Origin of the sequence: Kitasatospora sp. NBC_01287, assembly GCF_026340565.1 — a bacterium.
Taxonomy (GTDB): Bacteria; Actinomycetota; Actinomycetes; order Streptomycetales; family Streptomycetaceae; genus Kitasatospora.
Genome location: NZ_JAPEPB010000001.1, coordinates 5,161,983 through 5,216,977, shown reverse-complemented (window position 1 = coordinate 5,216,977; position 54,995 = coordinate 5,161,983). Strand labels below are relative to the sequence as shown.

At 74.1% G+C, this 54,995-nt stretch carries 55 protein-coding genes and 1 tRNA gene (2 of these 56 cut by a window edge); 30 read left to right on the top strand and 26 right to left on the bottom strand.

Features of this window, described 5'->3' with window-relative positions:
• On the bottom strand, positions 1–1,117 hold the 5' portion of the coding sequence (locus tag OG455_RS22495) for a M23 family metallopeptidase (protein ID WP_266296438.1). It extends 122 nt beyond the left edge of the window; the window shows 1,117 of its 1,239 coding nt (coding positions 1–1,117); its start codon is at positions 1,115–1,117; its stop codon lies beyond the left edge, outside the window.
• 213 nt (positions 1,118–1,330) lie between these two features.
• On the opposite strand from OG455_RS22495, the gene OG455_RS22490 reads away from it, so the two are divergent.
• A complete protein-coding gene (locus OG455_RS22490; protein WP_266296436.1) occupies positions 1,331–2,200 on the top strand; it encodes a polysaccharide deacetylase family protein in 870 nt (289 codons plus the stop codon).
• 327 nt (positions 2,201–2,527) lie between these two features.
• Here OG455_RS22490 and OG455_RS22485 read toward each other — a convergent pair whose 3' ends face one another.
• The 3 genes from OG455_RS22485 to OG455_RS22475 form a co-directional block, all read right to left on the bottom strand.
• Positions 2,528–2,923 carry a hypothetical protein gene (locus tag OG455_RS22485; protein ID WP_266296434.1) on the bottom strand — a complete coding sequence of 132 codons (396 nt, stop codon included), beginning with the start codon at positions 2,921–2,923 and terminating at the stop codon, positions 2,528–2,530.
• On the bottom strand, positions 2,923–3,198 hold the full coding sequence (locus OG455_RS22480) for a hypothetical protein (protein ID WP_266296432.1): 276 nt from the start codon (positions 3,196–3,198) through the stop codon (positions 2,923–2,925). The genes OG455_RS22485 and OG455_RS22480 overlap by 1 nt, the downstream gene beginning before the upstream one ends.
• 159 nt (positions 3,199–3,357) lie before the next feature.
• A tRNA-Thr gene (locus tag OG455_RS22475) sits at positions 3,358–3,431 on the bottom strand.
• A gap of 301 nt (positions 3,432–3,732) precedes the next feature.
• Here OG455_RS22475 and OG455_RS22470 point away from each other — a divergent pair.
• The 3 genes from OG455_RS22470 (at position 3,733) to OG455_RS22460 (ending at position 6,330) form a co-directional block, all read left to right on the top strand.
• Positions 3,733–4,824 carry an ABC transporter ATP-binding protein gene (locus OG455_RS22470; protein ID WP_266296430.1) on the top strand — a complete coding sequence of 364 codons (1,092 nt, stop codon included), beginning with the start codon at positions 3,733–3,735 and terminating at the stop codon, positions 4,822–4,824.
• A 147-nt stretch (positions 4,825–4,971) separates the two neighbouring features.
• Positions 4,972–5,430, top strand: coding sequence for a hypothetical protein (locus tag OG455_RS22465; RefSeq protein ID WP_266296428.1), 459 nt, complete (start codon positions 4,972–4,974; stop codon positions 5,428–5,430).
• Positions 5,431–5,511: 81 nt separating this feature from the next.
• A complete protein-coding gene (locus OG455_RS22460; RefSeq protein ID WP_266296427.1) occupies positions 5,512–6,330 on the top strand; it encodes a nucleotidyltransferase family protein in 819 nt (272 codons plus the stop codon).
• A 230-nt stretch (positions 6,331–6,560) separates the two neighbouring features.
• On the opposite strand, the gene OG455_RS22455 is transcribed toward OG455_RS22460, so the two are convergent.
• The 6 genes from OG455_RS22455 to OG455_RS22430 all read right to left on the bottom strand — a co-directional run bounded on the left by OG455_RS22455 (position 6,561) and on the right by OG455_RS22430 (position 13,524).
• Positions 6,561–8,495, bottom strand: a complete 1,935-nt coding sequence (locus tag OG455_RS22455; protein ID WP_266296425.1) for a DoxX family membrane protein — start codon at positions 8,493–8,495, stop codon at positions 6,561–6,563.
• 358 nt (positions 8,496–8,853) lie between these two features.
• On the bottom strand, positions 8,854–9,846 hold the full coding sequence (gene rlmB / locus OG455_RS22450) for a 23S rRNA (guanosine(2251)-2'-O)-methyltransferase RlmB (RefSeq protein ID WP_266296423.1): 993 nt from the start codon (positions 9,844–9,846) through the stop codon (positions 8,854–8,856).
• Between the two features lie 113 nt (positions 9,847–9,959).
• The gene (gene cysS / locus OG455_RS22445; RefSeq protein ID WP_266296421.1) at positions 9,960–11,354 is read right to left on the bottom strand and encodes a cysteine--tRNA ligase; all 1,395 of its coding nucleotides are present in this window, start codon (positions 11,352–11,354) and stop codon (positions 9,960–9,962) included.
• A gap of 152 nt (positions 11,355–11,506) precedes the next feature.
• Positions 11,507–12,007 carry a 2-C-methyl-D-erythritol 2,4-cyclodiphosphate synthase gene (ispF, locus tag OG455_RS22440; RefSeq protein ID WP_266296419.1) on the bottom strand — a complete coding sequence of 167 codons (501 nt, stop codon included), beginning with the start codon at positions 12,005–12,007 and terminating at the stop codon, positions 11,507–11,509.
• Complete coding sequence (gene ispD, locus OG455_RS22435) at positions 11,997–12,731, bottom strand: 2-C-methyl-D-erythritol 4-phosphate cytidylyltransferase (RefSeq protein WP_266296417.1); 735 nt, start codon at positions 12,729–12,731, stop codon at positions 11,997–11,999. Before ispD ends, ispF begins: the two co-directional genes overlap by 11 nt.
• Before the next feature lie 310 nt (positions 12,732–13,041).
• The gene (locus OG455_RS22430; RefSeq protein WP_030244332.1) at positions 13,042–13,524 is read right to left on the bottom strand and encodes a CarD family transcriptional regulator; all 483 of its coding nucleotides are present in this window, start codon (positions 13,522–13,524) and stop codon (positions 13,042–13,044) included.
• 503 nt (positions 13,525–14,027) lie between these two features.
• Here OG455_RS22430 and OG455_RS22425 point away from each other — a divergent pair.
• Entirely contained in the window at positions 14,028–14,759 is a 732-nt protein-coding gene (locus tag OG455_RS22425; protein ID WP_266296415.1) for a DUF461 domain-containing protein, read from the top strand.
• A 136-nt stretch (positions 14,760–14,895) separates the two neighbouring features.
• On the opposite strand, the gene OG455_RS22420 is transcribed toward OG455_RS22425, so the two are convergent.
• The gene (locus OG455_RS22420; RefSeq protein ID WP_266296413.1) at positions 14,896–15,591 is read right to left on the bottom strand and encodes a response regulator transcription factor; all 696 of its coding nucleotides are present in this window, start codon (positions 15,589–15,591) and stop codon (positions 14,896–14,898) included.
• Entirely contained in the window at positions 15,588–16,904 is a 1,317-nt protein-coding gene (locus tag OG455_RS22415) for a cell wall metabolism sensor histidine kinase WalK (RefSeq protein WP_266296411.1), read from the bottom strand. The genes OG455_RS22420 and OG455_RS22415 overlap by 4 nt, the downstream gene beginning before the upstream one ends.
• A 271-nt stretch (positions 16,905–17,175) precedes the next feature.
• On the opposite strand from OG455_RS22415, the gene phoU reads away from it, so the two are divergent.
• Together phoU and OG455_RS22405 are read left to right on the top strand one after the other, a co-directional pair.
• On the top strand, positions 17,176–17,841 hold the full coding sequence (gene phoU, locus OG455_RS22410) for a phosphate signaling complex protein PhoU (RefSeq protein WP_266296409.1): 666 nt from the start codon (positions 17,176–17,178) through the stop codon (positions 17,839–17,841).
• 208 nt (positions 17,842–18,049) lie between these two features.
• Positions 18,050–18,238, top strand: a complete 189-nt coding sequence (locus tag OG455_RS22405; protein WP_266296407.1) for a hypothetical protein — start codon at positions 18,050–18,052, stop codon at positions 18,236–18,238.
• A gap of 76 nt (positions 18,239–18,314) precedes the next feature.
• Here OG455_RS22405 and OG455_RS22400 read toward each other — a convergent pair whose 3' ends face one another.
• Positions 18,315–19,073 (bottom strand): phosphoglyceromutase, encoded by a 759-nt coding sequence (locus tag OG455_RS22400; protein WP_266296405.1) that lies wholly within the window; start codon positions 19,071–19,073, stop codon positions 18,315–18,317.
• Positions 19,074–19,270: 197 nt separating this feature from the next.
• On the opposite strand from OG455_RS22400, the gene OG455_RS22395 reads away from it, so the two are divergent.
• Positions 19,271–20,581 (top strand): MFS transporter, encoded by a 1,311-nt coding sequence (locus OG455_RS22395; RefSeq protein WP_266296403.1) that lies wholly within the window; start codon positions 19,271–19,273, stop codon positions 20,579–20,581.
• Here the strand turns inward: OG455_RS22395 and OG455_RS22390 are convergent.
• Together OG455_RS22390 and mshA are read right to left on the bottom strand one after the other, a co-directional pair.
• Positions 20,566–21,120 (bottom strand): YbjN domain-containing protein, encoded by a 555-nt coding sequence (locus tag OG455_RS22390; RefSeq protein ID WP_266296401.1) that lies wholly within the window; start codon positions 21,118–21,120, stop codon positions 20,566–20,568. The two genes, OG455_RS22395 and OG455_RS22390, sit on opposite strands and share 16 nt — an antisense overlap.
• A 143-nt stretch (positions 21,121–21,263) precedes the next feature.
• Positions 21,264–22,571 (bottom strand): D-inositol-3-phosphate glycosyltransferase, encoded by a 1,308-nt coding sequence (mshA, locus tag OG455_RS22385; RefSeq protein ID WP_266300910.1) that lies wholly within the window; start codon positions 22,569–22,571, stop codon positions 21,264–21,266.
• A gap of 271 nt (positions 22,572–22,842) precedes the next feature.
• On the opposite strand from mshA, the gene OG455_RS22380 reads away from it, so the two are divergent.
• Positions 22,843–23,796 (top strand): class I SAM-dependent methyltransferase, encoded by a 954-nt coding sequence (locus OG455_RS22380; protein ID WP_266296399.1) that lies wholly within the window; start codon positions 22,843–22,845, stop codon positions 23,794–23,796.
• A gap of 206 nt (positions 23,797–24,002) precedes the next feature.
• Here OG455_RS22380 and OG455_RS22375 read toward each other — a convergent pair whose 3' ends face one another.
• Positions 24,003–24,584, bottom strand: a complete 582-nt coding sequence (locus OG455_RS22375; RefSeq protein ID WP_266296397.1) for an O-acetyl-ADP-ribose deacetylase — start codon at positions 24,582–24,584, stop codon at positions 24,003–24,005.
• Positions 24,585–24,808: 224 nt separating this feature from the next.
• Here OG455_RS22375 and OG455_RS22370 point away from each other — a divergent pair, with 224 nt between their 5' ends.
• Positions 24,809–26,500, top strand: coding sequence for a PP2C family protein-serine/threonine phosphatase (locus OG455_RS22370; RefSeq protein ID WP_266296395.1), 1,692 nt, complete (start codon positions 24,809–24,811; stop codon positions 26,498–26,500).
• A gap of 81 nt (positions 26,501–26,581) precedes the next feature.
• On the opposite strand, the gene OG455_RS22365 is transcribed toward OG455_RS22370, so the two are convergent.
• The 3 genes from OG455_RS22365 to OG455_RS22355 all read right to left on the bottom strand — a co-directional run bounded on the left by OG455_RS22365 (position 26,582) and on the right by OG455_RS22355 (position 28,005).
• Complete coding sequence (locus OG455_RS22365) at positions 26,582–26,926, bottom strand: DUF2516 family protein (RefSeq protein ID WP_266296393.1); 345 nt, start codon at positions 26,924–26,926, stop codon at positions 26,582–26,584.
• A 139-nt stretch (positions 26,927–27,065) separates the two neighbouring features.
• Positions 27,066–27,629, bottom strand: a complete 564-nt coding sequence (locus OG455_RS22360) for a hypothetical protein (protein ID WP_266296391.1) — start codon at positions 27,627–27,629, stop codon at positions 27,066–27,068.
• Positions 27,630–27,654: 25 nt separating this feature from the next.
• Positions 27,655–28,005 (bottom strand): helix-turn-helix domain-containing protein, encoded by a 351-nt coding sequence (locus OG455_RS22355; protein WP_266296389.1) that lies wholly within the window; start codon positions 28,003–28,005, stop codon positions 27,655–27,657.
• A gap of 81 nt (positions 28,006–28,086) precedes the next feature.
• On the opposite strand from OG455_RS22355, the gene OG455_RS22350 reads away from it, so the two are divergent.
• Together OG455_RS22350 and OG455_RS22345 are read left to right on the top strand one after the other, a co-directional pair.
• Positions 28,087–28,791, top strand: a complete 705-nt coding sequence (locus tag OG455_RS22350; RefSeq protein ID WP_266296387.1) for a class I SAM-dependent methyltransferase — start codon at positions 28,087–28,089, stop codon at positions 28,789–28,791.
• 140 nt (positions 28,792–28,931) lie between these two features.
• Positions 28,932–29,843 carry a sigma-70 family RNA polymerase sigma factor gene (locus OG455_RS22345; protein ID WP_266296360.1) on the top strand — a complete coding sequence of 304 codons (912 nt, stop codon included), beginning with the start codon at positions 28,932–28,934 and terminating at the stop codon, positions 29,841–29,843.
• A 97-nt stretch (positions 29,844–29,940) separates the two neighbouring features.
• On the opposite strand, the gene OG455_RS22340 is transcribed toward OG455_RS22345, so the two are convergent.
• The 3 genes from OG455_RS22340 to OG455_RS22330 all read right to left on the bottom strand — a co-directional run bounded on the left by OG455_RS22340 (position 29,941) and on the right by OG455_RS22330 (position 34,947).
• Positions 29,941–31,137, bottom strand: a complete 1,197-nt coding sequence (locus tag OG455_RS22340) for a MerR family transcriptional regulator (RefSeq protein WP_266296358.1) — start codon at positions 31,135–31,137, stop codon at positions 29,941–29,943.
• Positions 31,138–31,222: 85 nt separating this feature from the next.
• Positions 31,223–31,537 carry a hypothetical protein gene (locus OG455_RS22335; RefSeq protein ID WP_266296356.1) on the bottom strand — a complete coding sequence of 105 codons (315 nt, stop codon included), beginning with the start codon at positions 31,535–31,537 and terminating at the stop codon, positions 31,223–31,225.
• Entirely contained in the window at positions 31,534–34,947 is a 3,414-nt protein-coding gene (locus OG455_RS22330; protein WP_266296354.1) for a DEAD/DEAH box helicase, read from the bottom strand. Before OG455_RS22330 ends, OG455_RS22335 begins: the two co-directional genes overlap by 4 nt.
• Before the next feature lie 297 nt (positions 34,948–35,244).
• Between OG455_RS22330 and OG455_RS22325 the strand changes: the two genes are divergently transcribed.
• The 4 genes from OG455_RS22325 (at position 35,245) to dmpI (ending at position 37,929) form a co-directional block, all read left to right on the top strand.
• A complete protein-coding gene (locus OG455_RS22325; protein ID WP_266296352.1) occupies positions 35,245–35,784 on the top strand; it encodes a DinB family protein in 540 nt (179 codons plus the stop codon).
• A gap of 157 nt (positions 35,785–35,941) precedes the next feature.
• Entirely contained in the window at positions 35,942–36,562 is a 621-nt protein-coding gene (locus tag OG455_RS22320; protein WP_266296350.1) for a YceI family protein, read from the top strand.
• Between the two features lie 133 nt (positions 36,563–36,695).
• Positions 36,696–37,613 (top strand): LysR substrate-binding domain-containing protein, encoded by a 918-nt coding sequence (locus OG455_RS22315; RefSeq protein WP_266296348.1) that lies wholly within the window; start codon positions 36,696–36,698, stop codon positions 37,611–37,613.
• 115 nt (positions 37,614–37,728) lie between these two features.
• Positions 37,729–37,929, top strand: a complete 201-nt coding sequence (dmpI, locus tag OG455_RS22310) for a 4-oxalocrotonate tautomerase DmpI (RefSeq protein ID WP_266296346.1) — start codon at positions 37,729–37,731, stop codon at positions 37,927–37,929.
• An 82-nt stretch (positions 37,930–38,011) separates the two neighbouring features.
• Here the strand turns inward: dmpI and OG455_RS22305 are convergent, their stop codons facing one another.
• Complete coding sequence (locus tag OG455_RS22305; protein WP_266296345.1) at positions 38,012–38,986, bottom strand: LysR family transcriptional regulator; 975 nt, start codon at positions 38,984–38,986, stop codon at positions 38,012–38,014.
• A 217-nt stretch (positions 38,987–39,203) separates the two neighbouring features.
• Between OG455_RS22305 and OG455_RS22300 the strand changes: the two genes are divergently transcribed.
• Together OG455_RS22300 and OG455_RS22295 are read left to right on the top strand one after the other, a co-directional pair.
• Positions 39,204–40,628, top strand: a complete 1,425-nt coding sequence (locus OG455_RS22300) for an MFS transporter (protein WP_266296343.1) — start codon at positions 39,204–39,206, stop codon at positions 40,626–40,628.
• Entirely contained in the window at positions 40,562–41,044 is a 483-nt protein-coding gene (locus OG455_RS22295) for a macro domain-containing protein (protein WP_266296341.1), read from the top strand. Before OG455_RS22300 ends, OG455_RS22295 begins: the two co-directional genes overlap by 67 nt.
• 118 nt (positions 41,045–41,162) lie before the next feature.
• Here OG455_RS22295 and OG455_RS22290 read toward each other — a convergent pair whose 3' ends face one another.
• Positions 41,163–41,696 carry a GNAT family N-acetyltransferase gene (locus tag OG455_RS22290; protein ID WP_266296339.1) on the bottom strand — a complete coding sequence of 178 codons (534 nt, stop codon included), beginning with the start codon at positions 41,694–41,696 and terminating at the stop codon, positions 41,163–41,165.
• A gap of 233 nt (positions 41,697–41,929) precedes the next feature.
• On the opposite strand from OG455_RS22290, the gene OG455_RS22285 reads away from it, so the two are divergent.
• Positions 41,930–42,778 (top strand): TetR/AcrR family transcriptional regulator, encoded by an 849-nt coding sequence (locus OG455_RS22285; protein WP_266300909.1) that lies wholly within the window; start codon positions 41,930–41,932, stop codon positions 42,776–42,778.
• A gap of 3 nt (positions 42,779–42,781) precedes the next feature.
• On the opposite strand, the gene OG455_RS22280 is transcribed toward OG455_RS22285, so the two are convergent.
• Positions 42,782–43,993 carry a glycosyltransferase gene (locus OG455_RS22280; RefSeq protein ID WP_266296337.1) on the bottom strand — a complete coding sequence of 404 codons (1,212 nt, stop codon included), beginning with the start codon at positions 43,991–43,993 and terminating at the stop codon, positions 42,782–42,784.
• A 304-nt stretch (positions 43,994–44,297) separates the two neighbouring features.
• Here OG455_RS22280 and OG455_RS22275 point away from each other — a divergent pair, with 304 nt between their 5' ends.
• The 3 genes from OG455_RS22275 to OG455_RS22265 all read left to right on the top strand — a co-directional run bounded on the left by OG455_RS22275 (position 44,298) and on the right by OG455_RS22265 (position 46,494).
• On the top strand, positions 44,298–44,960 hold the full coding sequence (locus tag OG455_RS22275) for a winged helix-turn-helix transcriptional regulator (protein WP_266296335.1): 663 nt from the start codon (positions 44,298–44,300) through the stop codon (positions 44,958–44,960).
• A gap of 22 nt (positions 44,961–44,982) precedes the next feature.
• Positions 44,983–46,080: a hypothetical protein gene (locus OG455_RS22270; protein WP_266296334.1), complete on the top strand. Its 1,098-nt coding sequence runs from the start codon at positions 44,983–44,985 to the stop codon at positions 46,078–46,080.
• A 249-nt stretch (positions 46,081–46,329) separates the two neighbouring features.
• Positions 46,330–46,494 carry a hypothetical protein gene (locus OG455_RS22265; RefSeq protein ID WP_266296332.1) on the top strand — a complete coding sequence of 55 codons (165 nt, stop codon included), beginning with the start codon at positions 46,330–46,332 and terminating at the stop codon, positions 46,492–46,494.
• 49 nt (positions 46,495–46,543) lie between these two features.
• Here OG455_RS22265 and pseB read toward each other — a convergent pair whose 3' ends face one another.
• Positions 46,544–47,527 (bottom strand): UDP-N-acetylglucosamine 4,6-dehydratase (inverting), encoded by a 984-nt coding sequence (gene pseB, locus OG455_RS22260; protein WP_266296330.1) that lies wholly within the window; start codon positions 47,525–47,527, stop codon positions 46,544–46,546.
• Positions 47,528–47,877: 350 nt separating this feature from the next.
• Between pseB and OG455_RS22255 the strand changes: the two genes are divergently transcribed.
• The 8 genes from OG455_RS22255 to OG455_RS22220 all read left to right on the top strand — a co-directional run.
• Entirely contained in the window at positions 47,878–48,060 is a 183-nt protein-coding gene (locus OG455_RS22255) for a hypothetical protein (RefSeq protein WP_266296328.1), read from the top strand.
• Between the two features lie 114 nt (positions 48,061–48,174).
• Positions 48,175–49,497 carry a YcaO-like family protein gene (locus tag OG455_RS22250; protein WP_266296326.1) on the top strand — a complete coding sequence of 441 codons (1,323 nt, stop codon included), beginning with the start codon at positions 48,175–48,177 and terminating at the stop codon, positions 49,495–49,497.
• Positions 49,498–49,525: 28 nt separating this feature from the next.
• A complete protein-coding gene (locus tag OG455_RS22245) occupies positions 49,526–51,052 on the top strand; it encodes a SagB family peptide dehydrogenase (RefSeq protein ID WP_266296324.1) in 1,527 nt (508 codons plus the stop codon).
• Positions 51,053–51,110: 58 nt separating this feature from the next.
• On the top strand, positions 51,111–51,839 hold the full coding sequence (locus OG455_RS22240; RefSeq protein ID WP_266296322.1) for a TOMM precursor leader peptide-binding protein: 729 nt from the start codon (positions 51,111–51,113) through the stop codon (positions 51,837–51,839).
• Positions 51,836–53,338 (top strand): hypothetical protein, encoded by a 1,503-nt coding sequence (locus OG455_RS22235; protein ID WP_266296320.1) that lies wholly within the window; start codon positions 51,836–51,838, stop codon positions 53,336–53,338. The genes OG455_RS22240 and OG455_RS22235 overlap by 4 nt, the downstream gene beginning before the upstream one ends.
• Positions 53,322–53,858 carry a hypothetical protein gene (locus OG455_RS22230; protein ID WP_266296318.1) on the top strand — a complete coding sequence of 179 codons (537 nt, stop codon included), beginning with the start codon at positions 53,322–53,324 and terminating at the stop codon, positions 53,856–53,858. Before OG455_RS22235 ends, OG455_RS22230 begins: the two co-directional genes overlap by 17 nt.
• Entirely contained in the window at positions 53,855–54,535 is a 681-nt protein-coding gene (locus tag OG455_RS22225; RefSeq protein WP_266296316.1) for a flavoprotein, read from the top strand. Before OG455_RS22230 ends, OG455_RS22225 begins: the two co-directional genes overlap by 4 nt.
• Positions 54,522–54,995 carry the 5' end (the start) of an NAD(P)/FAD-dependent oxidoreductase gene (locus OG455_RS22220; protein ID WP_266296314.1) on the top strand. The gene runs 717 nt beyond the window's last position, so the window shows 474 of its 1,191 coding nt (coding positions 1–474); the start codon lies at positions 54,522–54,524; its stop codon lies beyond the right edge, outside the window. The genes OG455_RS22225 and OG455_RS22220 overlap by 14 nt, the downstream gene beginning before the upstream one ends.

Here is a 54,995-nt window from a genome sequence, read left to right as displayed (position 1 = left end):
TGGTGTTGCCCGAGTTGCCGACCTCGGCGAGCGGCTGGCCGGCCGTCACCCGGTCGCCCGCCGCGACCAGCAGGCTGCCGGCGCGCAGGTGGGCGAGCACCAGGTGCACGTCCTCGGCCCACTCCGTGCGCAGCACCAGGTGGTTGCCGCACACCGGCTGCCGCTCGAGCCCCGCCCGCTCGAACGGACTGGCCTGCACCGGCTGGTCGGCGAGGCCGTCGACCACGCTGACCACCGTCGCGTCGCACGGCGCCGCCACGACCGCGCCGTACGCGCGGTAGGCGGCGAGATCGCGCGGTGCCAGGCCGCGGGCCCGGGCACCGCGCGGGCCCAGGCAGAGCAGGTCGAGGGCGTACCGCTGGTCCGGGTGGTCGGCGTGGTGGTTGACGGCCTTGCCGCCGCCCTGGCCGACCAGCACCCGGCTGCCCGGCAGCGGGTTGGCGATCAGCAGCGGTGCCCGCTCGGCCGGCGCCTCCCGGCTGCCCGACACCCCCGCGACGGCCGCGAGCACGGTCAGCGCCGGGAAGACCACGCCCGACCAGCCGAGGTGCCCGGCGGGCAGGCCCGGCAGCCGCACCAGCCCGACGACGACCAGGCCGAGGACGGCGGCCGCGGTCACCGCGCGGGTGTGCTGGCTGACCCAGCACCACGGCGTGCCCAGCCGGCAGACCACGAGCAGCGCGAGCGCGGTGAGCAGCGCGGGCAGCACCGCGCTCCAACTCCCGGCCAGCGCGCCGCCGAGCGCGATCAGCACGACGGCGGGCGCCACCAGCAGCGCCACCAGCACCGGCAGCAGCTCGCGGACGCGCTGACCGATCGAACGCGGCCGGCCGGTCGACACCGGCTCCAGCGCGAGCAGGGTGATCAGCCCCCGCTCGTCCACGCCGACCTCGGCCCGCACCACCCCGCGCCGGCCGTCCACCAGGTACGCGCCCGCCTCGCCGTCCGGCCGGATCGACTCCAGCGTGCCGAGCCCCTTGCGGGCCTCGCCGCGGATCGCCGTCAACCGCCGGGCCCCGACCGCCTCCACGAAGCCGGGCGCGAAGATCGCGTGGTCGAGACCAGGCCCCGTCAGGTAGTCCCGCAGCCGCTCCCGCTCGGCATCCGTCCGATCCATCCGCGTGATCCCCCCAGACAACGCCGACGGCTCACCCGGTCGGCGCTCCAGTCTCATCCAGGGCCGGCGGCCGATCAAGCCGGGCCGGGCACAATTCCCAGCGGGCACTCAGGAACTGTCCTGGCACGCGCAGCGTCGGTTCATACGTATCCGTCCCGTCAGACGTATCCGTCCCGCGGTCTCCAGCCCGCCCGCCTGCCCCGAGGTCCCGCCATGCCGATATCCCGGCCGCTCCGGCCGTCCGACGCACCCCGGCCCGCCGACTCCGCCCAGCCGTCCCGCCGCCGCCTGCTCGCCTGGACCACCCTGGGCGCGGCCTCGCTCGCCTCCGCCGCGCTGGCCGGCTGCTCCGGCTCGGCCCACGCCCACGGCGCCGCGCCCGAGCCGAGCCCGTCCGACGCCTTCTCCCCGGCCGCCCCCGTCGACCCGAAGGCCATCGCCGCCCTGCCCAGCCCCTCGGCGGCCTCCCCGCTCGCGGTGCGCGGCAAGCCCGTCTACAAGGTGCACGACCTGCTGCCGGACGCGCCCACCGACGCGATCGCGCTGACCATCGACGACGGCCCCGACCCGCACTACACCCCGCAGGTGCTGGCCCTGCTGCGCAAGTACGACATCCGGGCCACCTTCAACGTGGTCGGCAGCCAGGCGCACAACTACAAGGACCTGATCCGCCAACTCGCCGCCGACGGACACACCGTGGCCAACCACACGATGACCCACCCGCAGCCCTTCTCGCACCGCACCGGCGCCCAGATCGAGCAGCAGATCGCCAACGCCCAGTCCGCCATCGTGGACGCCGGCGCCCCCGCCCCCACCCTCTTCCGCTCCCCAGGCGGCGACTGGTCCCCCGCCGTCTTCGCGGCCGCCGCCAAGTACGGCATGATCCCCATCGACTGGGACGTCGACCCCCGCGACTGGTCCCGCCCCGGTGTCCCCAAGATCACCGAAAAGCTCATGGCCGCCCGCCCCGGCGACATCCTCCTCTGCCACGACGGCGGCGGCGACCGCTCCCAGACCCTGGACGCCCTCAAAACCGTCCTGCCCGCCCTCAAGGCCAAGGGCCTCACCTTCGTCACCCTCTGAGCCCCCCGGCCGGCTTCGGCCTCGCACTGCCCCTGGTTGCCCGTCGCGTACCGCCCGATCCGACACGGCCTCGGCGCTGCCGTTAGGCTTCTCCCGCCCTGCGTCGACCGGCGCAAGACCCCCATGCGCCGGTCCGTTTGTCGTGGAGGGGGCCAGCCGTGTTCGAGCCGGGCCAGGGTGGGGTCCATCAAGTCGGCGCCGAACCACCTCTCTCCGGCGTCCACGGACGCGCCACGCGCCGAGCCCCCTGTCGGGTTCGAACCGACGACCCCCGCTCTACAGAACAAGGGCTTTCCGGTCCGGCTCACGTCCCGAGCCTCTCCAGCTTCAGATCCCTCTGACAACGACCCGATCCCCGCAGAGAAGTCTCATGTCCTCCTCGTCGGACGTGAAGATCGTGACGTCGCCACGCTGACGCAGCGCCACCGCGGCCAGAGCAGCGTCGATGGCGTACGTGTGCCCACGCAGCCCGGCCGTCTCCAGCAGCTCGATCGCCTCCCCCGCGATCTCCCTCGTCACCGGTTCCACTGCGATCCCGGAGAGGGTCCATGCCCACACGGCCTTCTTGACGCGCCTGCGATACGCCTCGACGAGCGCCATCGACGTGGTCATGACCCGGATGCCGGAGCGGTCCGCATCCTTCAGTCGGGCACCCATCGCGCGGTGCCCGAGAACGGCTTGAGACAAGCCCTCGCTGTCGAGCAGGTAGACGAGCTCGGACATCAACCGGCCTTGCGATGAGGCACAGATCGAGCCTCGCACTCCGCGTGCTGCCGTTGCAGCCCGAGCCTCTCCGCCTCTGCGAGCGCCAGCTCCGCGTCGGTCACTTCGCCGTGCTCGCCCTCCCACCAGCCGACGAACTCGTGCAGGTGATCTCGCTCGCGCTGACGCTCCACAGCCTGCGCGACGTACCGGCTGAACCCGCCCGACCCCACCTCGGAGCGGATCTCCTCCGCCAGTTCCTCCGGCAGCGTCACCGTGTACTTCTTCGTTGCCATGCCAGTCATCATGCCGACCGCTCGACACAGGCACCCCGGCGCGATACCACCCCGTGCCCCGCCGCGCCGCTCACGCAAACGGCCCCGGACGATTCGTCCGAGGCCGGCGACGGAGCCCCCAGAAGGCCGAACCCGCAGCTCATCCGAGGTGGTTCACGGAGCCCCCTGTCGGGTTCGAACCGACGACCCCCGCTTTACAAGAGCGGTGCTCTGGCCAGCTGAGCTAAGGAGGCACGGCAGCCGTCCCCGGCCGAGGCCGTGGGGGCAACCGGGTCGCAGTCTACCGGCAGGGGCGGGGCGTGTGGGGGTGTGTGGCGGGGAAGATCGGCGGGGGTCGGGCGGGAATGTGACCGGACCGGTACGGGGTGAGTGGGGGGAGGGGGCTGACAAGGGGGAAAGGGGCAGGTAGCCTCGGCCGCAGCCGGTTCTCAGGTGGTCCAGGCCACTGGGCCACGAGGCCGGCCAGTGTGCACCACTCCACCCCTTTACTCGGATCGTCCGGCACGTTCCTGCCGGTGAAGGAGACGTACAGTCATGGCTTCTGTCACGTACGACAAGGCGACCCGCCTCTACCCGGGCGGCGACAAGCCCGCCGTCGACGCGCTGGACCTGCACATCGAGGACGGCGAGTTCCTCGTGCTGGTCGGCCCCTCCGGCTGCGGCAAGTCGACCAGCCTGCGGATGCTGGCGGGTCTGGAGGACGTCAACGGCGGCGCGATCCGGATCGGCGAGCGCGATGTGACCCACCTGCCGCCCAAGGACCGGGACATCGCGATGGTGTTCCAGAACTACGCGCTCTACCCGCACATGTCCGTCGCGGACAACATGGGCTTCGCGCTCAAGATCGCCGGCGTCAACAAGGCCGAGATCCGCCAGAAGGTCGAGGAGGCCGCGAAGATCCTCGACCTCACCCAGTACCTGGACCGCAAGCCGAAGGCGCTCTCCGGCGGCCAGCGCCAGCGTGTGGCGATGGGCCGCGCGATCGTCCGCGAGCCGCAGGTCTTCCTGATGGACGAGCCGCTCTCCAACCTGGACGCCAAGCTCCGCGTCTCCACCCGCACCCAGATCGCCGGCCTGCAGCGCCGCCTGGGCATCACCACGGTCTACGTGACGCACGACCAGACCGAGGCCATGACCATGGGCGACCGCGTCGCGGTGCTCAAGGACGGCCTGCTGCAGCAGGTGGACACGCCGCGGAGGATGTACGACAAGCCCGCCAACGTCTTCGTGGCCGGCTTCATCGGCTCGCCCGCGATGAACCTGGTCGAGGTGCCGCTGGTGGACGGCGGCGTGAAGTTCGGCGGTTCGGTGATCAACATCGACCGCGAGCAGCTGGTCGGCGCCGGCAGCGACAAGACGGTGACCGTCGGCATCCGCCCGGAGCACTTCCAGATCGTCTCCGGTGGCGGCATCGAGGGCGTGGCCGTGACGGTCAACGTGGTCGAGGAGCTCGGCGCGGACGGCTTCGTCTACGGCACCACCAAGATCGGTGGCGAGGACGCGGACATCGTGGTGCGGGTCAACGGCCGGCAGATCCCGCAGAAGGGCGAGACCGTGCACGTGGTCCCGACCGGCGGCGAGACGCACGTCTTCTCGACCAGCACGGGTGCCCGCCTCAGCGGCTGACGTGCGAGGCCCCGGGACCGGGGCGGCGTACAGGAGCACGGTTACCGTGGCCCCGTCGGACACCCGTCCGGCGGGGCCGCGCCATGCCGTCACTCGTCCGTGTGACGGAGTGTCGGGAGGTCCTCACACGACGCTACCCTCACTGGCGTGAAGCAGCTCGTTCGCCGCATCGGCCAGACCATCGCCCTCACCCTGCCTGTGATCCTGGTGACCACAGGCACCCTCGCCGTGACCCGGGTGGCCTGGGCGCCGCCGGTTAACGACAGCCAGCAGGTGGTCGCCGCCGCCAGCGGCAGCGGTGGTGGCATCGGCCGCACCGCCACCACCGCCGACGTCACCGGCACCACCGCCCACCCGGGCCTGTCGCCGCAGGACGCCCTGCGCACCGACCTGATGTCGGAGCTGCGCTCGCGCGGTGCCGCCGCCGCGCTCGACCTGCTGGAGCGCAGCATGACCGAGGAGCCGAACCTGACTCCCTACTGCACCACGCTCGCCAAGGAGTTGGGGCAGGCCACGCTCAAGCTGTACCAGGGCGACGTGCAGCGCGCCCGGTCCGTCGCGCGTCCGGTCTGCGACGGGTCCTTCGCGGCCGGCATCGCCGGCTGACGACGCGTCACCGACCGCCGCCGCCCCGCGGCGGGCTGCGGGAACCGGGTACGGCAGGGCAGCAGGCCTATCCTGCTGCCCATGACCGGCTTCGACCTCCCCGCCGCCCCGCAAGCCCCCAGCCCCGCCCAGGGCCCGTCCGCCGAGGCGGCCACCACGGCCGCGCGGGCTGCCCCGATCGGGGCGCCCACGGTCACGCAGGCCGTGATCCTGGCCGGCGGTCAGGGCTCGCGCCTGCGGCCGTACACCGATGACCGGCCCAAGCCGCTGGTCGAGATCCCCGGCACCGGCACGCCGATCGTCGGACACCAACTCGCCTGGCTGGCAGCCGAAGGCGTGACCGACGTGGTGATCTCCTGCGGCCATCTGGCCGAGGTGTTGCAGGCCTGGCTGGACCAGGCCGAACTGCCGCTCCGCGCCCGCACCGTGGTCGAGGCCGAACCGCTGGGCCGGGGCGGCGGGCTGAAGTTCGCCGCGCGGGCGCTGCCCAGGCCGGACGAGCCCTGGTACGCGACCAACGGGGACATCTGGACCCGGTTCAGCCTGCGTGAGATGGCCGCCTTCCACCACGAGCGGGACGCCCTCGCCACCCTCGCACTGGCCCGGCCGCGGATCCCGTGGGGCGCGGTGGAGACGGACCGGTTCGGCAATGTGCTCGACTTCATCGAAGCGCCGCCCTCGCCCTTCCTGATCAACGCGGGCCTCTACGTCTTCGCGCCGGGCTTCGCCGAGCTGCTGCCGGACGTCGGCGACCACGAGCGCACCACCTTCCCCCAACTCGCCCGCGCCAGGCGGCTGGCGGGCTACCAGCTGCCGCAGGGCGTGTACTGGCGGGCGATCGACACCGCGAAGGACCTCACCGAGGCCGCCAAGGAGCTGGCCTCACTGCAGCGGAGCTGACCCCCAGGTAGAACTGACGCACACTCACCTGCGCCGCGCACAAACCGATCGCCCCTTCCCGGAGAACCAGGAAGGGGCGATCGGCAGTTGAGCGAGCCACAGGACCCGGCGGAGCCGTCCCTGCGGCCGACCGGCGCTCAGGCCATCGACTCCTCAGGCCGTCGGCGCTCAGGCCATCAGCTCCTCAGGCCGTCAGCTCCTCAGGCCATCGGTGCTCAGGCCGTCGGTGCTCAGGCCATCGGCGCTGCCGACGAAGAGCCTCCCGAGGCTCCGGGACCCGCGCCCGGCATGCCCAGCGTCGTCGGCAACCGCAGCTGCGGCGGACCGCTGCCCAGCACGCCGCCGATCAGGCCGTCACTCGGCGCGGCCTTCGGCGCCCGGGTGCTCGCCCCGGAGCCGCTGCCCTGCGTGCCGCCCGGCGCCGGAGCCGCGCCACCGGCGGCGGGCGTGGCCCCGGCCGCCGGCGCCCCGGCGGGCGAACCGCCGCCCGGCCCGGCGGGGTTGCCACCCGTGGCCGAGCCCTCCGGCACCCCGCCCCGGCCCGCCGTGGACGGGCGGGCCTTCGCGCTCCGGCCGGCCGTCGGCGCGGCCGAGGGCGGCGCCGAGGGGGTGGCGGGAGCGGCCGAGGGCGCGGTGCTGGGCGGTGCGGAGCCGGTGGCCGGCCGGGGAGCCGGCGCGGGCATGCCGGGGGCGTGCGACCCGCCGGTGCCGACGGTGGCGGCCGGCCAGACCGGCGGGCCGTAGTCGGTCGGCGGCTGGGCGGGGCCGGGCTGCGGCCGACCGCCGGTTCGCACCGCCGCGCCCAGCAGCGAACCGACCAGCATGGTCAGGCCGATCACCACGACGGCCACCACGGTGCCCCGGCGCAGCACCCGGCGGCGCACCGCCTTGGGCGCCTGCGGTCCGTACCGGCGCCAGGCCTCCAGAGCGAGCCGGCCGTCCAGCGAGGCGAACGGCGCGCCGGCGATCAGCAGCGGGCTCCAGGCCGCGAGGAAGATCAGGTCGGGCGTGTCGTAGACCGGCACGGCGCGCCAGCTGACGGTGAAGAGGAGCGCGGCGGAGAGCAGCATCGCGGCACCGGCGGCCAGCCGCTGCCAGAGGCCGAGCAGCGAGAGCACGCCGACCACGATCTCGGTGAAGGCCACCCCGAGGCCGGCCCCGACCGGGTGCGCCATGGCGAAGTCGAGCAGCGGCTGGGCCAGCTGCCAGGGGTGCAGCGAGGAGAGCCAGCGCATCATCGAGCCGCGGTTGCCGCCGTCGAAGTACACCGGGTCGCAGAGCTTGCTGAACCCGGCGTAGACCGAGAGCGAGCCGAGCAGCAGGCGCAGCGGCAGCAGGACCAGCCCGAGGTCCACCTTCCGGCGGGGCTGCCAGGAGTGCCGGCTGGACTCCCCGGCCGCGGCGGCCGAGTGCTCGGGCAGCTCGCCGCTCGGCTTCCAGCCGGCCGGCCGGGCGCGCTCCAGCCGCGGCTCGACGGGCGGACGCGGCCTGGCGGACGCGGGCCCGGCCGACCGGGACTCCGACGACTCGGAACCGTACGGCTCGGCACCGAAGGGCGCGGGGCCGTCGGCCCAGCCGTGCGGCTGCCGGGGCACCGCCCCGCGCGTGCCGTAGGTGCCGCGGCCCCTGCCGCCGTAGCCGTACGACCCGTCGGCGGGCGTGTCGTCCCAGCCCGGCACGGCCTCCAGCGGCTGGGTCTCCTCGGGGTCGACCAGACCCACCGAGGATCCGCCGCCCGCGGACGCCCCGAACGCCGACGACGACGCCGACGACGACCCGAGCGAGGCGGCGCCGCCGACCGGTGCGGGCACGGTGCTGAGCCGGACCGCGTCCAGCAGCTGAGTGGCCGCCAGGTCGCCCGGCGCGGCCTGGCCGCTCCAGGTGACGGCGGTGACCCGGCCCTTGCGCCGAGGCGCGCCGACCGCCGCCGGGCCGCCCAGCGCGGCTCCCACGCCCGCCAGTGCGGCCGGGCCGGCGTCGGCACTGCCGACCCGGACCAGCCCGGGCCGACCGCCGTAGTTCAACGCCGCGTACGGCCGCCCGAAGGAGTCCGCGTACGGCACCGCCAGGGGTGGCGGCGCGTCGAGCAGCGGCGCGACCGGCGCGGCCAGTCTGAGCCGGAAGCTGACCTGGGTGCTGCTGAGCCGAGCCGGATCGCTCGGCACCTTGACGGTGCTGAGGCCGGGCTCAGCCTCTATCCCTGCCGCTTGGCCAAACCGGGGGCGCCGAGGTGTTCTGGTGTCCACACCCCTCTAACCGGGTGACACCCGGTTAGGACACTCTCCCGGGTGCAACTGCCGGGCGTGGCTGACGGATCCGGTCACTCCCGTACGAGAGGGTGAACGTTTGGGTCAACCCCGTGCAGGCTCGGACACCGCGACCACGGAGAACGGCCACGGAGAACGGCCGAGGCGAGCGACCGAGGCGAGCGACCGGCCATCGAGCGCGAGGCCGCCGACCACCGCGCGAGGGGCGGCCGACCACCGGCCGGCCGCCCCCAGCGGCGCCACTCAGCGGCGCCACTCAGCGCTTGGCCCGCAGCCGCGCTGCCTCGTAGAGCACGATGCCGGCCGCGACACCGGCGTTCAGCGACTCGGTCGCACCCGGCATCGGGATCCGCACCCGGATGTCACAGGTCTCCGACACCAGCCGGGACAGGCCCTTGCCCTCACTGCCGGCCACGATCACCACCGGACCGGTCAGCGCCTCCAGCTCGCCGACCTCCGACTCGCCGTCCGCCGCCAGACCGACCACCAGCAGGCCGGCCTTCTGGTAGGCCTCCAGCGCCCGGGTCAGGTTGGTCGCCCGGGCCACGGGCAGCCGGGCCGCGGCGCCCGAGGAGGTCTTCCAGGCGCCGGCGGTCATCCCGGCGGCGCGCCGCTCGGGGATCACCACGCCGTGCGCGCCGAAGGCGGCCGCCGAGCGGACCACGGCGCCCAGGTTGCGCGAGTCGGTGACCCCGTCCAGCGCCATGATCAGCGCGTCCTGGCCCAGGTCGGCAGCCGCGGCCACCAGGTCCTCGGGGTGCGCGTACTCGTACGGCGGGACCTGGAGCACCAGGCCCTGGTGGTTCAGACCGCCGGTCATCTGGTCCAGCTGCGGGCGCGGCGCCTCCATCAGCGGGATGCCCCGCTCGTTGGCGGCCTGGAACGCCTCGCGCACCCGGTCGTCGGTGTCGATGAACTGCATGACGTACAGCGCGGTGGCCGGCACGCCGCCGACCAGCGCCTCGACCACCGAGTTGCGGCCCACCACCAGCTCGGCGGCACCCGCGCCGCCGCGCCCGCCCCGGCCGCCGCCGCCGGAGCGGCGCATGCCGGCCCTGGCCTTGGCGTCCCGCTCGCGCTTGAGCGCGGCGTTGGCGGCCCGCTGCTTGGGGTGCCCCTTGCGGGCCTCGCCGGGCGGCGTCGGGCCCTTGCCCTGCAGCGCCTTCCGGCTGTGGCCGCCGGTCCCGACGCTCGCACCCTTCTTCGACCCGGGGTTGCGTGCGTTCCTGCGCTGGCTGTTGCCGGCCATGACGTTACTTCCTGTTCTATCCGTCTGCGTCATGCCGATGGGCCGTACTCGTCGCGCCGCGTCGCAGCGCGGCGGAAGTACGGCCCACCGGCGCCCCGGGTACGACCCCGGGGCTACTGGTTGCTGATCGTCCAGCGCGGGCCGGACGGGGTGTCCTCGATCGCCAGGCCGGCCAGGCCCAGCTGGTCGCGAATGGCGTCCGCGGTGGCGAAATCCTTGCGCTCCCGGGCCGCCTGGCGCTGGTCCAGGACGAGCCTGACCAGCGAGTCGACGACCCCGTGCAGGTCCTCGCCGCGCTCCGTGCCGGTCCACTGCGCGTCGAGCGGGTCGAGGCCCAGTACACCGAGCATCGCACGGACCTCGGCCAGTCGCGCTACCGCGTTCTCCTTGTCGTCCGCGTTCAGGGCGCTGTTGCCCTGCCGAACGGCGGTGTGCACCACGGCCAGCGCCTGCGGGACGCCGAAGTCGTCGTCCATCGCCTCGGCGAAGGCCGGGGGCACCTCGGCGGCCGGCTCGACCGGGCCGCAGCGCTCGACCACCCGCTGGATGAAGCCCTCGATCCGGCCGAAGCCGGCCTCGGCCTCGCGGATCGACTCCTCGCTGTACTCGATCATCGAGCGGTAGTGCGGGGCGGCCAGGTAGTAGCGCAGCACGATCGGGCGCCAGCGCTGCACCATCTCGGAGATCAGCACCGAGTTGCCGAGCGACTTGCTCATCTTCTCGCCGCTCATGGTGACCCAGGCGTTGTGCACCCAGAAGTTGGCGAAGTCGTCGCCGAACGCCTTGGACTGGGCGATCTCGTTCTCGTGGTGCGGGAAGATCAGGTCGAGCCCGCCGCCGTGGATGTCGAAGGCCTTGCCCAGGTACTTGTGCACCATGGCCGAGCACTCCAGGTGCCAGCCGGGCCGGCCCTGGCCCCACGGGGTGGTCCAGCTGGGCTCGCCCGGCTTGGCCGCCTTCCACATGGCGAAGTCGCGCGGATCGCGCTTGCCGGTCTCGCCCTCGCCCTCGGGCTGCTTGAGGTTCTCCAGCTTCTGGTTGGAGAGCTCCAGGTACCCGGGGTAGGACTTGACGTCGAAGTAGACGTTGCCGTCGGCCGCGTAGGCGTGGCCCTTGGCGATCAGCGTCTGCATCATGTCGATCATCTCGGGGATGTGGCCGGTGGCCCGCGGCTCCACGGTCGGCGGCAGGCAGCCGAGCACGGTGTAACCGTCGTTGAAGGCACGCTCGTTGGCGTAGGCGATCTGCCACCACGGCACGCCGAGCTCGTGCTCCTTGCGGATCACCTTGTCGTCGATGTCGGTGACGTTGCGCACGAAGGTCACATCGAAGCCGCGGTAGGCGAACCAGCGGCGCATCAGGTCGAAGCTGAGGTTGGACCGGATGTGCCCGATGTGCGGGGCGCCCTGCACGGTCGCGCCACACAGGTACATCGAGACGCAACCCGGTACAAGCGGGACGAAGTCGCGTACCTGGCGGGCGTTGGTGTCGTACAGGCGAATGCTCACGACATCCAGCGTAGTGGGAATCCGGCAGTGCCCCGCGACGTTTACGCGTCCCACCCGTCACGAGTTCATGGCAAAGCGGACGATCCGGTTCCGATAGCCGCGGTCCGCGGCGGCCCGCCGCCCTCCGCCGCCGATCCCCCGTCAGGCGCGGCTCAGGGTCGCGGGTACACCAGCGCGGTCGCCAGACCCACCAGGCCCTCGCCGCGCCCGGTCATGCCGAGCCCGTCGGTGGTCGCCGCCGAGAGCGAGACCGGCGCGCCGACCGCGGCCGACAGCACCTCCTCGGACTCCCGGCGCCGGCTGCCGATCCGCGGCCGCACCCCGATCACCTGCACCGCGATGTTGCCGATCTCGAAGCCCGCCGCGCGCACGATCCGGGCCGCCTCGGTCAGCAGGGTCACTCCCGAGGCGCCCTTCCACTCGGAGCGGTCGGTGCCGAAGTGCTGGCCCAGGTCGCCGAGCCCGGCGGCCGAGAAGATCGCGTTGCAGGCCGCGTGCGCGACCACGTCGGCGTCCGAGTGCCCGGCCAGGCCCTGGTCGTAGCCCTCCCAGCGCAGCCCGCCGACCCAGAGCGGCAGGCCGTCCGCGAAGGCGTGCACATCGGTGCCGATGCCCACCCGGGGCAGCACGACCGACGGGGTGTCAGAAGCCATCGGAAGCCCTCCTGCGGGCGAGTACGGCCTCGGCGAGCACGAGGTCCAGCGGACGGGTCACCTTGAACGCCTCCTCGTGGCCCGGCACCACGACCACCCGGCCGCCGTAGTGCTCGATCAATCCGGCGTCGTCGGTGACCACCGGCGCACCGCCCGCGGCCTCCTCGGCCAGCGCCTTGGCGTGCGCCTCGACGAGCGCCGCGCGGCGGAAGCCCTGCGGGGTCTGCACCGCGCGCAGCGTGGCGCGGTCGGGCGTGTCGAGCACCGGCTCCGGCTCACCGGCGCCCGCCGGGCCCACCCGCTTGACGGTGTCGGCCAGCGGCACCGCGGGCACCACGGCCTCGGCACCGCCCCGGACCGCGGCCACCACGGCGTCCACCACCTCGACCGGCACCAACGGCCGGGCCGCGTCGTGCACCAGCACGATCCCGGTGCTCTCCGGAATCGCGGCCAGGCCCAGCCGCACCGACTCCTGCCGGGTCGCGCCGCCGGCCACCACCCGGATGTCCTTGCCGTCCAGGCCGTGGCTGTCCAGCAGCCCCAGCACCTCGGCGACGCCCTGCGGCGGCGCGGCGACCACCACCAGGCCGACCGCCCGGCTGCGGGCCAGCGCGCGCACGGCGTGCACCAGCAGCGGTGCGCCGCCCAGCTCGCGCAGCGCCTTGGGTGCCCCGGGACCCAACCGCTCGCCCCGCCCGGCGGCCGGAACCACGGCCGCCGCCACTACTCCTGTGCTGTTCAGGTTTCACTCCTTCGGCGAAGTGGGTATGGCCCAGGCGTACCCGTCAGACGGTGCACCGGACCCCTTCCACCCCGGCGCCGCCTCTCGGGTACCGGTGTGCGGGCCCCCACCCTCTGGACACCAAAGGCTAGGGGCACCAAAGGCTAGGGGCAGCGGAGCCACGGGCGCCAAACTCAGGACCACGCGCTACGAGCACCGTCGCACGGACGTCACCCCGGGGCGCCCCCGGGCATGCCACAGCGCCCGAATGCCGTCATGACACCGGGCGCTGTTGAACGGCACACGCGCCGCACTACGAGGCGAGCACCTCGTCGAGCAGCGTCTCCGCCTTGTCCTCGTTGGTGTTCTCCGCCAGCGCCAGTTCGCTGACGAGGATCTGCCGTGCCTTGGCGAGCATCCGCTTCTCGCCGGCCGAGAGGCCGCGCTCGCGCTCGCGCCGCCACAGGTCTCGCACAACCTCGGCGACCTTGATGACGTCACCCGATGCGAGCTTCTCCAGGTTCGCCTTGTAGCGGCGAGACCAGTTGGTGGGCTCTTCGGTGTACGGTGCGCGGAGCACCTCGAAGACCCGGTCCAGACCCTCCTGGCCGACCACGTCGCGCACGCCGACGAACTCCGCGTTCTCCGCGGGGACGCGCAGCGTGAGGTCACCCTGCTGAACCTTCAGCACCAGGTAGGTCTTGTCCACACCTTTGATCTGGCGAATTTCGATGGCCTCGATCAGTGCAGCCCCGTGATGGGGGTAGACCACCGTGTCGCCAACCTTGAACGTCATGTGACAGGACCCCTTCCGTGGCTTTCCAGAATAACACGCTTTTCCGTTCACTCGAAGGGCGTTTTCGCAGGTCAGGACGGGTCTCGGGGCTTGACAAGGACCCCTGCGACGTGCTGCGGCCACCCCGCGGCAGCGGCTTCTCGCAGGTCGGAGGCCCTTCTCCCGGCCTCCGAAACCTTGGGCAACACTGCGGCGGCCGACATTCGATCTTGAAGTCGACACCGGATATTCACCGTTTCCCGATCGTGATCTGATCTTGACGCGCTTCCGGAACCGCACACATCGCCGTCACACCGCACCCCGGACCGCCCCAGTGCCGGGCCCTCCCCCAGTAGCGACCCGGTACAGCTGCGGCCCGGCCCGGCGACGACGACGCGCCACCCGGCGAACCGGCAGCGGAGTGGTCAGGGCGCGACACGGGGCCACCCCGTGAGGGCCGGATAAGTGCGGTCGGTACGCTGAGCGCTGACAACCCGACACGTGACCCAAGGAGATGCGCAGCCGTGAGCCGCAGCCTTCGACGCGGTGGCACTGCCGCCATCGTCCTCGCCCTCGCCGCCGTCTCGCTGTCCGCCTGCTCCGCCGGGAGCAGCGCCGAGACCGCCCAGATCAAGCCGGACACCCCGGCCACCTCGCTGGGCGCCGACCTCAAGCTCAACGCCATCGTCGTCGTGGTCGGCGCGAACCAGGTCTCCGGCCAGCCCGGCCCCGCGAACCTGTCCGTCAACATCAGCAACACCGGCAGCAGCCCGGAGACGCTGACCGGCGTCACGGTGGCCGGCACCAGCGCCACCTTCGACGACGCCTCGGGCACGCCGCTGCCCGGCGGCATCGTGGTCCCGGCCGGCGGCGCGGTGGCGGTCGGCGGCAACGGACAGGCCACGGCGCAGTTCTCCTCCCTCACCGTGACCGCGGGCAGCTTCACGCCGGCCTCGTTCTCCTTCTCCAGCGCCGGCAAGGTCGACACCACCGCGCTGGTCACCCCGGCCGTGGGCACCTACGCCTCGGCCGGCCCGTCCGCGCCGGTCTCCGCCTCCCCGTCGGCCGGCGGCTCGGCCAGCGCGTCGGCCTCCGCCGCCGCTTCCGCCTCGACGGGGGCCTCGACCGCCGCGAGCACCGCCGCCTCCCCGTCGGCGCCGGCCGGCGCCCCGGCCTCCGGTGCCGCCGCCGGTGCCCCGAGCGGCTCCCCGGCCGCCGGTGCCACGGGCACCCCGAGCCCCAGCCCCTCGCACTGAGCCCAGGGGCGCGCGACCCGGCAGCCGGGTCGCGCGCCCCGCGCACGACGAAGGGCCGCACCCCCACCCTGCTCGGGTTCTAGGAGTGCGGCCCTTCGTCGTGTCGCGCTCAGCCCAGCCGGCGCACGGTGTCGGCTTACGGCTCGAACTTGTAGCCCAGGCCGCGGACCGTGACCAGGTAGCGCGGCGCGCCCGGGTCCGGCTCGATCTTCGCCCGCAGGCGCTTCACGTGGACGTCCAGGGTCTTGGTGTCGCCGACGTAGTCGGCGCCCCAGACCCGGTCGATCAGCTGCATCCGGGTGAGTACCCGGCCCGCGTTGCGCAGCAGCATCTCCAGCAGGTCGAACTCCTTGAGCGGCAGGTCGACCTTGGCGCCGTCCACGGTGACCACGTGCCGGTCCACGTCCATCCGGACCGGGCCGGCCTCCAGCGCGCCGGGGCCACCGCCGTCGTTGCCGATGCCGCCCTCCTCGCCGCGGCGGCGCAGCACCGCGCGGATCCGGGCGACCAGCTCGCGGGTCGAGTACGGCTTGGTGACGTAGTCGTCAGCGCCTATCTCCAGCCCGACGACCTTGTCGATCTCGCTGTCCTTGGCCGTCACCATGATCACCGGCACGCTGGAGCGCACCCGCAGCTGGCGGCAGACCTCGGTGCCGGGCAGCCCGGGCAGCATCAGGTCGAGCAGGACCAGGTCGGCGCCATTGCGTTCGAACTGCTCCAGCGCGTCGGGGCCGGTGGCGGCGACGGCCACCTCGAAACCCTCCTTGCGCAGCATGTACGACAGGGCGTCGCTGAACGACTCCTCGTCCTCGACCACCAGTACACGGGTCACGATCGGGCCTCCGGGGCAGGAAGGGGGGAATCAGGAAAGGGGGAACGGTGTGCGGATTCGTCATGGGCGGTGCCCGCCGCGTCGCCGGAAGCGGCGGGCGCCGGGGTCTGTCCGGCGGGGAGCCGGACGGTGAAGGTGGAGCCCTGGCCCTCGACGCTCCACACCGAGACGGTTCCGCCGTGCGAAGCCGCCACGTGCTTGACGATGGACAGGCCCAGGCCGGTGCCGCCGGTGGCCCGGCTGCGGGCCGGGTCCACCCGGTAGAAGCGTTCGAAGATCCGCTCGCGGTCCTTCTCCGAGATGCCGATGCCCTGGTCGGTCACCGAGATCTCGATCAGCTCGCCGTCCGCCTCGCCGATCGCGGCGGCGCTGGCTATCCGGCGGGTGGCGATCGCCACCCGGGTACGCGGCGGACTGTAGTTGACGGCGTTCTCGACCAGGTTGCCGAGGGCCGCGGCGAGCTGGCCGCGGTCGCCGAAGAGGTGCAGGCCCGCGATGCCGCCGGCCGCGATGTGGATCTGCTTGGCCGCGGCCTGCTGGCGGCAGCGGTCCATCGCCTCGGCGATCAGCTCGTCGACCGGGACCGGCTCGGGGTCCATCAGCAGGCGGTCGTCCTGGACCCGGGAGAGGTCGATGATCTCCTGGACCAGGCTGGCCAGCCTGGTCGCCTCGATCTGCATCCGGCCGGCGAAGCGCTGCACCGCCTCCGGGTCGTCGGCCGCGTCCGCGACCGCCTCCGAGAGCAGCGACAGCGCCCCCACCGGGGTCTTGAGCTCATGGCTGACGTTGGCCACGAAGTCGCGCCGGACCGCCTCGATCCGGCGGCGCTCGGTGAGGTCCTCGACCAGCACCAGGACCAGCCGGGAGCCGAGCGGGGCGACCCGGACCGAGACCGAGAGCGGCTCGCCGGAGCGCGCCACGCCGGGGCGTGGGACGTCCAGCTCGACCTGCCGGATCTCGCCGTCCCGGCGGGTCGCCCGGGCCAGCGCGAGCATCTGCTCGACGGCCACCGCGCCACCGCGGACCAGGCCCATCGAGTAGGCGGCGGAGCTGGCCTTGACCACCTCGTCGCCCTCGCCCAGCACGATCGCGCAGGAGCGCAGCACCGAGAGCACCGTGTCCACACCGGGCGGCAGCGCCGGCTCCTGGAGGGGGGCGTGCACCGCTGACGCGCTGCTACTTCTTCTACCGTTGCCGCTGTTGCTGCCCCGACCCTGTTCGCGCTCGCTCCAGCGGAAGGCGATGGAGGCCGTGAGACCGACGCCAAGGCCGGCGATGGCGCAGGCAGCGGCGGCGGCCACATTCACGTCCATGCGGCCAGCCTAAGCGCATCGACCGGCCGCTCCGTAAGCGTCGGATCAAGGCATCGACCGTGCGTTGCCGAGAATTCACCTTCAGGTAGCCACCGGTTCACTGCGGCGGCCGTGCGCCGTCGCCCGGACGGCCCAGGCTGCGTTGTGCAGCCCGTGTGGGTCGGTGACGCGCGTACGATGCGCGCCACCAGCAGCGGCCGCCCTCCCGCAGCGCGGGCCAGGCGGCCGGTCGGCACCGCCACCGACACCGCGAGAAGGAGAAGAGAAGCGCATGCGTGACGCTTACCACGAGGAACTCGACTCGATCGGCGACGGCCTGGTCGAGATGGCCCGGCTGGTCGGGTCGGCCATGGGCCGCGCCACCACCGCGCTGCTGGACGCCGACCTGGAGCTGGCGGAGAGCGTGATCGCCGCGGACGAGAAGGTCAACACGCTCCACCACGGCCTGGAGGACACCGCGATCGACCTGCTGGCCCGCCAGCAGCCGGTCGCCACCGACCTGCGGATCGTGGTCACCTCGCTGCGGATGAGCGCCGACCTGGAGCGCTGCGGCGACCTGGCCCGGCACGTGGCCAAGGTGGCCCGGCTGCGCTACCCGGACTCCGCGGTCCCCAGCGACCTGCAGCCGATCGTCCTGGAGATGGGCCAGCTCGCCCAGCGCCTGGTGGCCAAGGCCGGCCAGGTCATCGCCACCAAGGACGTGGACGCGGCGCTTCAGCTGGAGCGCGACGACGACGCGATGGACGAGCTGCACCGCCAGCTCTTCGCGCACCTGGCCGACGACCGCTGGCAGCACGGCATCGAGACCGGCGTGGACGTCACCCTGATCGGCCGGTACTACGAGCGGTTCGCCGACCACGCGGTCTCGGTGGCCAAGCGCGTGGTCTTCCTGGTCACCGGCGAGCACGCGGGCGACTTCGTCCCCGAGCAGCAGTAGCCCGGGCAGCAGTGGCGCGGGCAGCGGTGGCGCGAGCGGCGGTGAACCCGGCCGCGGGGGCGGCGCTCGGCAACCGGTGCGGGGGCGCATGAAGCGCTCCGTCCCCACACCTACGCGCCCATTGACGCTCCGTCAGTCGCGGAGCTTCACTCGTGGAGCAGGCAGCCCGTCACCCCGCCGCCTGCCTCGATCGAGGAGGGCACGCAGCATGACCACCACCCCCGCCCGGCCCACGTTGACCCCCCGTCCCACCGCCCCCGTCGCCCCGGGTGCCCGGACGCGGCTGCCGGTCCTGATCGGCGCCTGCGGCTGCGGGCCCGGCTGCGGCTGCGGCTGCCAGTCCGGCGCGCCCTGCCAGTGCGGCGGTGCCAGCGGCGGCTGCTGCGGCGGTCACTGAGCGAAGCGAGCGGGCCCCGGCCCCGGTGCGTGTGCACCGGGGCCGGGGCCCGCTCGCTCGGCTGCCGCTCCCCGCGTTACTTCTTGCCCTGGTTCTTGACCGCCTCGATCGCGGCGGCGGCGGCCTCCGCGTCCAGGTAGCGGCCGCCGGCGGTGACCGGCTTGAAGTCCGCGTCGAGCTCGTAGACCAGCGGGATGCCGGTGGGGATGTTCAGGCCGGCGATCGCCTCGTCGGAGATCCCGTCCAGGTGCTTGACCAGCGCGCGCAGGCTGTTGCCGTGCGCGGTGACCAGGACGGTGCGGCCCGCGGCCAGGTCCGGCACGATCGCGTCGTACCAGTACGGCAGCATCCGCTCGACGACGTCCTTGAGGCACTCGGTGCGCGGCCGCAGCTCGCTCGGGATCTCGGCGTAGCGGGCGTCACCGGCCTGCGAGAACTCGTTGTCGTCGGCGAGCACCGGCGGCGGGGTGTCGTACGAGCGGCGCCACAGCTGGAACTGCTCCTCACCGAACTCGGCCAGGGTCTGCGCCTTGTCCTTGCCCTGCAGCGCGCCGTAGTGGCGCTCGTTCAGGCGCCAGCTGCGGTTGACCGGGATCCAGTGCCGGTCGGCCTTGTCGAGCGCGATCTGCGAGGTGCGGATGGCGCGGCGCAGCAGCGAGGTGTGCACCACATCCGGGAAGAGGCCCTCGGCGGCGAGCAGCTCGCCACCGCGCGCGGCCTCCTTCTCGCCCTTCTCGTTGAGGTCGACGTCGACCCAGCCGGTGAAGAGGTTCTTCTGGTTCCACTCGCTCTCGCCGTGGCGGAGCAGGATCAGTCGGTAGGTCGTGTCAGCCATGAGGCACAGCTTAGACCGGCGGCAAATGGAGCCTAATAAACGGGTAGCCGAGGCCAGGAACTCGCCTGTAATGTTCGCATCGGCCTTGTGACACTTACAGTGCCACGTACGGCACACCTGCCCGCCCCACTCCCGTCCCGTCGCGCGGCCCACCGCCATGCCGCCCGCCGGGGCACCTGCCCGCCGGGAGCCACGCCATGCCCACCGCACCACCCGCACCACCCGTCGAAGCCGCACCACCCGATCCGGCCGCCGCCTCGCTGACCGCGCGCCTGCGCAGCGCCACCGCCGAGTCGGTCGGCGGGCTCCCGCCGGCCTTCTGGTGGCTCTGGACCTCGACGCTGGTCAACCGGCTGGGCGGCTTCGTGGTCACCTTCCTGGCGCTCTACCTCACCGTGGACCGCGGCTACTCGGCCGCCTACGCCGGCCTGGTCGCCTCGCTCTTCGGCCTCGGTGGGGCCATAGCGGCCCTGGTCGGCGGGGTGCTGACGGACCGGATCGGGCGCCGGCCCACCATGCTGGGCGCCCAACTGCTCACCGCGCTCAGCACCGCCGCGCTCGGCTTCGCCGACGGACGGGTGATGATCGCCGCGGTGGCCTTCCTGGTCGGCCTGAGCAGCAACGCCTCACGGCCGGCCATCTCGGCGGTGATCGCCGACGTGGTGCCCGCCGCCGACCGGGTGCGGGCCTTCGCGCTCAACTACTGGGCGGTCAACATCGGCTTCGGCGTCTCGGCGGCAGTGGCCGGCCTGGTCGCCGCGCACGGCTACCTGCCGCTCTTCATCGCCGACGCGGCCACCACGCTGCTCTGTGCCTGCGTGGTCTTCGCCAGGGTCCCGGAGAGCCACCCGAGCGCGGCCGCCACGCCGAGCGGGCAGGGCGGGCAGGGCGGGCCTCGGGCCGCCGCCCCCGCGGTCAGCCTCAGCACCGTCTTCCGGGACCGCCGGTTCATGGCCCTGGTCGGGCTGACCTTCCTGGTCGCCCTGGTCTTCCAGCAGGGCAACACCACACTGGCCGTGACCATGGGCAGGGCCGGGCTGAGCACCACCCAGTTCGGACTGGTGATCGGGCTCAACGGGCTGCTGATCGTGCTGCTGCAGATCCCGGTCACCCGCATGCTCCGGGGCCAGGGCCGGGGCCCGCTGCTGCTGGTCGCGGCGCTGCTGACCGGCTGGGGCTTCGGGCTGACCGCCTTCGCCGGCTCCTCCGCCCTCTGCTACGCCGGCGTCGTGGCGGTCTGGACGCTCGGCGAGATCATCCAGGCGCCGACCAGCATGAGCCTGGTCGCCGAACTCGCGCCGGCCCATGCCCGCGGCCGCTACCAGGGCGTCTACTCGCTGGCCTGGTCGGCCGCCTCCTTCCTCGGGCCGGCGGCCGGCGGCTTCCTGCTGGACCACGCGGGCCACGCCACCGTCTGGTACGGCTGCGCGGCGCTCGGCACCGCGGCCGCGGGCGGCTACCTGGTGCTGGGCCGGCGGGCGGACGCGGCGCGTCAGCTCTCGGGCTGAGGCTGCTGAGGCTGCTGCGGCTGCGGCTGCGGCTGCGGCTGCTGGGCCAGGTGCTTGAACGCCGCCAGGTTGCGGGTGGACTCGCCGCGCTTGGTCCGCCACTCCCACTCGCGCCGGATGGCCGAGCTGAAGCCCAGCTCCAGCAGCGTGTTGAAGGGCTCGTCGGCGTTCTCCAGCACGGTGCCGAGCAACCGGTCAACGGTCTGGGCGCTCAGCGCCTCCAGCGGCAACCGGCCGGTCAGGTAGACGTCGCCGAGCTGGTCCAGCGCGTACCCGAGGCCGTACAGCCTGGTGTTGCGCTCCAGCAGCCAGCGGAAGACGGCCTCGTGGTTCTCGTCCGGGCGGCGGATCACGAAGGCGTTCACCGACAGGGTGTGGTCGCCGACGCGCAGCGCGCAGGTGGTGCTGAGCTTGCGGGTGCCGGGGAGCGTCGCGACCAGGGTGTACGGATCGGCGGCGGCCGGCTCCCAGCCGACACCGGTCTCGTCGAGCGCGGCGGCGAGCAGGCCCAGGGCCTCGTCCTTGGTACGGGTAGCCATGCCCGTGACGCTACCGGCTGGTACCCGGCCACCGCCGCCGGCCCGTGCCGTGTCCCCCGCGCCGGCGAGGCAGGCCCGGCACGGCGGACGTGCTGGCTGCGGCGGCCGCGCCACCGCACGGCACGCGGCCGGCCGGCCGGCCGCTACTGGCTCAGCAGCCGCCGTGCCCCGGCCAGCCGACCGGCCGGGCGGGCCAGCGCCGCCGTGTACACCTCGGCGGTGGCGGCGGCCGCCGCGCCCCAGCCGAAACCGGCCGCGTGCCGGGCCGCCGCCGGGCCCTGCCGGGCCGCCGGCCCGGGGCTGCTCACGTAGGGCTCAAGGGCCCGTGCCCAGGCCGCCGGGTCGTGGCCGCGCACCAGCGTGCCCGTCTCGCCGTCGCGCACCGCGACCGGCAGGCCGCCGACCGCAGCGGCCACCACCGGCGTGCCGCAGGCCTGCGCCTCCAGCGCCACCAGCCCGAAGGACTCGCTGTAGGAGGGCATCGCCAGCAGCGTCGCCGCGCGGTACCACTGGGCCAGCTCGGCCTGCCCGACCGGCGGGTGGAACCGCACCACATCGCCGATGCCGAGCTGGGCGGCGAGCTTCTGCAGGCCCTGCGGCTTGGCCAGCCCCGTCCCCGAGGGGCCGCCGACCACCGGCACGACCAGCCGCTCGCGCAGCTCGGGACGCCGCTCCAGCAGCGCCGAGACCGCCTTGAGCAGCACCTCGGGGCCCTTGAGCGGCTGTATCCGGCCGGCGAAGAGCAGCACCGCGGCATCGGCCGGCAGGCCGAGCCGGGCCCGGGCCGCCCGCTGGTCGCCCGGCCGGAAGACCTCCAGGTTGACCCCGGGGTGCACCACGGCGAGCTGGTCGGACCGGGCGCCGTAGTGCGCGGCGAGCTCGCCCGCCTCGTCCGCCGTGTTGGCGATCAAACGGTCGGCGGCCTCCACCACCTGGGTCTCGCCGATCACCCGGGCGGGCGGCTCGGGCGTGTCGCCCTCGGCCAGCGCCGCGTTCTTCACCTTGGCCATGGTGTGCATGGTGTGCACCAGTGGCACGCCCCAGCGCTGCGCCGCCAGCCAGCCGACCTGGCCGGAGAGCCAGTAGTGCGAGTGCACCAGGTCGTAGTGGCCGGGCCGGTGGCCGGCCTCGGTGCGCAGCACCCCGTGGGTGAAGGCGCACAGCTGGGCCGGCAGGTCCTCCTTCACCAGGCCCTCGTACGGCCCCGCGGTGACGTGGCGGACCAGCACCCCGGGGGCCAGCTCCACGGTCGGCGGCAGGTCCGAGGAGGTGGCCCGGGTGAAGACCTCGATCTCGATGCCGAGCGCGGCCAGGCGCTTGGCCAGCTCGACGATGTAGACGTTCATACCGCCCGCGTCGCCGGTGCCCGGCTGGTGGAGCGGGGAGGTGTGCACGCTCAGCATCGCGATCCGGCGCGGACGCCGGCCACGGCCGGCGGCGAGCGCGTGCAGGCGCCCGCGGACCGGCGGGGGCTGCCGGTCGCGCCATACCGTCGACACGGGGGGCTTGATCACCTGGCTGCGGCCTCTCTGATCTGCGCTGCGACACCTTGTGCGGCGGCCACTCCTGTGGTTCCAACAGGAGGACAACCGCTGAGGACCCGTCCCGCATTCCCGGAGCGACGCACGTCACGCCGACCACGGCGCACGGCACGCCGACCGCGGCACAGGTCACGCCGACCGCGGCGCCCGGACCCGGGCGGGGGCGGGCTACCCTGCGGGAATGGCCGCCACCTCCGCCCCGGACCCGTCCGGGCACCCCGCCGCGCGCACCGCGCCCGGGGTGCCGACAGCGCCGGAGCAGCCGTCGCGGCCGGTACCGGCCGCGCAGCCGAAACCGGCGAGGGCGTCGCGCCCGGCGAAGGCGCCGCGGACGCCCCGGGCGGCGGCCACCGCCACCCGCCCGGTCGGCTCGGTGACCCGGGGCACCACCAACACCAACCGGCTGCGGCGGATGGACCGCTGGATCGTGCACACCCTCGGCCCGCGACTGCGCGCGGCCGAGGAGCCGCCGGTGGCCGTCGACCTCGGCTACGGCGCGGCGCCCTGGACGGCCGTCGAACTCTCCACCCGGCTGCGCGCGGTGCGGCCCGACCTGCGCACGGTCGGCATCGAGATCGAGCCCGCCCGGGTCACCGCCGCGCAGCCGTACGCCGAGCCGCCCGCCCTGACCTTCCGCCGCGGCGGCTTCGAGGTGCCGCTGGACGGCGGCAGCGCGCAGCTGATCCGCGCCGCCAACGTACTGCGGCAGTACGACGAGGAGGCGGTGGCCGCGGTCTGGGAGCGCCTGTGCGGGCGGCTGGCCCCGGACGGCCTGCTGGTCGAGGGGACCTGCGACGAGGTCGGCCGTCGCCACGTCTGGGTGGCGCTCGACGCGGCGGGACCGCGCACGGTCACCTTCGCCGCCCGGCTGGCCGGGCTGGAGCGGCCCTCGGACCTGGCCGAGCGGCTGCCGAAGGCACTCATCCACCACAACCTGCCGGGCCGGCCGGTGCACGCCTTCCTCACCGACTTCGACCGGGCCTGGGCGGCCGCCGCGCCGTACGGGGCGTTCGGTGCCCGGCAGCGCTGGGTGGCGGCGTGCACCTCGCTGGCCGGGCAGTGGCCGCTGACGGACGCGCGCGGGCGATGGCGGCAGGGCGAGGTCACGCTGCCGTGGTCGGCGCTGGCACCCTGAGCAGGGTCTCGGTGCCGGCGTTCGGAGCAGGGCTTTCGGGTTCACTCGAACGAGTTATCGAATTCCCCTGGCGTGTTGACGCGGCGTCAGGCCACTATGGGAACGCGCCCGGCGCCTGGCGCGACACCGGCATCGTCCGCTCCTTGACTCGAACACATCGCCTGTCCGACGGGGCCCGACTCGGGCCCCGGCCCCAGCCTTTGCTCTTACCCTTCCTCCAACTCCGGCCCCAACTCCGGCCCCAATACCGGCCACAACTCCGCCCGCACCCGTGCGAAGACGTCGTACGCCGCCGCTCCGAAGAGCACGAACCGCACCTCCAGGCCCACCACCGCCTTGACCGGATCCTCCGCGAGCACCTCGGCAACCGCCGAGAGCGCGATCCGGGCCGCGTCCTCCAGCGGCCACCGGTACACCCCGGTGGAGATCGCGGGGAACGCCACACTCCTGGCGCCCAGTTCCAGCACCGCCAGCCGGAGCGACTCCCGGTAGCAGGAGGCCAGCAGCCCCGCACCGCCCGACGCCCCGTGCACCGGGCCGACGGTGTGCACCACATGACCGGCCGGCAGCAGCCCGGCCGTGGTGGCCACCGCCCGGCCAACGGCCAGGCCGCCGCCGTAGTGCGAAGCGCGCAGCCTGCGGCACTCGGCCAGGATCTCGGGGCCGCCGGCCCGGTGGATCGCGCCGTCCACCCCGCCGCCGCCCAGCAAGGACGAGTTGGCCGCGTTGACCACCACGTCCACCCGCTGCTTCGTGATATCACCCTGGAGCAAAGTGATCTGCGTCACCGTCAACCCCTTTCGCCCGGCCGTGCCGTCCCTGGGCCCCGAACCGTTCACGCTAGCGAGCACCCCCGCCACCAGCGTGGCAATAGCCACATCCACGTAGGCCGGCCAGAGAATTCCCGGGAGATCACGTTATGGTCGCGAGAAGCTCCCTGACTCGCGGTGCCCTGCGGGCACTGCACGCGGACCGCAGCCGTTACCCCGTCAGGGAAAGGGAGGAACCATCCGTGCCCGCTACGGGAGACGGGCCTGGACTCGGCGCCGAAAGCCGGTCCGGTGCCCCGACAGGAGCCGGCGTCCGTCGGCGTGCCGCCGCCCCCTGCCCTGATCCGGGCGCCGCCGCACTCGGCGACGACCAGCTGAACGGGCTGCACGGGCTCGGCCTGAACTCCCTGCAGGACCTGGAGGCGCTGGACACCTTCAGCCGCCTCGGCGCCCCGGCCGGCTTCGCCGGGCCCGCCCGCCCCGCCACCCCGGACGGCGAGGCCGCGCCGCTGCTGCCCGGCCCCCGCTCCACCTCGCGCGCCGCGGCCGTGGACCGGTCCGCCGCGCCGCTCAAGCTGCTGGTGATCGAGAACGACACCAGCGACGCCCAGCTGATCGAGGAGCTGATCGCGGCCAGTGGCACGCCCGTCGAGCTCCGCTGGGCCCGCGGCCTGACGCAGGCGGCGGCCCAGCTCACCCCGCAGCCCGGCGTCCCCGGCCGCCGCCCGCGCACCCTGCCGGTGGACTTCAGCTGCGTCCTGCTCGACCTGGCCACCCCACCCGCCGCCGAGCGGCACCGCACCACCACCGCCGCCGACCCGCTCGACGGACTGCGCGAGCTCCTGCGCCTGGCACCGAACGCGGCCGTGGTGGTGCTCACCGACGCCGCCGACACCCAGTTGGGCGCCGCCGCGGTGGCCGCGGGCGCCCAGGACTTCCTCACCAAGGACGAGACCGACGGCCCGCTGCTGGCCCGCGCGCTGCGCTACGCGGTCGAGCGCAAGCGGGCCGACGAGTCGCAGCGCCGCCTGGTCGAGGCCGAACTGCGCGGCCAGGAGAACGCCCGGCTGCAGCGCCACCTGCTGCCCACCCCGCTGCTGGAGGGCGCCGAGCTCTCCTTCACCCGCCGCTACCGGCCCGGGCGCCGCCGCGCACTGCTCGGCGGCGACTTCTACGACGCGGTCCGCACCGACGACGGCACCGTGCACGTGGTCATCGGGGACGTCTGCGGGCACGGCCCCGACGAGGCCGCCCTCGGCGTCGCGCTGCGGATAGCGTGGCGCACCCTGGTCTTCGCGGGACTGACCGGCCAGACCCTGCTCACCACGCTGCAGCACGTGCTGGAGCACGAGCGGCGCAGCGACGAGATCTTCGCGACCCTCTGCATGCTGGTGATCACCCCGGGCACGCCTCCGGACGGGGCACCGCGCGGCCACCGCCGCGCCACCGCCGACTCGCGCGCGGCCGGCGGCCGCCCGGCTCCCGGGGCCGGCCAGCAACCGCTGCCGTCCGACCGCCCCGAGGTGGAGTACGCCCAGCTCTACCTGGCCGGGCATCCGGCGCCGCTGCTGCTCTCCGCGGACCGGCGCCCCGCCGTGGTCCCGTTCGACCAGGCCGGCCCGGCGCTCGGCCTGCTGCCCTGCGACGACACCGACGCCAGCTGGCCGCCGCACCACCTGGAGCTGCGGCCGGGTTGGAGCCTGATGCTCTACACCGACGGCCTGATCGAGGGCCGGGTCGGTGCCGGCTCCCGCCGCCTGGGCCAGGACGGCCTGCTGAACCTGATCGGCGACCATCAGGCGAACGGGCTGACCCGCGGCCGCCTGGTGGACAGCGCCCTCGCCGAGGTCGAGGACCTCAACGGCGGCGCGCTGACCGACGACGTCGCCGTGCTGCTGCTGGAGCGCCACCAGCAGCCGCCGCTGATGGGCTGACCCGCCGCGACAGCGGTCGGCGGCGGGTCAGCGGGTCAGCGGGTCCGGCTCGTCGGTGGCCCCCAGGCAGCCACCCGGCAGTCACCAGGGGCCGTAGGGGCCCATGTTCCGGCGGTCGTTCTTGCCGCCCCGCCCGCCGGTCAGCGCCTTGATGGCCGGGCGGACGTCGACCATGTAGACGATCGCCGCGACCAGCCCGCCCAGGGTCAGGAAACTGCCGATGAAGTTGGCCCCGAAGAGCAGGTCCAGGCCGAGCGCCGCGCCGAGGAGGACGAGCCAGAAGGTCTTGGTCTTCTTGTCCGCGTCACGGTAGGCGCCATCCCGCCGGATGGCCGCGTCGACGAAGGCGAACCCCTTGAAGAGGATGATCCCGACCGACAGCCACCAGAGCGGGTTCAGGAGGTTGATGTACGTGATGTAGCCCACCCTGGTCTCCTCACACGAAGCCTCGCCGCCGCCCCACCGTGACTACCCACGGCCGCGTCCACCCATCCTGACACGCTGCGGCACCCGACAGACGGTGAACGTGCCAGGCGCCCGAAGCGTGCCGTGACCGGCGGCGCGGCTATTTGCCGGCACTCGGCGCCTTCCGCGTCCGGGCCGCCTTCTTCGCCGGCTTCGGCCCGGCGGCGGACTCGGCCACCGGCTCGACCTCCGCCTCGGCCTCTTCGACGGCCTCCAGGTCCACCGGGACGGACTCGGCGCGCTCCACCGTCACCACGGGCGCCTCCGGCCGGTCGGTGAAGCCCTTCTCCACCACGCCCTTGCCGCGCTCGGCCAGCTCGTCATAGACCTCCTTCGCCTTGACCGCGAACCCGGCGGCCCGGCCCACCTGCTGGAACGCGAAGGTCTGCGCCCGGTCCTGCAGCGACTTGAGGTCGGTCGGCAGCGTGGTCACCGTGCCGACCACCTTGGCCTGCGCCTCCGCGAGCCGGGCCTGCGCCTCCTGCAGCCGCGCGGCCGCCGTCTCCTGCGCGGCCCTGCGGTCGCCGGCCAGCGCCTCAAGCTGCCCGGGCACCTCTCGCAGCTTCGCGTACGCCAGCTCGCCGGCGCCCGCGAGGGCGTAGAGCGGCGTGGGGTCGCTCAGTGTCTTCTTGATCTCGTTCCTGATCTCATCGGTGCTGGGCATCGGTCTTTCCTCTCATCGATCGGCCTCACTCGGCCTTGTTGTCACGCACAAAGGCCTCGTACACCGCCAGCAGCGCGTGCTTCTGCTGCTCACTGATCGCCGTGTCCGCGAAGATCGCGGCCCGCAGGTCCGCCCCGCCCTCGGGCCGCTCCTCCAGGATCCCCGCCTGCACATAGAGCGTCTCCGCCGAGATCCGCAGCGCCTTGGCGATCTGCTGCAGGATCTCCGCGCTGGGCCTGCGCAGCCCCCGCTCAATCTGGCTGAGATACGGGTTCGACACACCCGCGACCTCCGCCAACTGGCGCAAGGAGTACTGCGCGGCGCGCCGCTGCTCGCGGATGTACTCACCCAGCGAGCCCACCTTCAGTGAAGCCATGCCTTCATGCTGCCCACTGGTGCTTGCAAAAGCAAGCACGCAGCTAGCGCACGGCGCGGCTCACGGCTACCGTCATCGGCCATGACCGAAGCGACCCACCTGCACGCCACCCGGACGGCCTACGACACCGTCGCCGTCGACTACGAGCTGCTCCTGCGTGACGAGCTGGACGCCAAACCGCTGGACCGCGCGATGCTCGCCGCGTTCGCCGAGCTCTCGCGGACGCCCGGTGTCGGCCCGGTCGCCGACCTCGGCTGCGGTCCCGGCCGCGTCACGGCCCACCTCCACTCCCTCGGGGTAGAGGTGTTCGGCATCGACCTGTCCCCCGGGATGATCGAGGTCGCCCGCCGGACCCATCCGGGCCTGCGGTTCGACGTGGGCTCGATGACCGCGCTGGACCTGGCGGACGACTCGCTCGGCGGCGCCGTCGCCTGGTACTCGACCGTCCACACCCCGCCGGAGCTGCTGCCGGCCGTCTTCGCGGAGTGCCACCGGGTGCTGGCCCCCGGCGCCCACCTGCTGCTGGCCTTCAAGGTCGGGGACCGGCACCTGCACCGGGACCAGGCGTACGGTCACGAGGTGTCGCTCGACATCTACTGGGTCTCGCCCGACCAGGTCGCCGATCTGCTGGGCGGGGCGGGCCTGGTGGTGGACGCCCGGCTGATCCGCGAACCCGACGAGAGCGAGAGGCCCCGGCAGGGTCGGCAGGCGTTCTTCCTCGCCCGCAAGCCCGCGCCCGACCTCAGCAGCGGCGGCAGCGGCGCAGGCTCGCCCCTGTCCCGCTGAGGTCCCGGGCCGCCCAGGCCGCCGCCGGGACGGTGAAGTGCCGGCCTGCGAAGTGCCGGCCCGGGGCCCGCGCGCCCGTTCGGATCGGCTGGCTTTCGTGGATCTGCTGCTGTGCCCCGTGTGCGGAAGGAATTCGACCAGTGGACGAGAGCGCCTGGTTGGCCGATCGGTTCGAGGAGCACCGGCCCCGGCTGCGAGCGGTGGCGTACCGGATGCTCGGCTCGCTGAGCGAGGCGGAGGACGCCGTCCAGGAGGGCTGGCTACGGCTGGACCGGATCGAGGCCGGCGGCATCGAGAACCTCGCCGGGTGGCTGACCACGGTGGTGGCCAGGGTCTGCCTGAACATGCTGCGCACCCGCGAGCACCGGCGCGAGGATCCGCTCGACGTGGCGGGGTCCGCGCCCATCGGCGACCGGGACCTGGCGGCGGTCGACCCCGAGCAGGAGGCGCTACTGGCCGACTCGGTCGGGCTGGCGCTGCTGGTGGTGCTCGACACGCTGACGCCCGCCGAGCGGATCGCCTTCGTGCTGCACGACATGTTCGCGGTGCCCTTCGAGGAGATCGGCCCGCTGGTCGAGCGCTCCCCCGCCGCCACCCGGCAGCTGGCGAGCCGGGCCCGGCGCCGGGTCAAGGGCGTCGCCCCGGCGCCAGACAGCGACCTGATCCGCCGTCGGCGGGTCGTCGACGCCTACCTGGCCGCCTCCCGGGGCGGCGACTTCGAGGCGCTGGTGGCGCTGCTCGATCCGGACGTGGTGCTCCGGGCCGACCCGACCGTCGGCCCCACTCCCCTGCCCGTCCTGCTGCGCGGCGCCCACACCGTGGCCACGGCCGCGCTCGCCTCCGCCGGGCGGGCCCGGTTCACCGAGCCTGCCCTGATCGACGGTGCGGTCGGGCTGGTGATGGCCCCGCTCGGCCGGCTCTCCGTGGTCCTCGCCTTCACCATCACCGAGGGGTTGATCACCGAGATCGACGTGATCGCCGACCCGGACCACCTGGGCCGGCTCGAACTCACCGTCCTCGACGACCGGTTGGGCGACCGGTCGGACGACTGACCGCACGAGCGCCCGGCCACCGCCGCCCGCGCCACGCCACCGGATGCCGGGTGGCGGTGGCGCGGGCCCCCAGGCCTCAGGCCTCAGGCCTCAGGCCTCAGGTCAGCCGGACCGGCATCAGGATCGAGTAGTTCCCGGCCGGGCCGCCCGCCGATCGGATCGCCAACGGGCTGATCGCACCGCCGAGTTCGAGGATCAGCTGATCCATCGCGCCGGCCGTGAGGGCCTCCAGCAGGAACTCCTGGTTCACCGCCACCCGCAGCTCCCCGGCTCCCGGCCCGGCCGCTTCCTCACCGGCGCCCCGAGGCTCGACTCCGGACGCGTCGCCGGGCCCGGCCCCTACGACGCGCAGCTCACCGTCCTGACCGACGGCCAGGACGGTGAGCGGGACCTCGGCCGCCGGCGCGGCGCCCAGGCGGGCCCCCCGCTCGGGGGTGAACGGGCGGGTGGCGCCGTCCACGACCGCACGGCGCAGCGCGTCGGCGGGCAGCTCGACCCGGTGGGTGTGCCGCAGCCTGAGCAGGCGGCGGTAGTCGGGGAAGTCCAGGTCCAGCCGCTCACCGGTCACCCGGCGGCCGCCGGCCTCGGCGGTGACCGTGGCACCCTCGACCACGACGGTCAGCTCGGCGGCATCCGTCGCCAGCTCGCCGATCTCGTCGGCGAGCACGGCCGGCACCAGGACGCTGAACCCGGTCCCGGCGGCCGCGCGGGCCGCGGCGGTGCCGACCGCGAGCCGGTAGCGGTCGGTGGCGACGAGCCGCAGCTCCGCACCGTCGGGGTCGAAGTCGAAGAGGACACCGCCGAGCATCGGCAGTTCGGCGTCGCGGCTCACCGCGAAGCGGACCGCCGCCAGGGCGGCGACCAGGTCGCTCCCGGCCACGGCGAGGCGGGCGGCGCTCAGGACGTGCGCGGCGCCGGCGGGGGTGGCCGGATCGGTGGGGCCGGTCGTCGTCATCATGTGCTCCCGTTGATCGATCAGCGTTCGGACCTGGGAGAGTTCCCGACGCGCGTCGGCCAAGCCGTCCTCCAACCGCCGCAGGTGCGCATCGAGCACCTCGTGCGCCGCTCGGGCGTCGGACGGCGCGGCCAGGACCAGCCGGATCCCGGCCAGCGGCAGCCCGACCCGGCGCAGCCTGCAGAGCAGCCGGGCATCGGCGAGCTGGTCCGGCGCGTACCAGCGGTAGCCGGTCTGCGGATCGACCCGGGCCGGGCCGAAGACCCCGGCACTGTCGTAGAACCGCAGGGCACTGACGGTCAGGCCGCTCTCCCTGGCCAACTGGCCGATACTGCGCATCACGCTCTCCACGCCGAGGACTCTGCGGCCTCGACCAGGTCGAGGGTCAAGGAGCGGTCGTGCGGGTCGCCGGCGGCGGGGGTGCTCAGGAGGTCAGCGCCCGGTAGACCGGCGCGAGCAGCGCCGTCAGGCCCCGGCCGCGGACGGTGATGTCGGGCGCGGCCAGCCGCTCGATCGGCGGCGGGCCCGGACGGCCCGGGCCCGGCGGTACGGCCGTGCCCTCCTGGCGCAGCGTGAAGTCACCCGCCCAGTAGCCGTCCAGCGGGTTCACCGGCGAGCCGGACGGGCTCGGGCCAGCCGGTCCATCCGGTCCGCCCAGGCCGGTCGGGCCGCTCGGGCCGGTCGGGCCGGTCGGGCCGGTCGGGCCGGTCGGGTCGCTCGGTCCACTGAGCTCGGTCATTCCGCCAGCGCCTCCGCGGAGAGGGTGAGCAGCTCCCGCAGCTCACCGTCGGACAGATCGGTGAGCCACCGCTCGCCCTCGCCGACCACCGCCTCGGCCAACGCGCGCTTGGCGTCGATCAGGCCTGCGATCCGCTCCTCGACCGTGCCGGCGCAGACGAAGCGGCGGACCTGGACGGTGCGGTGCTGACCGATCCGGTGGGCCCGGTCGGTGGCCTGCTGCTCGACAGCCGGGTTCCACCACCGGTCCAGGTGCACCACCTGGTTCGCGGCGGTGAGGTTGAGGCCGGTGCCGCCGGCCTTGAGCGAGAGCAGGAAGACGCCCGGCCCCGCGCCGCCGCTCCCCGGCTGCTGGAAGCGCTGCACCAGTTCGTCACGCCGCCGCGCGCTCAACCGGCCGTGCAGGTAGAGCACTTCGGTGTCGAGCCGGTCGGCCAGGTGGCGGTGGAGCAGGGTGCCGAACTCGGCGTACTGGGTGAAGACCAGGGTGCGGTCGCCCTCGGCGAGCGCTTCGGCCAGCACCTCCTCCAGCCGGGCCAGTTTGCCGGAGCGACCGGCCACCGCCGATCCGTCGTGCAGCAGTTGGGCGGGGTGGTTGCAGACCTGCTTGAGCTTGCCGAGCGCGCCGAGCACCGCCCCCTTGCGCTGCACGCCCTTGATCCCGTTCAGCCGGTCCAGCAGGTCGGCGACCACCGCCTGGTAGAGGCCCGCCTGTTCGGCGGTCAGCGTGCACCAGACGGTCATCTCCTCCTTGGCCGGCAGCGCGACGGCCACCGCCGGGTCGTCCTTGCGTCGGCGCAGTACGAACGGGCTCGTCCTGCGCCGCAGTTCGGCCATCCGGCCAGCGCTGGCGTGCTGCTCGACGGGGATCGCGTACCGCTCCTTGAAGGCCGCCGCCGAGCCGAGCAGGCCGGGGTTGGCGAAGTCCAGGATCGCGTGCAGGTCGGCGAGACGGTTCTCCACCGGCGTGCCGGTGAGCGCGATCCGGTGCTCGGCCGGGATCGAACGCAGCGCCCGGGACTGGGCGGTGGCGCTGTTCTTGATGTTCTGCGCCTCGTCGGCGATCACTCGGCGCCAGGCGATCCGGCGCAGCTCGGGAGCGTCGCGCTGGACCAGGCCGTACGTGGTGATCACCAGGTCGGCCGCACCCACGGCGGTCGGCAGCGCGTCGCCGGTGGGGCGGTCGGCGCCGTGCCGCACGTGCACCCGCAGCATCGGCGCGAACCTGGCCGCCTCGCGCCGCCAGTTGGCGACCAGCGAGGTCGGGCAGACGAGCAGCGTCGGGCCGGGAGCAGCCGCCGCGCCCCGGCCTGCCTGGCCTGCCTGGCCTGCCTGCTCCAGCTGCTCCAGTTGTTCCGCGTGCTCCAGGTGCTCCGCGGCGAGCAGGGCCAGGGCCTGCACGGTCTTGCCCAGGCCCATGTCGTCGGCCAGCACCGCGCCCAGGCCCAGCCGGCTCAACGAGCGCAGCCAGGCCACGCCCCGCTCCTGGTACGGGCGCAGCGTGGCGCCGAAGTCATCGGGCAGCGGCACCACCACGGGCCCGCGCCCCTCAGCACCGCCACCACCGCCGCCACTGCCACCACCACCACCGAGCAACCCGCCGAAGACCCCAGCAGCCCTGATCGCGCCGATCGGCAGCCCGGCGACCATCGCCCCCGGGTCAAGGATCAACCGGAGCAGCCGCCCCGGGGTGCTCTCCCCGACCCCCTGCCGGGAGAGGAAGTCGACGGCGGCGGCGATCTGGCGGCTGTCCACCTCGATCCACTGACCACGCACCCGGACCAGGCCGCGCTTGGCCGCTGCCAGGTCGGCGAGTTCCTGGGCGGTGAGCTGCTCGCCGTCCAGCGCCAGCTGCCACTGGAAGGCGAGCACGGCGTCCCGGTCGAGCCAGGGCCGCCCGTCGGGCGGCAGCGCGCCCGCGGTCCGCCCCGCGGCCGCGCCGGTCGGCGGGCCCGCGGCCGCCCCGCTGACCGCGAGGGCCATGCCCAGCTGCGGCCGCCGCTGCCACCAGGTGGGCAGCAGAACCCCGAAGCCCGCCTCCGTGAGCACCGGAGCCGCCGCCCGCAGGAAGTCCAGGGCGCCCTCCCGGTCCAGCGTCAGCCCGGCCGGGCGGGCGGAGCGCATCGCCTGGCGCAGCTCGCTCCGGCACCGCACGGCCCGGTCCAGCTCCGCCAGGTAGGCGCCCTGCGGGTCCTCGACCGTACGGGCGAAGGCGGCCACCGCCGCGCCGCCGGCCCACAGGTCCGTGGCGGTCACCAGCAGCGAGGGCTCCGCGGCGGCCTGCAGCAGGAAGTCCAGCCGCCAGTGGTCGTCGGAGGTGCGCCCCTCGGGATCCCCTGGATCGGGGCCGAGCGGCTCGACCAGCCGGAAGCAGAGCCGGACCGCCGGTTCCTCGGGGCCCCCTGAGCCGTGCCAGGCGGCCAGCCGCGCCGCGAACCGGTCGAGCGCCGCCGCCGAGACACCCGGCGCCACCGCCAGCCGACCGTCCCCCGCGCCGAGCGCCGCGAACCAGCGCTCGGCCACCAGGTCGTCTGGGTCGCCGGCCGCCCCGACACCCCGGGGCAGCCGCAGCGCGCCGGGGTGGTCGGCCAGGGTCGCCCGGACCTCGCGGTCGGTCAGCGTCTCCAGGGCCTCGGCCAGCAGCACCGCGCCCGGTCGCCCGGCCCTGGCCACCGCCGGGCAGCCGGCCGCCAAGGCGCTCGCCTCGCGCCGGTCGGCGGCGCCCAGCACGGGCTGCCAGCGCGCGTAGGGCTCACCGTCCAACCGGACCAGCGCGGGCAGCACCTGGCCCCGCCCGGCCAGTCGCCAGGCCAGGTCGTGCACGGCGGTGAACCAGCGCAGCGAGGCACCGTAGGCGACATCGACCCGGCCCTGGCCGTCGAGCTCCGCACTGGTCAGCGCCCAGCGCGGGTCGAAGAGTTCACCCAGCAGCTGAGCGGCCTCGGTCGGCTCGAAGACCAGCGCGGGCACTCGCCAGGCGTGCAGCGACACCCCGCTCGGCGCCCCACCCCCGAGCAGCTCGGGCGACGGCGTGGGCGTGCCGCTGAGCGAGGGCAGGGTCAGCGTGGCCCAGCGCTCGGCCGCCTGCCCGGCCAGCCACTCCAGCCCGGGGCCGATACCGCCGAGCACTCGGGCGAGCAGCGCGGCTGAGCAGGCGTACGGATGCGGCCGCGCCGCCCCACCGGCCCCAGCAGCTCCACCAGCCCCGGCCACCCCACCGGACCCGACCGCTCCACCGGACCCGGCCACTCCACCAGCGCTGGCGCCCTCACCAGCCCGGCCGGTCCCATCAGCGCCGGCAGCCGGGTAGCGCACCGCCTCGCGCGGTCGGCCGAGCGCCCGCGCGTCCTCGGCCCAGAGGGCCAGCCGCCCACCCTGGGGCCCGCGCCACAGCGCGTGCACCGCGAACACCGCTCCCGGCCACCTCCTCCGCCACTCACCGAGCACTTCCAGCCGGACGCGTCCCACCGGACACCCCCTCGCAGCCTAGCCAGGACCTGCGACAGCACCTCCGGACAACCCGTGGCCATCGAGGACGGAACCTGTCCGCAATCGTCGATAGCGTCGGTTCTGTCGAAGGGACGGCCCGAGGACGGGCAGCCCTACGACGGGCGGTCCCGCGACGGGCCGCCCCCCATGGGCCGCCCCACCACGCGCGCCCCGCGACGACCACCCCGCACCAGCCGACCCCGACGAAAGGCCGCCGCCATGACCACCGTTGTCCGCGCCGAGAACAGCGAACGCGATGCCTTCCTCGCCTTCCTCGCCGCCCAGCGCGCCGCCCTCCGCCGGGCCGTGCACGGCCTGACGGACGAGCAGGCCAGTGCCGCGCCCACCGCCAGTACGCTCTGCCTGGCCGGCCTGGTGAAGCACGCCGTGTTCTGCGAGCGGACCTGGATCGTCGGCATCCTGATGGGCCGCCCGGTCGACCGGGCCGGCAGTCCGGAGCAGTGGGCCGAGCAGTTCCGCCTGCTGCCGGGCGAGACCCTGGAGCAGTGGCTGAAGGCCTACGCGGACGTCGAGGCCGAGACCGAGGAGATCATCAACGGCCTGCCCGACCTGGAGGTGGACGCCGCACTGCCCAAGGCCCCGTGGTTCCCGGAGAACAGCCGGCGCACGGCCCGCTGGATCCTGCTCCACCTGATCGCGGAGGTCGGCCGCCACTGCGGTCACGCCGACATCATCCGCGAGACGCTGGACGGGCGGACGGCCTTCGAGCCGGTGGCGGCGGTCGGCGCCGAGGCCTGATCCACGGCCGCCCGCCCGGGCACCGCCCGCCCGGGCGGCCCGGCGCGGAATGGCGCGATGTCGACGCCGCACATGGTTGAAGGTTGAACGAAAAGAGCCTACAGTGGAGCCAACAAGTTGAAGCCTAAACAAAAGGCTTCGAACCCGAGGAGGAGCCATGGGCCTGTTCAGCCGCAAGACCGACGACGTCGAGACCGCCACCACCGCCCTGGGCGCCCCCGGCACGTCCGCCGCCCCGGACCTCGCCCATCTCACCGGCGACTACACCATCGACACCACCCACAGCCGGGTCGGCTTCTCGGTACGCCACGCGATGGTCACCAATGTGCGGGGCGAGTTCGCCGACTACCACGGCAAGCTCCACCTGGACGGCAGCGACCCGGCCGCCTCCACCGCCGAGTTGGTGATCCAGGTGGGCAGCATCGACACCGGCAACGAGCAGCGCGACGGCCACCTGCGCACCGGCGACTTCTTCGCGGTCGAGACCCACCCGGAGATCACCTTCCGCAGCACCTCCGCCGACCGGGTCGACGCCGACAACTACCGGCTGACCGGCGACCTGACCATCAAGGGCGCCACCCGCCCGGTCGTGCTGGACCTGGAGTTCACCGGCAGCGCGACCGACCCGTACGGCATCCAGCGGCTCGGCTTCGAGGGCTCGACCACCGTCGACCGCACCGACTTCGGGCTGAGCTACAACGCCGCGCTGGAGACCGGCGGCGTGCTGATCGGCGAGAAGGTCAAGCTGAGCTTCGACATCTCCGCCGTCCGGGCCTGATCCCCGCCTCCCTCCGGAACCACCTGCTCCCCCTCCGGAACCACCCGCTCCCCCTCGGGTCCCCGGCGCCGCCCGGTGCGGCAGGATGGCCGGGGACCGGGACCCAACCGGTCGCGGGAGGGGGACAGAGCCGGTGGAACTTCGACAGCTGCGCTACTTCGTCACCGTGGCGGAGGAGCTGCACTTCGGTCGCGCCGCCGAGCGGCTGCTGATCGGTCAACCCGCCGTCAGCCAGCAGATCCGGCGGCTGGAGCGCGAGTTGAAGGTCGAGCTGTTCGACCGGACACCCCGGCTGGTCCGGCTCACCCCGGCCGGCGACGCCTTCCTGCCCGCCGCGCGCGGCGTGCTGGCCGCCGAGGACGCCGCCCGCGCGGTGGCCGCCGACCTGGCGGCCGGACGGGTGGGCAGCTTCCGCCTGGGCACCATCACCGGCCTCGGCCAGCGGCTGGACCGGATCCTGGATGCCTTCGAGCGCCAGGCCCCTGGGCTGCGGGTGGAGCTGGTCGCGCTCCCGGTCAAGGAGCGGCTGGCCCAACTCGCCGACGGACGGCTGGACGCCGCCTTCGTCCGCGGCGCGGCCCGGCCCGACACCCCAGATATCCGTCAGCTTCCGCTCTGGCAGGACGAGTTGATGGCCGCCGTGCCCGCCCGGCACCCGCTGGCCACCCAGGCCGAGCTGGCCCTGTCCGAGCTCGCCACCCTGCCGCTGCGGCTGACCGAGCGGCGCAACAACCCTGCCCTGGTGGACCTGGTGCTGAACGCCTGCCAGGCCGAGGGCTTCGAGCCGATCCCGGGGCCGACCTCCGGCAACCTGCAGGACACCCTGGCCGCGATCGGCACCGGTACCCCGATGTGGACCGTGGTCTACGGCGGCAACGCCCGGATCATGCGGGTGCCCCGGGTCGCCTTCGTCCCGTTCCGCTCACCGGGCCTGCGACTACCCGTGGCACTGACCCTCCGGCAGGGTCCGAGCACCCCGGGCCTCGATCTGCTGCGCTCCGCCTGCGTGCCCGCCGAACCAGCTCCCACCAGCGGCGATCAGGATTCGTGATAGCAGTGAGAGTGATTCGGGTCTGGGTCGCACCGGCCCCCGCGCGGTGAACTGTTCCTGGCGGCAGGAGGCCCCGGAACAGCCGGGGCGGGCCGCGAAGACCGAGGAGCACATCATGCCCGTCGTCACCGTGCAGCAGGGTCCCCGCAGCGTCGAGTTGAAGCGCGAGCTGGTCGCCCGGATCACCGACGCCTTCGTGGACGCCTACCAGATCCCGGCCGAGAGCGTGCAGGTCTGGATCCACGAGGTGCCCACCGACAGCTGGGGCACGGCCGGCAAGCTGACCGCGGACAAGCAGGCCGCTCCCGCCAAGTAGCCACCGGATCAAGAGCGTTCACCAGCAGTCGACTCACGCGCACCGGCCGGCCCGTCCCCTCGGCCCTCGTCCCCATCACGGCTCAGGGGCGGGCCGCCGCGAGCAGCTCCTCGTCCGCCGCCGCCAGCCAGCAGGCCGGCGGCCGCAGCAGCCACCCCTCCCGAGCGCCCAACTCGGCGGCGCACCCGGCGATCAGCGCGAGCTCGGACGCCGGCGGCCCTCCCCGGTGCACCAGGCTGACCAGGGTGAGCGGCACCGGATCGACCAGCGGCCTGGTGACCACCCCGGGCAGCTCGGGCCCGCCGACGGTGGTCAGCATCGGCTGCCCGTGCAGCGCCAGGTAGCGCGCGGTCTCGGCGGCCCCGACCGGGAAAACCGCCGCCGGGGCCGCCGTCAACCCGTGGGCGGCCAGCAGGCGTTCGCCGAACTCCGTCCACTCGGTGGTGGCCGGGTTCCCGGCGCAGATGTCCACCGGGTGGCCCGCCAGCTCGGCGGTGCGGATCGCGCTGCGAGCGGCCAGCGGATGCCCCAGTGGCAACAGCAGCGCCACCCGCTCCAGCCGCACCGGGCGCTGCCCGAGCCGGTCGCGCAGCGCGCGCGGCAGGCCGCTGAACCAGCCGAACGAGACGTCCAACCGCCCGGCCAGCAACTCCCGCGCCCCGGCCGCCAGTCCGCCGTGGTAGCGGGCGAGCAGCTCGGCCCGCGGGTCGGCGGCGCGGGCGGCGGCCAGGATCCGCTCCGCCGTCAGGTCCTCGCCGGTCACCGCGCTGTTCAGGTCCACCAGCACGGCCCGGCGCTCGGGTGCGGCCAGCATCCGCGCCTGCAGCGCGAGCGACTGCCGGGCCTGCGGCAGCAGCCGCTCCCCGGCCTCGGTGAGCGCGACGCTGCGCGTGGTGCGGATGAACAGCGGGCGGCCGAGCAGCCGCTCCAGCGTCCTGATGTCGCGGCTGAGCGCCTGCTGCGCCAGGTGCAACCGGGCGGCGGCCTGCCCGAAGTGCAGGGTCTCGGCGGTGGCCACGAAACCGCGCAGCAGACGGGGGTGCAGGTCCACGGGCATGCGGGCGAGGGTAGCAAGGGATTGACAACAGGACTGCGTCAATCGGCCGGAACAGGTGTTGGACCGCCCGCGGGCCGGGCGGCCAGGCTGGGGACCGCCGCCGCGCGATCCCCGCGGCGGTCCCGCAGCCGGCCGCGCCGCCCTGCCCCGGAGCTTCCCGACCGGCCCCAGCCGGCCCCAGCGGGGCTTCCGCCCGGGGCCCAGGGCCCGCGCTCCCATGCCCTGGAGCCCCGTGTTCACCGCCTACCGCCGCCTGTTCGCCACGCCCGGCGCACTGGCCTTCACCTGCTACGGCCTGATCGGCCGGCTCTCCTTCTCGATGCTCGGCGTCAGCCTGCTCACCGCCATCGCCGACCGCCGCCACTCCTACGCGCTGGCCGGCACCGTGGCCGCCGCAGGCCTGGTCGGCGTGGCCCTCGGCATGCCGCTGCTCGGGCGGCTGGTCGACCGGTACGGGCAGCGCCGGGTCACCGTCCCGGCGGCGCTCGCCTCCGCCGTGCCGCGCGCCTCGCTGCCGCTGCTGCTGCACCTCGGCGCCCCGGCGTGGACCCTGTGCGCCGCGGCCCTCGGCGCCTCGGTGGCACCCAACCTCGGCGGCATGGCGCGGGCCCGCTGGGCCCACCTGCACCGCGCCGACCCTGCCCTGCTGCACCGCGCCAACGCCCTGGAGCAGGCCCTCGACGAGCTCTGCTACCTGACCGGCCCGGTGCTGGGGATGCTGCTCTGCACCACGCTCTTCCCGGAGGCCGGCCTGCTCGCGGTCAGCCTGCTCTCCGCCACCGGCGCCCTGCTCTTCGCCACGCAGCGCCGCACCGAGCCACCGCTCGCCCCGCCGCCCGCCACCGGGGCGCGCTCGCCGCTGCGGATCCGCGGCGTGCTGCTGCTGGTCGCGGTCTTCCTGGGCACCGGCGTGGTCTTCGGCTCGCTGGAGATCACCACGCTGGCCTGGTCCGCCGCGCACGGGCGGCAGTCCGCGGCCGGCCTGTTGCTGGGCCTGCTGGCAGCAGGCTCCGGCGTCTCGGGGCTGCTCTTCGGACTGCTGCCGCAGGCCGCCGCGCCCGTGCGGCGGTTGCTGCTCAGCCTGGCGGCGCTGGCCGCGCTGCTCCTGCTGCCGCTCTCGGTCGCCGTGCTCGGCGGGGGGACCGGCGGCGGCATCGGCCTGCTCGCAGCGGCCCTCTTCGTGGCCGGCACCGGGACGGCGCCCACCATGGTCAGCGGCCTGACGCTGCTCCAGCGGCTGCTGCCGGCCGCGACCCTGAACGAGGGCATGGCGTTCGCCGTCTCCGGCATCGTGACCGGCATCTCCGCGGGCTCCGCGCTCGGCGGGCTGCTCGCCCAGCACGAGCGCCCCGGCCTCGGCTACCTGCTCCCGGCCGGCGCGGCCGCACTCGCACTGCTGGTCGCGCTGGCCGGCGCCCACCGCCTGCGGCCGGAGCGGGCCGGGGCGGGAGCGGGCGGCCGAGGCCGGGCGGGGACCGGCGTCGGCTCCGGCGCCGCGGCCGGGTCAGGCTCCCGCCCCGCGGCCGGGCCGGAAAACCAGCTGCCGCCGTCGGCGCCGGGTCCTACGCTGCCCGCATGGAGAGCGCGATCCGCTACCTGCGCGGCGACGCCACCAGCCCGCAGGCCAAGGGGCCGAAGGTGATCGCCCACGTCTGCAACGACCTGGGCGGCTGGGGCAAGGGCTTCGTGCTGGCGCTGTCCCGCCGCTGGCCCGAGCCCGAGGCCGCGTTCCGCCGCTGGCACCGCGAGCGCGCGGCCAACGACTTCGGGCTCGGCGCCCTGCAACTGGTCCAGGTCGAGCCCGACATCTGGGTGGCAAACCTGGTCGGCCAGCGTGGCATCCGCACCGGCCGCTCCTCCGGCCCACCGGTGCGCTACCCGGCGATCGACACCGCGCTCGCCCGGCTCGCCGACCCGGTGCTCGCGCTCGGCGCTTCGGTGCACCTGCCGCGGATCGGCTGCGGCCTGGCCGGCGGGCGCTGGGAGAAGGTCGAACCGCTGATCACCGGCCGGCTCGGCGCGCGCGGCATCGCGATCACCGTCTACGACCACGACTGACGACCGGGCCGGCTGACCGCCCGCCTGACCGCCTGACCGCCCGCCTGACCGGCCGACCGGCCGACCGGCCGACCGGCCGACCGGCCGACCGCCCACCCTCGCAGCGCGGGCCGGCAAGCTACGGCCGCGCCCAGGTGTACTCGTACTCGGGCAGTTCGCCGCCCCCCGGGAAGTACGTCGTGCCCTCCTTGGTCCGCACCGCGCCGGTCCGCTCGTAGAACGCGACAGCCCGGCGGTTCTCGCGCAGCACCTCCACGCGGAGCGGGGCGCCCGGATGCGTCCGAGCGGTCCAGGCGCGGAGTTCGACCAGCAGCGCCGCGCCGATCCCGCCGCCGGTGAGCCCGGGGCGCACGTGCAGGTTGTCCAGCAGCACCCGGCCGTCCGGCTCCGGGACCAGGTAACCGAAGCCGATCAGCTCGCCGTCGCCGCGCTCCGCGAGCAGCAGCGCGGGCGTCGCCGCGGGCTCGCCGTAGTCGGCGGTGAGCCGGATCGCCCACAGCTCCCGGCGCTCCTCGGCGAGCCCGTCGCCAAGCGCCGCCGCCGGCACGATCGTGGCGTACGCCGTGCGCCAGCTCGCGGCGTGCAGTCCGGCGACAGCGGGCGCGTCGGCCGGCCCACCCTGTCGTATCAGGAGTTCCGCGACATCGGTCATCTCCTGATCATGCCACCCTGGCCCGCCGCCCCCCGATCATCTTGAACGCGTTGCAGGGCCCCCTGACGGGATCCCGGTCGGTGCGGTCGGCACCCCTCCTCGCCGAGCTGAGCGCCGGGCGGCCGTCCTCCCGGGAGACCCGGCCCCGCACCCCCGCCGGGCTAGGCTCAGGCATCGTGGACGACCCGAGGACCCCAACCGACCCAGCCGAGCCGGCTCCGGCGGCGCCGGACGTGCCGAAGGCGGCGGACACCGGTGCGCCCCGGGCACCCAGGACCGCCAAGAGCGAGCAGACCCGCGCGCTCATCCTGGAGACCGCGATGCGCCTCTTCCAGGAGCGCGGCTACGACAAGACCACCATGCGCGCGATCGCCGCCGAGGCAGGCGTCTCGGTGGGCAACGCGTACTACTACTACGAGGGCAAAGAGTTCCTCATCCAGGGCTTCTACGACCGGATGACGCACGAGCACGCCGTGGCGGCCAGGGCCCGGATGGCCGGGGTGACCGACTTCGCCGGCCGGCTCCAGGTGGCCCTGGACTCGTGGGTGGACTGCGCGGCGCCGTACCACGGGTTCGCGGCGCAGTTCTTCCGCACGGCCGCCGATCCGAACAGCGCGCTCAGCCCCTTCTCGAACGAGTCCCACCCGGCGCGTGAGACGGCGGTGCAGATCTTCCGCGAGGTGCTGGACGGCTCGGACCTGGGCCCGAAGATCGATCCGGAACTGGACGCGCTGCTGCCCGACCTGCTCTGGCTGCACCTGATGGTTGTGGTCCTGTACTGGGTCTTCGACCGCACCGAGGACACCGAGCGCACCCGGGCCTTCGCGACCCGCTGCGCGCCGCTCGTCGCCAGGGTCGTCAGCCTCTCGCGCTACCGGGTCTTCCGACCGCTGGTGCGCGACGCGGTGGGCCTGGTCAAGGACTTCGTGCTGCCGACCATCGGCAAGACCACGATCGGCGCCGGCGCCGGGGCCGGAGCCTCGGGGAAGACCACGAGCAAGGCTGCGAAGGGCGCCGCGAAGAAGGCCGCGAAGAGGGCCGAGACCGCGAAGCCGGCCGAGCCGGCCGAGCCGCTGCCCTGACCGTCAGTCCTCCGGCCGCTCCCCCGCCCGGTACTTCGCCAGGTCGCCGATCGGCGCGGTGGGCCGCCAGCTGCACCAGTGGTGGTCGGGGGCGCGGGTGGGGGGCGGGGTGCTGGGGTCGGGGTGCGCGCGGGCGTGGTGGAGATGGAGCAAGGTGTCGCCGAAGCGCTCCACCCCGCCGAGGAAGTCGGCCCGCCAGGCGAAGTCGTTGTCCTCGCCGCCCCAGCCCTCGAAGCGCTCGTCCAAGCCGGCGATCCGGTCGAAGAGCCGGCGCCGCACCCAGATGCACCCGCCGGGCGGTCGGCGCAGGAACACCCCGCGCAGGGCGGCGTGGTCGACCACCGGCCGGCCCTCGGCGCAGCGCAGGGCCACCGCCCGGTCGCTGCTGGCCGGATCGGCGAAGACGATGTCGCGGTAGGGCCAGTGCACCTGCAGGGTGGGGTCCTGCGCGAAGCGGCCTGCGCCCCGGGAGAGGAAGTCGGCGTCCGGCAGCACGTCGCCGTCCAGGACGCAGACCAGCCCGTCCGGCCCGCCGCCGTGCACCACCCCGCAGTTCACCGCCCAGGACTTGTTGAACGGGCCCGGGTTGAAGGCGAAGAGGTAGCGGTCCGCGTGCGGTTCGAAGGCGGCCCGCCAGCGCGGCTCGGCGTCGCTCTCCACCACCACGATCCGGTACTGGTCGCGCGGCAGGTCCTGGTCCGCCAGCGCGGCCAGGCAGGCCGCCAGGTTGCGGGCCCGGCCGTCGTGCGGGTCGCCGGCGCGGAACGGGACGACCACCGTGACCCGGGTGGGCCCGGCGCCCGGCCGGGGCCTGGTCCGGTCGACGCCCGCAAGGATCCGCTCCACCGTCATCGGGTCCGCGGCCGGCTGGCCGGCCACCTCCGCGCCCAGGTGCAGGCCGAGCCGCGCGGACTGCTCGATCACCTCCAGCGCGGCCGTCAACTCCTGGGCCGGCCCCGACCGCTCGGCCAGCACCTCGGCCACGGCCAGGTTCAGCCGCCGGTGTGCGGCCACATCCTGTGGTGCGCGCGCCAGTTCCGCCAGCGGGCCGGTGAGCCGCGGCACGCCGCGCAGCAGCTCCACCACCCGCTCGTGGTCGGACCTGGTCCAGTACCACCAGGGCCAACAGGTGCTCTGCGCCTGCCGGTCGAAGGCCAGGGCGGCGCAGTCGGCGAGCAGGCGGGCTCGGCGAAGAGTGGTCGACAGGTCGCTCAACTCCTTGGGACCAGGGCGTTCGGACCGGATCGCCGGACGGCCGACCGGAGATCACCGTACTTGAACTTTGGTCTGGACCAGCCTCAACGTAACAGCGTAATATCCAGCGCTGCAAGGGTAGTTTGAGTGCACAGGGATCTCCGATCCGACCTATCGCGAGAAGATTTCGCCTCGGAACGCACCCGGTAGTGCCGCATATGCTTCGGGGGAGCCACCGTTGTCCACCGCTGGTCCGCATCACGCCGGCACTCCAACCGATCACCCGCTGTCCAGAGCCGAACGGACGGCCGCCGCCCGACGACTGGTGCTCAGCCATCCGGACTGGTCCGACCGCCGCATCGCCGGAACCAGCGGGCTGGCCACCAAGACCGTCGCGGCCCTGCGCCGCGCCATGCGCGACCTCCCGGCGCCGGCCCGGCGGGTGGGCAGGGACGGCCGGGCCCGCCCGGTGGTGACCGCCGAAGGGCGTTTCCGGGCAGCCGAGTTGATCCGCGAGGATCCGAGCCTGTCACTGCGCGAGATCGCCCGCCAGGCCGGCATCTCGCCGGGCACCGCCCGGGACGTCAAGCAGCGGCTGCTGCAGGGCCTGGACCCGGTCCCGGCCGGCCGGCGCCAGGAGCCGCGGGGCGATGGCGCCGACCAGCTGCCGCCGGAGGTCTCCGCCGCCTTGGAGGAGCGCCGCCGCCTGCTGATGCAGCTGTCCCGGGACCCCTCATTGCGGCACAGCCACACCGGACGTTCGCTGCTGAGGATGCTGATCACCCATCACGCGGAGGCCGAAGCCTGGCAGCAGCTGGCCGCCGCGGTCCCGCCGCACAACGCCCCGGCGATCCTCCTGCTGGCCCGGAACTGCGCGGCGGACTGGGCCGGCCTGGCCGAGCACATCGAGACCCTGATGGACCAGCACGCCGTCACCCACGCCCGCCAGCCGCGGGCCGTCCACCGCAGGCCGTCGCACGGCGGCTGACCCAGGCGAGGCGAGAAGCACCATGGCAGAGATCCTCTTCCTGACCCGCGGCCACGGATTCGGCCACGCCGCACGTGATCTGAGGGTGATTCAGGCACTGCGCCGGCGGCCCGGCACCACGGTCCGCATCATGGCCAACGGCAGCGCGGTCGACTACTACGCGATGCGCGGCGTGCCGTGCACCCCCATCGAACTGCCCGACGAGGACTTCGGCGAGGCCGCGGCGAAGGCCGTCTGGCGGGCCCTTGCCACGGTGCCCCGGCCCGATCTGGTGGTCTCGGACGAGGTCCTGTGGGCCCTGCCGTTCGCCCGCAAGATCTGGCAGCGGCCCTGCGTGATGCTGCTCTGCGCGCTCTGGGCGGAGTACGGCAGGCCCCAGGCGGACCAGTTCTTCGACGCGGCCGACGAGGTCATGGTGCTCGACTTCCCGCAGAACCGGCGGGAGGCGTACGGCACCATCGCGCCGCTCAGCTTCCCCGGCCCGGTGGTGCAGCCCTTCACCGCAGAACGCGGCACCGCCCGGGCCGGACTGGGCCTCGCCGAGCGGGAGGAGGTGGCGGTGCTGAGCCTGGGCGGGATGAACACCCGACCGGAGAGCCGCCGGATGGCGGCGGCCGCCATCGGGGCCTGGCGCGGGCACGCGCCCCTCGGCGCCCGGCTGCTGGTGCTGGCCGACCGGCCGGCCAGGTCGGACCCGGCCTTCGACGGCGCTGACGGCGCCGGCGGCGCTGCCACCGGCGGCGGGGAGGTGGTCTGGGCCGGGGTGACCTCGGAGCCCGAGACGTACTACCGGGCGGCCGACGTGGTGCTCAACGACGCCATGGGGTCGACCATTTGCGACCTGGCCTGGAATCTGGTGCCCACCGTCGCGCTACTGGACGAGGAGTCGGCGGGCGGCTTCCCGACGACCTTCCGGGGCCGGATCCGGCACCTGACGGCCGCCGGGCTGATCGAGACGGCGCCGGTGCGCGAGGGACCGCCCGCGGTCTGGGAGGCCATCGTGCGGGCCAGGGCCGGTGCGGCCGGGCCGGACCGGGCGGCGGTGCTGGACGACTTCGGTTGGAGCACCGGCGAAACTGTCGCGCGCCGGCTGTTCGACCTGCTGGACGCCGGGGCCTGATCAGCCGCAAGTCCCCATCCCCTACAACTCTTGGGACATCGGACAGCCGACCGGAGCCGGGCGTCGATCTGATGAGCAGTCAGGACATCTCCACCTGACCGCAGAAACCGCCGCTGCCACCGTTGCCCCTTTGGTCGAAGTCGGGTTGACTACGAACCAGTTCACCGTGAACTGCCGGGCACAGCACAGCCGGTGCCGTCGCCGACCGGTGCACAGCAGCCCTTCGCATCAGATCAAGAGGAGCACAACATGCCGATGAACCTCACCGAGGATGCCCGTCTGGACCTGGTCCTGTCCGAGGAAGCGCGCACGGGCTGGGAGAAGGGCAGCACCGGCCTCCAGGAAACGGGATTCGCCTCCGTCTTCTGCCTGGTCTGCGCCTGCTACGACAGCGACTGCGGCGCTACTTGCTGAGACGGTGCGTTCCACCGGCCCATCGGGCACGGGCTGGGTCAGTGCCCGGTCAGTGCTCGGTGGGTTCCAGCATGCCCCGCAGCTCCTCGACCGACAGCCAGCTGTCGTTGGAGTCCGAGCGGTAGGCGAACTCCGTTGGCACCGGCCGCCATTCGGGCGCCAGCTGCTGATCGGCGGCCCGGGTGGCGGAGGTGACCACGTAGCGGTCGCCGAACCGGAAGGTCCGATGGCTGTCCTCCCCGGCGATCATCTCCTCGTGCAACTTCTCGCCCGGCCGGGCACCGATCTCATAGGTCGTGGCCCCCGGCGCGATCGCCTCGACCAGATCCATGATCCGCACACTCGGTATCCGCGGCACGAAGAGCTCACCACCGGCCATCAGCTCGAACGAGTCCACCAGGAAAGTGACGGCGTGCTCAACGCTCATCCAGAACCGGGTCATCCGCTTGTCGGTGACCGGCAGACTCTCACCCGCCGCGGCCAGCCGCCGGAACAACGGCACCACCGAACCCCGACTGCCCATGAAGTTCCCGTAGCGCACCACGGAGAACCTCGTCTCACTGGCGAGCGTCGCGGCGGCTGACGTGAAGAGCTTGTCGGCGACCATCTTCGTGGCACCGTAGAGGTTGATCGGACTGCTCGCCTTGTCGGTGGACAGCGCCACCACGCTCTTCACCCGATTCTCCACCGCGGCGTCGATGACATTGCGCGAACCATCGATGTTCGTCTTCACATATTCGGTCGGAAAATACTCCGCGGCATCCACGTGCTTGAGAGCCGCGGCATGCACCACGAGGTCGATGCCGGCCATCGCCTGCGAGAGCCGCTGCCGGTCACGGATATCACCGAGCACGAAACGCACCCGCCGGTCACCGGCCAACGCGTTCCGCATTTCGTACTGCTTCAGCTCGTCGCGCGAGTAGACCACGATGCAGCCAGGGTCACAGGTCGCCAGCACATGCCGCACGAATGCCAGACCGAAGGACCCGGAACCGCCCGTGACCAGGATCGAAGCTCCCCGAAGCGCACTCATGTCAACACCCCTTCAATCCCGCAGGAACGCCAGGTCGAATTCCCGTCCACTGCGGCCACACCGTAGCAGACCCGATCCGCCGCCCGACCGGGCCCAGGTACGGCAGAATTCCCCCGGAACGGGCCCGTACAAGTTCGGACGTGCTCAGTTGAACACCAGTTTCCGCAGGTCAGGGCCACTGGATCGGAGCCTCGTGCAATCTTCCGTTGACGTACTACAGGACACCCGGTTGACTTGGGACTCCGTTCGGCTGCGGACTTTCTGGTTGCACTCCTACGGAATTGCCGATACTGGGCCGTCGGACTGCCAGGTGGTTCGCATCCTTTCTTCCTACCGAGAAGGAGAATGAAATGCCGGTGACCATGGCCGAGGACACCCGTCTGGACCTGGCCCTGTCCGAGGAGGCGAGCGAGGAGTGGGAGAAGCTCGCCGCCGCCGTCTACGAGCAGGGCGGCGCCTACATGTTCTGCGAGGGGGCGTGCGACGTCAGCTGCGAGTGCACCGGCTGCAGCTGCAACGGCGGCGGCTGCTGACCAGCAACCGCTGAGCCCCGGCCACTGCCGCATCGAGCAGCTGGCTGAAACGGCGGGCGAGCCCACCCGGGCTCGCCCGCTCCCCCCGGCGAACCCCCTTCAAGGACTGGAGAGATGGCCATCACCTCCGACAGCCGCCCGGCCGCCTTGGCGGAAGAGCGCTTCCGCGGCTCCGCACTGGCGAGCCTGGTCTCCCCGGTCGGCCTCGCCTCCACGGTCCGGCCCGCCCCTGGCCTGCGCGGGCTGCCCCGCCTGAAGATGGCCTCCGCGAACGCGGGCAGCGGGATACCGGGCACGACCCGGGCCCCCTCCGCCGGCTCCTCGGGCGGCAGCCGGGTCCTCGACGACGAGTACCTCTCCTACGTGGTCGCCACCGCCGAGGCCGCCGAGCGCTACGCCGGCCGGCTGCCGCACGAGCGGCCGCGCCTGGCCACGGCGGCCGAGCTCGACGGCCCGGTGCTCGACCTGACCCGGGTGCCCCGGTGCTCGGACCGGGAGTACGCCGATCCGCGCTGCCCGGTCCGCCCCTACGATCCGAACACCCCGATCCACTGGAGTCCCGGCTTCGACCTGATGAGTGGCCAGGACATCTGGGTGCCGACCGTGATGGCCTGCTACGGCTTCCACGTGCACGGTGCCGAGCGGTTCGTCATACAGATCTCCACCGGCCAGTCGGTCCACACCGACCCCTACGCGGCGGTGCTGGGCGGCCTGCTGGAGCTGTTCGAGCGGGACTCGATCGCACTCACCTGGCTGCAGAAACTGCCACTGCCGCCGGTGGACCCCGCCGCGCTCACCCCCACCTCCCGCGAACTGCTGGACTGGACCGAACGGCGCTTCCTGCAGACCCAACTCTTCGATGCCACGACGGACTTGGGCGTGCCGGCCGTCTACGCGCTGCAGATCGCCCCGCACGACGACACCGTCCGGCAGATCATCGGGGCGGGCGCCGGCCGGAGCCTGGGCGAGGCAGCCGAGCGCTGCCTGCTGGAGCTGCTGACGATCCGTGACTCCTACCGCGCCGAGGAGGAACTCCCTGATGACTACGGGGACTTCCAGTTCCTGGACGGCTCGCGGATGATGGCGCTGCCCAAGTACGCGCACGTGTACGACTTCCTGACGGATGGCCTGGCCGACCGCCGCCCCTCCACCGGCGGCCCCGCGCTGCCGCAGGACCCCAAGGCGGCCGTGGAGGAGCTCCTGGAGCGGCTGGCCGCCGCGGACATGCAGGCGGTGGCCGTGGACCGGACCTCGCGCGAGCTGCGCGCGGCCGGGCTGACGGCGGTCTCCGTCGTGGTCCCGGAGTTGCAGCCGATGTCGCTGGACCCGCTGGCGCAGTTCCGGGCCCATCCGCGGCTCTCCGAGGCGCCGGTGCGGATGGGCTTCGCCAGTCTGCCGGAGGAGGAGCAGAACCCATGGCCGCAGCCGTTCGCATAGTGGGCGCGGGCCGGGACGGAGGGCGGCGGTGATCGGCTGGCGCCTGGCCCCGGGGATCGGGATCGGGCCCGCCGACCAGCAGCCATCCGACCAACAGGCATCCGACCAACAGGCATCCGAGGAACAGCCATCCCACGAGCAGCCATCCCACGAGCAGCCGACCGGCGCCGTGCTGCTGACCGTCTCGCCCAGCCGGTCGATGGTGCTGCGCCCGACCGCCCCCGGGATCGCCGACGCGCTGCTCTCGCTGGGCACCGGCGCGCGGAGCGAGGCCGAGCTGGCCGAGCTGGCGCCACGGGCCGGCGCGGCCCTGGAGCGGCAGTTGTCGGCGCTGCTGCTCCGGGGGGCGCTGGAGCTGCGCTGCGTCCACGGTGGCCGGGAGCTGCTGCGGGTCGGCGTCACCAGCGAACTCGCGGCCGTCACGCGCGCGCGGCCACCGGCCGGGCAGCGGATCCAGCTGTCCAGGTTCGCCTGCCTGCGGCGCGTGGGCGAGGAGTTGGTGGTCGAGTCGCTGACCGGCCACACCCGGCTGATCGTCGGCGCGCCCGAGGTGGCGGCGCTGCTGGCGCTGCTGGCCGAGCCGCAGCGGGTCGGCGAGCTGTGCGAGAGCGGCCGACTGCCGGCCGCGGTGGTGCTGGAGCTGCTGGAGCTGCTGATCACGGCCAAGGTGGCCGGTGCGCTGGACGAGGCCGGCCGACTGCCGGAGGACGTCGACCCGGTGCCCGCCCAGCGGGAGTTCCACGACGTGCTGCTCCACTGGCACAGCCGCCGGGGTCTGGCCGGCCGGGCCGTCGGGATGTCCTACCCGTTCCGCGACCGCTTCCCGCCGCCCGCCGCGGTGAAGCCGGTCCAGCAGCCGGTGATCGCGCTGCCGCGGCCTGACCTGGCCCGGCTCCGGACGACGGATCCGCCGTTCGCGGAGGTGGCGGAGGAGCGTCGCTCGGTGCGCGCCTTCACGGCCGGCCCACTGACGCTGGAGCAGCTCGGCGAGTTCCTGTACCGCACCGCCCGGGTGCGCGAGGAGCTGCCGGCCGACGAGGACCTGCCCTACGACCGCACCTTGCGCCCGGTCCCGTCCGCCGGGGCCGCTCACGAGCTGGAGCTGTACCTGACGGTCACCCGGTGCCAGGGACTCGCGTCCGGCGTCTACCACTACGAGCCGCTGGCGCACGGGCTCACGCTGGTCACGGCGGAGCGGGAGGCGGTGGTGGAACTGGTCCGCGACGTCTGCCGGAGCCTGACCTCGACCTCGGTCCCCCAGGTGGTGGTCACGCTCGCCGCGCGGTTCAACCGGCTGTCCTGGAAGTACCGAGGCCTGAGCTACGCGACCACCCTGAAGAACGTCGGTGTCCTCTACCAGGCCATGTACCTGGCGGCGACGGCGATGCGGCTGGGCGGCTGCGCGGCCGGCGGCGGCGAGTCGGCCGTGTTCGCCCGGATCACCGGGCTCGACCTGATCGAGGAGTCGTCCGTCGGGGAGTTCGTGCTGGGCATCCCGCTCGACCGGGACACGTCGACCCGTGGCACGTCGGCCGATGACACGCCCGGCCGGTGAAACGCCGCACGGTGAAACGCCGGACGGCACCAGTGGATCCAGAGGAGGAGCAGAACCCATGGCCCTAGCCATCCAGCTGGACGGCGTCGGCGTGGCCGGCGTCGGGGACTTCGGCGAGGCGGTGCGCGACCGCTTCGTCCGCCACCTCGGCGCCGCGCCAGTGACCGTCGAGGAGCTCACGGCCGCGGAGCTCACCGCCGAGAAGCTCACCGCCGAGGAGCTCACGGCCGAGGAGCTCACGGCCGAGGAGCCCACGGCGGCGGGGCCGCTGCCCGGCGCGCCCGAGGTCCTGGTGGTGGCGCTCTGGCGGCCGCTGGAGGAGCTCTGCGAGCGCGTCGACGAGGCCGCCTTCGCGGCCGGCCGGCCCTGGCTGCCGGTGGTGTTCGAACACCCCTGGGTGGTCGTCGGCCCGTGGCTGGCGCCGCCGGACGGCCCGTGCCACCGCTGCTACCTGGACCGCCGGGCGCAGCACCGGCAGCACTCCGACACCGTCCAGGCGCTGACCGAGGCGTACGCGGCCGATCCGGAGCTCGGGGTGAGCGGCCATCTGCCGCACCACGTCCGGCTGGCGGTCGGTCTGGCGCAGCAGGCGCTGCGGCTGCGCGAGCCCGGACTGGTGCTGTCCGCCAACACGGTCGGCAGTCGGATCTCCGCACACCGGACCGTGGGCTGCCACGGCTGCCCACGGTGCGGGCAACAGGACCGGCTGGGCGTCGACGGAGCCGTGGCGAGGGTGGCGCGGTCACTGCGGACACCGGCCCTGGCCCGCACCGGGAGCGCGCGATGAGCGCGGCGGCGGCCGCCGGGCCGCGTCCCGGTGCCGAGCGCCGTCCCCGGCTGGCCCGCGGCCTCGCGGTGGTCCGGCGCCCGGACGCCCTGCTGGTCGAGGGGGTGGCCAAGCGCCAGGTCTTCACCGGCGCGGCGGCCACCGGGCTGCTGCCGCGGCTGTTCGCGCTGCTGGACGGCGAGCACGACATCGCCGCCCTCGCCGCGGCCACCGGGATGCGCGGGCCGGAGATCGGCCGGGCGCTGCGGCTGCTGGACCAGGGCGGCCTGGTCGAGTGGGTCCGACCGGACCAGGTGGGCCCGGCGCTGGATCCGGCCGCGGACGCCTACCTGTCCCGCGGCCTCTCGCTGAACAAGCGCCATGACGAGGTGCGCACCATCGCGGCGGTGCTGGCGAACGCCGAGGTCACCGTGCTGGGGGCCGGTCCGCTCGCCGAGGCGGTGCTCTGCTGCCTGCGGGAGAGCGGCGTCACCGGCGCGGTGCGGGCGAGCGCCGTCCCGGACGATCCGCAGCAGCTGGTGGTGGTGTGCGAGCGGGAGCCCGCCGGGTTCGCCGCGGCGGCGGCCGAGCTGTGGCAGCGGGGCACGCCGGTGCTCCGGTTCGCCGGGAACGGCGAGCGGCTGGAGCTCGGACCGTTCTTCCACCCGCGCTGGACCAGCTGCCCGCGCTGCTGGTCACTGGCCGGCGGAGCGGCGACGGACGGAGCGGCGAGCGGCGGGGCAGCGGCCGGCGAGGCGCTGCCCGCGGACGCCGTGGAGCTGGCCGCCGGGCTGGTCTGCGGAGAGGTGCTGGCGCTGCTCAGCATGATCACGCCGCCGGTCACGGTGAGCCGGGTGGTCCGCACCACGCTGGCCGAGCTGCGCGAGGAGGTGCTGGTGCTCGGCCCGGAGCCGGGCTGCGAGCGGTGCCTCCCGCAGGCGCCCGAGGCGGACGCCCTGGTGGCCGCGCGCTACGAGCGGGCCGCCGCCTGGTCGCCCTGGGCCGAGCGGCCGAGCGGCACGGGCAAGCCCGTCTCCCGGGTCCGGTCCCAGTACGAGGCCTCACCGAAGCTGCCGCTGGACCGCCTGCCGCAGGACCTGCGGCCGCTGCTGACCGAACCGGCGGCCACCGACGAGGTGGACGTCTACCTGCTGGGCGTCCCGGAGCTGGCCCACCCGGTGCACCTCTACGACCCGGACTCCGGGCAGTTGGTGGCCACCCGGGCGAGCGCCGACCCGGTGCCGCTGGGCCTGCCCGGGGAGCCGGCGGCGGTCCTTGTGCTGGTCGCCGCGCCGGTGCGGCGCTACGCCGACCACGGCGCGCAGAGCCACCGGCTCGCCCAGCTGCAGGCCGGGGTGGCGCTCGCCCAGCTGCAGCGGGCGGCCGGGGGCTACCGGCTCCAGGTCACCACCCGGTGCGACCCCGCGCTGCGGGAGCTGCTGGAGCTGAGGACGGATCAGGAAGTGCCGGCCGTCGTGGTCGGTGTGTACCGGGAGGTCGAGCATGCCACTGGCCACTGAGGCGGATCTCTACTACGCGGCGCTGCGGCTCGGGCCCCCGCCGCTCGGGGCGGCGGAGCCGGGGCCGGTGGCCCTCACCGGACCGGGCGAGGTCTCCCGGCAGAGTCCGCGGGCTGCGCTGGACCAGTGCGGGCGGTGGCTGAACGAGCAGTTCGGACCGCACCTGGAGGTGCTGATCGGCGTGCAGCGGGCCAAGGGCATGGAGCCCGGGCTCTACGTACCGGGACAGGCCGCGCCGCTGCCCGGTCCGGCCGCGCGACTGGAGGGGCTGGAGGGGCTACGTGCGGCCGGGATACCCGTCGCGCTGCTCTGGTTCGGCGACGCGGCCGCGGCCGGAGCCGACCTCGGGGCCCTGCTGGTGCGGGTCGGCTGGGGCGCGGAGACGGCGCGGGCGGCGCTGGACGCGGCCGGGTACCGGGCGGCCTTCGACCCCCGGGCCGGCCTGGTGCGCCGGCCCGGCAGCGGCGTCGGGCACCTGGGCAGCCTGGTGGTGGCGGAGTCGGCGGGGTCCGGTTCGTGAGCGAGCGGCACAACGAACGGCAGCCCGAACAGCAGCCCGAGCAACAAGCCGAGCAACAGGCCGAGCGCGCGACGCCGCAGCCCCAGCGGCTCTCGCTGCGCAGCAACCGGGTGCTGCTGGTGGCGACCGGCTCGATCATGGTCGCCCACCTGCCGACCCACCTGACCTGGGTCCGCCACCAGCAGCCCTCGCTGGAGGTCCAGGTGGTGCTGACCCGGTCGGCCGGGCAGTTCGTCAGCAAGGAGGCGCTGCACATGATCTCCGGGCGTCCCGTGCTGGACGACGCCTGGGAGCCCGGCGCCGACACCTCGGGCGCGCGGCACGTGGAGTGGTCGCGCTGGGCCGAGCTGGCCGTGGTCTGGCCCGCGACCATGCACTACACGGCCCGGCTGGCGCTGGGCCTGGCGGACTCCCCCAGCCTGCTGGCGCTGCACTGCACCGGCGCCCCGGTCGGCGTGGCCCCCTCGCTGCCGCCCGGCGGCTGGCAGTCCGCGGCGATGTCCGGCCACGTGGCGGCGCTCGAAGCGCGTCCCGGCGTCAAGGTCATCCCGCCTGTTCCGGGCCTGAGTTGGACCACCAAGAAGCTGGACAGCTGGCTCTGCCCGCCGCTCGGCGCGGTGCTGCGCGATCTGGACGAGTGGGCCCACGATCGGGAGGTGGCCGATGAGCGGCTATGACGCGATCGTGGTCGGCGCCCGCTGCGCCGGCGCCACCACCGCCATGCTGCTGGCGCGGCAGGGGCACCGGGTGCTGCTGCTGGAGAGGGCGGCGTTCCCGAAGGACACCCTGTCCACCCTGTACATCCAGCTGCCGGGCGTCGCCCTGCTCGCCGACTGGGGCCTGCTGGACCAGCTGCGCGCCACCGGCTGCCCGCCGCTGGAGCGCACGTCCTACCGGGCCGCCGGGATCACCGTGACCGGGTCGAGCCGCCCGCTGCGCGGCCAGCGGGTCGCCTACGCGCCGCGGCGCCACCTGCTGGACCAGCTGCTGGTCGAGGCCGCGGTGGCGGCCGGCGCGGAGTTCCGCGACGCCACCACGGTCGGCGAACTGCTCTTCACCGACGGGCGGGTGAGCGGCGTGCGCTGCCGCACCGCCGGCGGCGGCTGGGTGAGCGAGCGGGCCGCCCTGGTGGTCGGC

Coding starts and splice junctions, on each gene's coding strand:
- OG455_RS22490 (WP_266296436.1), top strand. CDS start 1,331: ATGCCGATATCCCGGCCGCTCCGGCCGTCCGACGCACCCCGGCCCGCC.
- OG455_RS22485 (WP_266296434.1), bottom strand. CDS start 2,923: ATGTCCGAGCTCGTCTACCTGCTCGACAGCGAGGGCTTGTCTCAAGCC.
- OG455_RS22480 (WP_266296432.1), bottom strand. CDS start 3,198: ATGGCAACGAAGAAGTACACGGTGACGCTGCCGGAGGAACTGGCGGAG.
- OG455_RS22470 (WP_266296430.1), top strand. CDS start 3,733: ATGGCTTCTGTCACGTACGACAAGGCGACCCGCCTCTACCCGGGCGGC.
- OG455_RS22460 (WP_266296427.1), top strand. CDS start 5,512: ATGACCGGCTTCGACCTCCCCGCCGCCCCGCAAGCCCCCAGCCCCGCC.
- rlmB (WP_266296423.1), bottom strand. CDS start 9,846: ATGGCCGGCAACAGCCAGCGCAGGAACGCACGCAACCCCGGGTCGAAG.
- ispF (WP_266296419.1), bottom strand. CDS start 12,007: ATGGCTTCTGACACCCCGTCGGTCGTGCTGCCCCGGGTGGGCATCGGC.
- OG455_RS22430 (WP_030244332.1), bottom strand. CDS start 13,524: ATGACGTTCAAGGTTGGCGACACGGTGGTCTACCCCCATCACGGGGCT.
- OG455_RS22415 (WP_266296411.1), bottom strand. CDS start 16,904: ATGGACGTGAATGTGGCCGCCGCCGCTGCCTGCGCCATCGCCGGCCTT.
- phoU (WP_266296409.1), top strand. CDS start 17,176: ATGCGTGACGCTTACCACGAGGAACTCGACTCGATCGGCGACGGCCTG.
- OG455_RS22405 (WP_266296407.1), top strand. CDS start 18,050: ATGACCACCACCCCCGCCCGGCCCACGTTGACCCCCCGTCCCACCGCC.
- OG455_RS22400 (WP_266296405.1), bottom strand. CDS start 19,073: ATGGCTGACACGACCTACCGACTGATCCTGCTCCGCCACGGCGAGAGC.
- OG455_RS22395 (WP_266296403.1), top strand. CDS start 19,271: ATGCCCACCGCACCACCCGCACCACCCGTCGAAGCCGCACCACCCGAT.
- OG455_RS22390 (WP_266296401.1), bottom strand. CDS start 21,120: ATGGCTACCCGTACCAAGGACGAGGCCCTGGGCCTGCTCGCCGCCGCG.
- OG455_RS22380 (WP_266296399.1), top strand. CDS start 22,843: ATGGCCGCCACCTCCGCCCCGGACCCGTCCGGGCACCCCGCCGCGCGC.
- OG455_RS22360 (WP_266296391.1), bottom strand. CDS start 27,629: ATGCCCAGCACCGATGAGATCAGGAACGAGATCAAGAAGACACTGAGC.
- OG455_RS22355 (WP_266296389.1), bottom strand. CDS start 28,005: ATGGCTTCACTGAAGGTGGGCTCGCTGGGTGAGTACATCCGCGAGCAG.
- OG455_RS22350 (WP_266296387.1), top strand. CDS start 28,087: ATGACCGAAGCGACCCACCTGCACGCCACCCGGACGGCCTACGACACC.
- OG455_RS22340 (WP_266296358.1), bottom strand. CDS start 31,137: ATGCGCAGTATCGGCCAGTTGGCCAGGGAGAGCGGCCTGACCGTCAGT.
- OG455_RS22335 (WP_266296356.1), bottom strand. CDS start 31,537: ATGACCGAGCTCAGTGGACCGAGCGACCCGACCGGCCCGACCGGCCCG.
- OG455_RS22325 (WP_266296352.1), top strand. CDS start 35,245: ATGACCACCGTTGTCCGCGCCGAGAACAGCGAACGCGATGCCTTCCTC.
- OG455_RS22320 (WP_266296350.1), top strand. CDS start 35,942: ATGGGCCTGTTCAGCCGCAAGACCGACGACGTCGAGACCGCCACCACC.
- dmpI (WP_266296346.1), top strand. CDS start 37,729: ATGCCCGTCGTCACCGTGCAGCAGGGTCCCCGCAGCGTCGAGTTGAAG.
- OG455_RS22305 (WP_266296345.1), bottom strand. CDS start 38,986: ATGCCCGTGGACCTGCACCCCCGTCTGCTGCGCGGTTTCGTGGCCACC.
- OG455_RS22300 (WP_266296343.1), top strand. CDS start 39,204: ATGCCCTGGAGCCCCGTGTTCACCGCCTACCGCCGCCTGTTCGCCACG.
- OG455_RS22295 (WP_266296341.1), top strand. CDS start 40,562: ATGGAGAGCGCGATCCGCTACCTGCGCGGCGACGCCACCAGCCCGCAG.
- OG455_RS22290 (WP_266296339.1), bottom strand. CDS start 41,696: ATGACCGATGTCGCGGAACTCCTGATACGACAGGGTGGGCCGGCCGAC.
- OG455_RS22270 (WP_266296334.1), top strand. CDS start 44,983: ATGGCAGAGATCCTCTTCCTGACCCGCGGCCACGGATTCGGCCACGCC.
- OG455_RS22265 (WP_266296332.1), top strand. CDS start 46,330: ATGCCGATGAACCTCACCGAGGATGCCCGTCTGGACCTGGTCCTGTCC.
- pseB (WP_266296330.1), bottom strand. CDS start 47,527: ATGAGTGCGCTTCGGGGAGCTTCGATCCTGGTCACGGGCGGTTCCGGG.
- OG455_RS22255 (WP_266296328.1), top strand. CDS start 47,878: ATGCCGGTGACCATGGCCGAGGACACCCGTCTGGACCTGGCCCTGTCC.
- OG455_RS22250 (WP_266296326.1), top strand. CDS start 48,175: ATGGCCATCACCTCCGACAGCCGCCCGGCCGCCTTGGCGGAAGAGCGC.
- OG455_RS22240 (WP_266296322.1), top strand. CDS start 51,111: ATGGCCCTAGCCATCCAGCTGGACGGCGTCGGCGTGGCCGGCGTCGGG.
- OG455_RS22235 (WP_266296320.1), top strand. CDS start 51,836: ATGAGCGCGGCGGCGGCCGCCGGGCCGCGTCCCGGTGCCGAGCGCCGT.
- OG455_RS22230 (WP_266296318.1), top strand. CDS start 53,322: ATGCCACTGGCCACTGAGGCGGATCTCTACTACGCGGCGCTGCGGCTC.